The sequence below is a fragment of the Bacillus sp. 0102A genome, from assembly GCF_036765155.1.
Lineage (GTDB): Bacteria > Bacillota > Bacilli > Bacillales > Bacillaceae > Bacillus > Bacillus subtilis_G.
The window spans coordinates 57,672-114,831 of the sequence record NZ_JBAIZW010000009.1 but is presented as its reverse complement, the minus strand read 5'-3'; the positions used below and the strand labels follow the sequence as shown (position 1 = coordinate 114,831).

At 40.8% G+C, this 57,160-nt stretch carries 62 protein-coding genes, 7 tRNA genes, 4 pseudogenes and 1 riboswitch (2 of these 74 only partly in view); of the genes and pseudogenes, 57 read left to right on the top strand and 16 right to left on the bottom strand.

What is annotated here, in order from left to right:
* The 9 genes from dctS to V6D41_RS19200 form a co-directional block, all read left to right on the top strand.
* On the top strand, positions 1–36 hold the final stretch of the coding sequence (dctS, locus tag V6D41_RS19240; protein ID WP_333519337.1) for a two-component system sensor histidine kinase DctS. It extends 1,572 nt beyond the left edge of the window; 36 of the gene's 1,608 nt are visible here — the last part of the coding sequence; the start codon falls outside the window, past its left edge; it ends in the stop codon at positions 34–36.
* On the top strand, positions 26–706 hold the full coding sequence (locus tag V6D41_RS19235) for a response regulator (protein ID WP_333519336.1): 681 nt from the start codon (positions 26–28) through the stop codon (positions 704–706). Before dctS ends, V6D41_RS19235 begins: the two co-directional genes overlap by 11 nt.
* Positions 707–825: 119 nt before the next feature.
* Positions 826–2,091, top strand: coding sequence for a C4-dicarboxylate transporter DctP (dctP, locus tag V6D41_RS19230; protein ID WP_148963046.1), 1,266 nt, complete (start codon positions 826–828; stop codon positions 2,089–2,091).
* Between the two features lie 148 nt (positions 2,092–2,239).
* Positions 2,240–3,292, top strand: a complete 1,053-nt coding sequence (locus tag V6D41_RS19225) for an AI-2E family transporter (RefSeq protein WP_087992975.1) — start codon at positions 2,240–2,242, stop codon at positions 3,290–3,292.
* A 46-nt stretch (positions 3,293–3,338) separates the two neighbouring features.
* Positions 3,339–3,471: riboswitch (cyclic di-AMP (ydaO/yuaA leader) on the top strand.
* 73 nt (positions 3,472–3,544) lie between these two features.
* A complete protein-coding gene (locus tag V6D41_RS19220; RefSeq protein WP_148963047.1) occupies positions 3,545–4,783 on the top strand; it encodes a dicarboxylate/amino acid:cation symporter in 1,239 nt (412 codons plus the stop codon).
* 91 nt (positions 4,784–4,874) lie between these two features.
* On the top strand, positions 4,875–5,801 hold the full coding sequence (locus V6D41_RS19215; protein ID WP_333519335.1) for an ABC transporter ATP-binding protein: 927 nt from the start codon (positions 4,875–4,877) through the stop codon (positions 5,799–5,801).
* Positions 5,794–6,561 carry an ABC transporter permease gene (locus V6D41_RS19210; protein ID WP_333519334.1) on the top strand — a complete coding sequence of 256 codons (768 nt, stop codon included), beginning with the start codon at positions 5,794–5,796 and terminating at the stop codon, positions 6,559–6,561. Before V6D41_RS19215 ends, V6D41_RS19210 begins: the two co-directional genes overlap by 8 nt.
* Before the next feature lie 94 nt (positions 6,562–6,655).
* Complete coding sequence (locus tag V6D41_RS19205; RefSeq protein ID WP_333519333.1) at positions 6,656–6,991, top strand: hypothetical protein; 336 nt, start codon at positions 6,656–6,658, stop codon at positions 6,989–6,991.
* Between the two features lie 131 nt (positions 6,992–7,122).
* Entirely contained in the window at positions 7,123–8,265 is a 1,143-nt protein-coding gene (locus V6D41_RS19200) for an acyl-CoA dehydrogenase family protein (RefSeq protein ID WP_333519332.1), read from the top strand.
* 28 nt (positions 8,266–8,293) lie between these two features.
* Here the strand turns inward: V6D41_RS19200 and fbpB are convergent, their stop codons facing one another.
* Entirely contained in the window at positions 8,294–8,473 is a 180-nt protein-coding gene (gene fbpB / locus V6D41_RS19195; RefSeq protein WP_333519331.1) for a Fur-regulated basic protein FbpB, read from the bottom strand.
* Positions 8,427–8,591 (bottom strand): Fur-regulated basic protein FbpA, encoded by a 165-nt coding sequence (locus V6D41_RS19190; RefSeq protein ID WP_333519330.1) that lies wholly within the window; start codon positions 8,589–8,591, stop codon positions 8,427–8,429. The genes fbpB and V6D41_RS19190 overlap by 47 nt, the downstream gene beginning before the upstream one ends.
* A gap of 247 nt (positions 8,592–8,838) precedes the next feature.
* Between V6D41_RS19190 and V6D41_RS19185 the strand changes: the two genes are divergently transcribed.
* Positions 8,839–9,711 carry a cation diffusion facilitator family transporter gene (locus V6D41_RS19185; protein WP_148963053.1) on the top strand — a complete coding sequence of 291 codons (873 nt, stop codon included), beginning with the start codon at positions 8,839–8,841 and terminating at the stop codon, positions 9,709–9,711.
* 14 nt (positions 9,712–9,725) lie between these two features.
* Here the strand turns inward: V6D41_RS19185 and V6D41_RS19180 are convergent, their stop codons facing one another.
* The gene (locus V6D41_RS19180) at positions 9,726–10,046 is read right to left on the bottom strand and encodes a thioredoxin family protein (protein WP_333519329.1); all 321 of its coding nucleotides are present in this window, start codon (positions 10,044–10,046) and stop codon (positions 9,726–9,728) included.
* Positions 10,047–10,199: 153 nt separating this feature from the next.
* Between V6D41_RS19180 and V6D41_RS19175 the strand changes: the two genes are divergently transcribed.
* The 5 genes from V6D41_RS19175 to V6D41_RS19155 all read left to right on the top strand — a co-directional run bounded on the left by V6D41_RS19175 (position 10,200) and on the right by V6D41_RS19155 (position 16,737).
* Complete coding sequence (locus V6D41_RS19175) at positions 10,200–11,285, top strand: D-alanine--D-alanine ligase (protein WP_333519328.1); 1,086 nt, start codon at positions 10,200–10,202, stop codon at positions 11,283–11,285.
* 70 nt (positions 11,286–11,355) lie between these two features.
* Positions 11,356–12,729, top strand: coding sequence for a UDP-N-acetylmuramoyl-tripeptide--D-alanyl-D-alanine ligase (locus tag V6D41_RS19170; protein ID WP_333519327.1), 1,374 nt, complete (start codon positions 11,356–11,358; stop codon positions 12,727–12,729).
* Positions 12,730–13,130: 401 nt separating this feature from the next.
* Positions 13,131–14,615, top strand: a complete 1,485-nt coding sequence (gene cshA, locus V6D41_RS19165; protein ID WP_148963056.1) for a degradosome RNA helicase CshA — start codon at positions 13,131–13,133, stop codon at positions 14,613–14,615.
* A 171-nt stretch (positions 14,616–14,786) separates the two neighbouring features.
* Positions 14,787–15,266 carry a PH domain-containing protein gene (locus V6D41_RS19160; protein WP_087992964.1) on the top strand — a complete coding sequence of 160 codons (480 nt, stop codon included), beginning with the start codon at positions 14,787–14,789 and terminating at the stop codon, positions 15,264–15,266.
* Complete coding sequence (locus V6D41_RS19155; protein WP_333519326.1) at positions 15,256–16,737, top strand: PH domain-containing protein; 1,482 nt, start codon at positions 15,256–15,258, stop codon at positions 16,735–16,737. The genes V6D41_RS19160 and V6D41_RS19155 overlap by 11 nt, the downstream gene beginning before the upstream one ends.
* Here the strand turns inward: V6D41_RS19155 and V6D41_RS19150 are convergent.
* Entirely contained in the window at positions 16,734–17,333 is a 600-nt protein-coding gene (locus V6D41_RS19150; protein WP_087992962.1) for a rhomboid family intramembrane serine protease, read from the bottom strand. The two genes, V6D41_RS19155 and V6D41_RS19150, sit on opposite strands and share 4 nt — an antisense overlap.
* A gap of 94 nt (positions 17,334–17,427) precedes the next feature.
* On the opposite strand from V6D41_RS19150, the gene acpS reads away from it, so the two are divergent.
* The 14 genes from acpS to V6D41_RS19080 all read left to right on the top strand — a co-directional run bounded on the left by acpS (position 17,428) and on the right by V6D41_RS19080 (position 28,329).
* A complete protein-coding gene (acpS, locus tag V6D41_RS19145; RefSeq protein ID WP_333519325.1) occupies positions 17,428–17,793 on the top strand; it encodes a holo-ACP synthase in 366 nt (121 codons plus the stop codon).
* Positions 17,794–17,957: 164 nt separating this feature from the next.
* Entirely contained in the window at positions 17,958–18,974 is a 1,017-nt protein-coding gene (locus tag V6D41_RS19140; RefSeq protein WP_202328952.1) for a LolA family protein, read from the top strand.
* A gap of 114 nt (positions 18,975–19,088) precedes the next feature.
* Positions 19,089–20,258 (top strand): alanine racemase, encoded by a 1,170-nt coding sequence (gene alr / locus V6D41_RS19135; protein ID WP_148963059.1) that lies wholly within the window; start codon positions 19,089–19,091, stop codon positions 20,256–20,258.
* A 117-nt stretch (positions 20,259–20,375) separates the two neighbouring features.
* Positions 20,376–20,657: a type II toxin-antitoxin system antitoxin EndoAI gene (gene endB / locus V6D41_RS19130; RefSeq protein ID WP_003225183.1), complete on the top strand. Its 282-nt coding sequence runs from the start codon at positions 20,376–20,378 to the stop codon at positions 20,655–20,657.
* A gap of 4 nt (positions 20,658–20,661) precedes the next feature.
* Entirely contained in the window at positions 20,662–21,012 is a 351-nt protein-coding gene (ndoA, locus tag V6D41_RS19125) for a type II toxin-antitoxin system endoribonuclease NdoA (protein ID WP_003156187.1), read from the top strand.
* Positions 21,013–21,125: 113 nt separating this feature from the next.
* Complete coding sequence (gene rsbRA / locus V6D41_RS19120; protein WP_148963060.1) at positions 21,126–21,950, top strand: RsbT co-antagonist protein RsbRA; 825 nt, start codon at positions 21,126–21,128, stop codon at positions 21,948–21,950.
* Between the two features lie 3 nt (positions 21,951–21,953).
* Entirely contained in the window at positions 21,954–22,319 is a 366-nt protein-coding gene (gene rsbS / locus V6D41_RS19115; protein ID WP_003225190.1) for an RsbT antagonist protein RsbS, read from the top strand.
* Positions 22,320–22,322: 3 nt separating this feature from the next.
* Positions 22,323–22,724: a serine/threonine-protein kinase RsbT gene (gene rsbT, locus V6D41_RS19110; RefSeq protein ID WP_003240352.1), complete on the top strand. Its 402-nt coding sequence runs from the start codon at positions 22,323–22,325 to the stop codon at positions 22,722–22,724.
* An 11-nt stretch (positions 22,725–22,735) separates the two neighbouring features.
* Complete coding sequence (gene rsbU, locus V6D41_RS19105; RefSeq protein WP_003225194.1) at positions 22,736–23,743, top strand: phosphoserine phosphatase RsbU; 1,008 nt, start codon at positions 22,736–22,738, stop codon at positions 23,741–23,743.
* Between the two features lie 61 nt (positions 23,744–23,804).
* Positions 23,805–24,134, top strand: coding sequence for an anti-sigma factor antagonist RsbV (rsbV, locus tag V6D41_RS19100; RefSeq protein WP_333519324.1), 330 nt, complete (start codon positions 23,805–23,807; stop codon positions 24,132–24,134).
* Entirely contained in the window at positions 24,131–24,613 is a 483-nt protein-coding gene (rsbW, locus tag V6D41_RS19095; protein WP_148963062.1) for an anti-sigma B factor RsbW, read from the top strand. The genes rsbV and rsbW overlap by 4 nt, the downstream gene beginning before the upstream one ends.
* The gene (gene sigB / locus V6D41_RS19090; protein ID WP_333519323.1) at positions 24,579–25,367 is read left to right on the top strand and encodes an RNA polymerase sigma factor SigB; all 789 of its coding nucleotides are present in this window, start codon (positions 24,579–24,581) and stop codon (positions 25,365–25,367) included. The genes rsbW and sigB overlap by 35 nt, the downstream gene beginning before the upstream one ends.
* Positions 25,367–25,966: a phosphoserine phosphatase RsbX gene (gene rsbX / locus V6D41_RS19085; RefSeq protein ID WP_148963064.1), complete on the top strand. Its 600-nt coding sequence runs from the start codon at positions 25,367–25,369 to the stop codon at positions 25,964–25,966. Before sigB ends, rsbX begins: the two co-directional genes overlap by 1 nt.
* A gap of 203 nt (positions 25,967–26,169) precedes the next feature.
* Positions 26,170–28,329: a Tex family protein gene (locus tag V6D41_RS19080; RefSeq protein WP_333519322.1), complete on the top strand. Its 2,160-nt coding sequence runs from the start codon at positions 26,170–26,172 to the stop codon at positions 28,327–28,329.
* A gap of 9 nt (positions 28,330–28,338) precedes the next feature.
* On the opposite strand, the gene cmpA is transcribed toward V6D41_RS19080, so the two are convergent.
* Positions 28,339–28,452, bottom strand: coding sequence for a cortex morphogenetic protein CmpA (gene cmpA, locus V6D41_RS19075; RefSeq protein WP_003225207.1), 114 nt, complete (start codon positions 28,450–28,452; stop codon positions 28,339–28,341).
* Positions 28,453–28,554: 102 nt separating this feature from the next.
* On the opposite strand from cmpA, the gene V6D41_RS19070 reads away from it, so the two are divergent.
* The 11 genes and pseudogenes from V6D41_RS19070 (at position 28,555) to V6D41_RS19020 (ending at position 31,664) form a co-directional block, all read left to right on the top strand.
* Positions 28,555–29,007 carry a SprT family protein gene (locus tag V6D41_RS19070; protein ID WP_333519321.1) on the top strand — a complete coding sequence of 151 codons (453 nt, stop codon included), beginning with the start codon at positions 28,555–28,557 and terminating at the stop codon, positions 29,005–29,007.
* 123 nt (positions 29,008–29,130) lie between these two features.
* A tRNA-Asn gene (locus V6D41_RS19065) sits at positions 29,131–29,205 on the top strand.
* A gap of 4 nt (positions 29,206–29,209) precedes the next feature.
* Positions 29,210–29,300, top strand: a tRNA-Ser gene (locus tag V6D41_RS19060).
* A gap of 29 nt (positions 29,301–29,329) precedes the next feature.
* A tRNA-Glu gene (locus V6D41_RS19055) sits at positions 29,330–29,401 on the top strand.
* 12 nt (positions 29,402–29,413) lie between these two features.
* Positions 29,414–29,488 (top strand) — tRNA-Gln (locus V6D41_RS19050).
* 26 nt (positions 29,489–29,514) lie between these two features.
* Positions 29,515–29,590 (top strand) — tRNA-Lys (locus tag V6D41_RS19045).
* A gap of 11 nt (positions 29,591–29,601) precedes the next feature.
* A tRNA-Leu gene (locus V6D41_RS19040) sits at positions 29,602–29,683 on the top strand.
* 79 nt (positions 29,684–29,762) lie between these two features.
* Positions 29,763–29,846 (top strand) — tRNA-Leu (locus V6D41_RS19035).
* A 154-nt stretch (positions 29,847–30,000) separates the two neighbouring features.
* A pseudogene (locus V6D41_RS19030) lies at positions 30,001–30,838 on the top strand (tetratricopeptide repeat protein); the annotation flags it as partial.
* A complete protein-coding gene (gene phrI, locus V6D41_RS19025) occupies positions 30,795–30,914 on the top strand; it encodes a phosphatase RapI inhibitor PhrI (protein ID WP_010886415.1) in 120 nt (39 codons plus the stop codon). The pseudogene V6D41_RS19030 and the gene phrI, both read left to right, overlap by 44 nt.
* An 81-nt stretch (positions 30,915–30,995) precedes the next feature.
* Positions 30,996–31,664, top strand: a complete 669-nt coding sequence (locus V6D41_RS19020) for a hypothetical protein (RefSeq protein ID WP_333519320.1) — start codon at positions 30,996–30,998, stop codon at positions 31,662–31,664.
* 468 nt (positions 31,665–32,132) lie between these two features.
* Here V6D41_RS19020 and V6D41_RS19015 read toward each other — a convergent pair whose 3' ends face one another.
* The gene (locus V6D41_RS19015; RefSeq protein WP_333519319.1) at positions 32,133–32,822 is read right to left on the bottom strand and encodes a DUF554 domain-containing protein; all 690 of its coding nucleotides are present in this window, start codon (positions 32,820–32,822) and stop codon (positions 32,133–32,135) included.
* Between the two features lie 90 nt (positions 32,823–32,912).
* The gene (locus tag V6D41_RS19010; RefSeq protein ID WP_333519318.1) at positions 32,913–33,725 is read right to left on the bottom strand and encodes a MerR family transcriptional regulator; all 813 of its coding nucleotides are present in this window, start codon (positions 33,723–33,725) and stop codon (positions 32,913–32,915) included.
* A gap of 864 nt (positions 33,726–34,589) precedes the next feature.
* Between V6D41_RS19010 and V6D41_RS19005 the strand changes: the two genes are divergently transcribed.
* Positions 34,590–34,937: a hypothetical protein gene (locus tag V6D41_RS19005; protein WP_333519317.1), complete on the top strand. Its 348-nt coding sequence runs from the start codon at positions 34,590–34,592 to the stop codon at positions 34,935–34,937.
* A gap of 376 nt (positions 34,938–35,313) precedes the next feature.
* Here V6D41_RS19005 and V6D41_RS19000 read toward each other — a convergent pair whose 3' ends face one another.
* The 3 genes from V6D41_RS19000 to V6D41_RS18990 form a co-directional block, all read right to left on the bottom strand.
* The gene (locus tag V6D41_RS19000; RefSeq protein ID WP_333519316.1) at positions 35,314–35,877 is read right to left on the bottom strand and encodes a GNAT family N-acetyltransferase; all 564 of its coding nucleotides are present in this window, start codon (positions 35,875–35,877) and stop codon (positions 35,314–35,316) included.
* 238 nt (positions 35,878–36,115) lie between these two features.
* Entirely contained in the window at positions 36,116–36,634 is a 519-nt protein-coding gene (locus tag V6D41_RS18995; RefSeq protein WP_333519315.1) for a hypothetical protein, read from the bottom strand.
* The gene (locus V6D41_RS18990; RefSeq protein ID WP_333519314.1) at positions 36,613–36,897 is read right to left on the bottom strand and encodes a hypothetical protein; all 285 of its coding nucleotides are present in this window, start codon (positions 36,895–36,897) and stop codon (positions 36,613–36,615) included. The genes V6D41_RS18995 and V6D41_RS18990 overlap by 22 nt, the downstream gene beginning before the upstream one ends.
* Positions 36,898–37,119: 222 nt before the next feature.
* Here V6D41_RS18990 and V6D41_RS18985 point away from each other — a divergent pair, with 222 nt between their 5' ends.
* Complete coding sequence (locus V6D41_RS18985; RefSeq protein WP_333519313.1) at positions 37,120–37,593, top strand: hypothetical protein; 474 nt, start codon at positions 37,120–37,122, stop codon at positions 37,591–37,593.
* Between the two features lie 511 nt (positions 37,594–38,104).
* Here the strand turns inward: V6D41_RS18985 and V6D41_RS18980 are convergent.
* Positions 38,105–39,133 carry a fatty acid desaturase gene (locus tag V6D41_RS18980; protein ID WP_333519312.1) on the bottom strand — a complete coding sequence of 343 codons (1,029 nt, stop codon included), beginning with the start codon at positions 39,131–39,133 and terminating at the stop codon, positions 38,105–38,107.
* A gap of 847 nt (positions 39,134–39,980) precedes the next feature.
* On the opposite strand from V6D41_RS18980, the gene cspC reads away from it, so the two are divergent.
* Positions 39,981–40,181 (top strand): cold shock protein CspC, encoded by a 201-nt coding sequence (gene cspC / locus V6D41_RS18975; RefSeq protein ID WP_148963072.1) that lies wholly within the window; start codon positions 39,981–39,983, stop codon positions 40,179–40,181.
* 926 nt (positions 40,182–41,107) lie between these two features.
* Here cspC and V6D41_RS18970 read toward each other — a convergent pair.
* Entirely contained in the window at positions 41,108–41,569 is a 462-nt protein-coding gene (locus tag V6D41_RS18970; RefSeq protein WP_333519311.1) for a CarD family transcriptional regulator, read from the bottom strand.
* A gap of 718 nt (positions 41,570–42,287) precedes the next feature.
* On the opposite strand from V6D41_RS18970, the gene V6D41_RS18965 reads away from it, so the two are divergent.
* Positions 42,288–42,665 (top strand): hypothetical protein, encoded by a 378-nt coding sequence (locus tag V6D41_RS18965; RefSeq protein ID WP_333519310.1) that lies wholly within the window; start codon positions 42,288–42,290, stop codon positions 42,663–42,665.
* A 305-nt stretch (positions 42,666–42,970) separates the two neighbouring features.
* The gene (locus V6D41_RS18960; RefSeq protein ID WP_333519309.1) at positions 42,971–43,525 is read left to right on the top strand and encodes a cupin domain-containing protein; all 555 of its coding nucleotides are present in this window, start codon (positions 42,971–42,973) and stop codon (positions 43,523–43,525) included.
* Between the two features lie 163 nt (positions 43,526–43,688).
* Here V6D41_RS18960 and V6D41_RS18955 read toward each other — a convergent pair whose 3' ends face one another.
* Positions 43,689–44,249: a recombinase family protein gene (locus tag V6D41_RS18955; protein ID WP_333519308.1), complete on the bottom strand. Its 561-nt coding sequence runs from the start codon at positions 44,247–44,249 to the stop codon at positions 43,689–43,691.
* Between the two features lie 218 nt (positions 44,250–44,467).
* Between V6D41_RS18955 and V6D41_RS18950 the strand changes: the two genes are divergently transcribed.
* The 9 genes and pseudogenes from V6D41_RS18950 to V6D41_RS18910 all read left to right on the top strand — a co-directional run bounded on the left by V6D41_RS18950 (position 44,468) and on the right by V6D41_RS18910 (position 51,064).
* Positions 44,468–45,934 (top strand): SulP family inorganic anion transporter, encoded by a 1,467-nt coding sequence (locus V6D41_RS18950; protein WP_148963077.1) that lies wholly within the window; start codon positions 44,468–44,470, stop codon positions 45,932–45,934.
* 17 nt (positions 45,935–45,951) lie between these two features.
* Positions 45,952–46,371, top strand: coding sequence for a universal stress protein (locus V6D41_RS18945; protein ID WP_148963078.1), 420 nt, complete (start codon positions 45,952–45,954; stop codon positions 46,369–46,371).
* Positions 46,372–46,890: 519 nt separating this feature from the next.
* Positions 46,891–47,151 (top strand): metal-sensitive transcriptional regulator, encoded by a 261-nt coding sequence (locus V6D41_RS18940; protein WP_087993538.1) that lies wholly within the window; start codon positions 46,891–46,893, stop codon positions 47,149–47,151.
* A gap of 157 nt (positions 47,152–47,308) precedes the next feature.
* Positions 47,309–47,791, top strand: coding sequence for a DsrE/DsrF/DrsH-like family protein (locus tag V6D41_RS18935; RefSeq protein ID WP_333519307.1), 483 nt, complete (start codon positions 47,309–47,311; stop codon positions 47,789–47,791).
* Between the two features lie 24 nt (positions 47,792–47,815).
* Positions 47,816–48,183 (top strand): annotated as a pseudogene (locus V6D41_RS18930) (rhodanese-like domain-containing protein).
* A 78-nt stretch (positions 48,184–48,261) separates the two neighbouring features.
* Positions 48,262–48,819, top strand: coding sequence for a sulfurtransferase TusA family protein (locus V6D41_RS18925; protein ID WP_333519306.1), 558 nt, complete (start codon positions 48,262–48,264; stop codon positions 48,817–48,819).
* Between the two features lie 15 nt (positions 48,820–48,834).
* Positions 48,835–49,966, top strand: a pseudogene (locus tag V6D41_RS18920) (MBL fold metallo-hydrolase); the annotation flags it as partial.
* Positions 49,967–49,998: 32 nt separating this feature from the next.
* Entirely contained in the window at positions 49,999–50,226 is a 228-nt protein-coding gene (locus V6D41_RS18915; RefSeq protein ID WP_333519305.1) for a sulfurtransferase TusA family protein, read from the top strand.
* A 61-nt stretch (positions 50,227–50,287) separates the two neighbouring features.
* Entirely contained in the window at positions 50,288–51,064 is a 777-nt protein-coding gene (locus tag V6D41_RS18910; RefSeq protein ID WP_333519304.1) for a sulfite exporter TauE/SafE family protein, read from the top strand.
* Positions 51,065–51,597: 533 nt separating this feature from the next.
* Here V6D41_RS18910 and V6D41_RS18905 read toward each other — a convergent pair.
* Together V6D41_RS18905 and V6D41_RS18900 are read right to left on the bottom strand one after the other, a co-directional pair.
* Positions 51,598–52,272 (bottom strand): hypothetical protein, encoded by a 675-nt coding sequence (locus V6D41_RS18905; RefSeq protein WP_333519303.1) that lies wholly within the window; start codon positions 52,270–52,272, stop codon positions 51,598–51,600.
* Between the two features lie 298 nt (positions 52,273–52,570).
* Positions 52,571–53,434, bottom strand: a complete 864-nt coding sequence (locus tag V6D41_RS18900) for a DMT family transporter (protein WP_333519302.1) — start codon at positions 53,432–53,434, stop codon at positions 52,571–52,573.
* Between the two features lie 154 nt (positions 53,435–53,588).
* On the opposite strand from V6D41_RS18900, the pseudogene pdxR reads away from it, so the two are divergent.
* Positions 53,589–54,979, top strand: a pseudogene (gene pdxR, locus V6D41_RS18895) (MocR-like pyridoxine biosynthesis transcription factor PdxR).
* A gap of 6 nt (positions 54,980–54,985) precedes the next feature.
* On the opposite strand, the gene V6D41_RS18890 reads toward pdxR, so the two are convergent.
* The gene (locus V6D41_RS18890) at positions 54,986–55,243 is read right to left on the bottom strand and encodes a hypothetical protein (protein WP_333519301.1); all 258 of its coding nucleotides are present in this window, start codon (positions 55,241–55,243) and stop codon (positions 54,986–54,988) included.
* A 305-nt stretch (positions 55,244–55,548) separates the two neighbouring features.
* Between V6D41_RS18890 and V6D41_RS18885 the strand changes: the two genes are divergently transcribed.
* Together V6D41_RS18885 and V6D41_RS18880 are read left to right on the top strand one after the other, a co-directional pair.
* The gene (locus tag V6D41_RS18885; RefSeq protein WP_333519300.1) at positions 55,549–56,421 is read left to right on the top strand and encodes a YitT family protein; all 873 of its coding nucleotides are present in this window, start codon (positions 55,549–55,551) and stop codon (positions 56,419–56,421) included.
* Between the two features lie 434 nt (positions 56,422–56,855).
* On the top strand, positions 56,856–57,160 hold the 5' portion of the coding sequence (locus tag V6D41_RS18880) for an ArsR/SmtB family transcription factor (RefSeq protein WP_442893085.1). Its footprint extends 10 nt past the window's final position; only the first 305 of its 315 coding nucleotides appear in the window; its start codon is at positions 56,856–56,858; the stop codon falls past the right edge of the window.

Genomic DNA, 57,160 nt, shown 5'->3' with positions numbered 1-57,160 from the left:
CCAATGAAGGGGGAGGAAGCGCAGCATGGCTCTTAAAGAATGGAAGGTTCTGCTCATTGAAGATGATCCGATGGTTCAAGAGGTAAACAAGGATTTCATCACAACTGTCAGCGGCTTTATTGTCTGTGCAACAGCGGGAAACGGAGAAGAAGGCATCAAGCTAATTAAAGAAAAACAGCCCGACCTCGTCATTCTCGATGTGTACATGCCGAAAAAAGACGGGATCAAAACGTTGCAGGAGATCAGAAAGCAAAAGCTTGAAGTGGATATCATTGTCGTTTCCGCTGCAAAAGACAAAGAAACGATCTCCCTTATGCTGCAAAATGGAGCGGCTGACTATATCTTAAAACCATTTAAGCTTGAGCGAATGAGACAGGCACTTGAAAAGTACAAGCAATATAAACAAAAAATAGAAGCGAGCGATACACTGTCCCAGGAACAGCTCGATGCGATCCTGAATATTCCGCAGCAGGCCGTACAGGATCTGCCAAAAGGATTGAATCATTTTACGATGAATGAAGTCACTGCTTTTTTGAAGCGCCAAACCTCATCTCTTTCTGCAGAAGAGGTCGCCAAGGCGCTCGGTATCGCCAGAGTGACAGCCAGGCGATACCTTGATTATCTAGAAAAAAACGGAACCATTAAGCTGGACGTTCAATACGGCGGAATTGGCCGTCCTGTCAACCGCTACGTGTTTAAAGGATAAACCTGAGACCAAAAAGACCAAAATGTCCGTTATGATCATAAACTTCCCCATCTTATATGAAAACGCTATCATTCTAGTAAGAAAGACACAAAGGCGAATAGGACAGGGGGATGCAGAATATGAAACTGTTTAAAAATTTAACAGTTCAGGTCATAACTGCGGTCATCATCGGGGTCATTGTCGGGCTGGTCTGGCCTGATATCGGCAAAGAAATGAAACCGCTTGGCGATACATTTATCAACGCTGTTAAAATGGTGATCGCCCCAATCATTTTTTTCACTATCGTTCTCGGGATTGCAAAAATGGGCGATATGAAGAAGGTTGGAAAAGTAGGGGGAAAAGCGTTTATTTATTTCGAGGTTGTCACAACTCTCGCACTCATTATCGGTTTGTTCGTCGTTAATATGATAAAGCCGGGATCGGGTCTTGATTACAGCAAGCTTGAAAAGGGTGATGTATCACAATACACGCAAAATGGCGGTCAGGGAATCGACTGGATTGAATTTGTCACACACATTGTTCCGTCCAACATGGTTGATGCCTTCGCAAAAGGGGACATTTTGCAGGTCTTATTCTTTTCGATTCTTTTCGGAGTCGGTCTTGCGGCATTAGGTGAAAAAGGGAAAAGCGTCATTGATTTCTTCGACAAGATTTCTCACGTCTTTTTCAAAATCATCGGCTATATCATGCGTGCGGCGCCAATCGGGGCATTCGGGGCGATGGCGTATACGATCGGGCACTTCGGTCTCGATTCCATAAAGCCTCTGGCAAGTTTAATGATGTCTGTTTATATTACGATGTTCCTGTTCGTATTTGTAGCTTTAAATATCATCTGCAAGCTTTACGGATTCAGTCTGTGGAATTACCTGCGCTTTATTAAAGATGAGCTTCTGATCGTGCTTGGCACAAGCTCTTCAGAATCGGTGCTTCCGCGTATGATGGATAAAATGGAGCGTTACGGCTGTTCAAAATCCGTTGTCGGGCTTGTCATTCCGACGGGCTATTCGTTTAACCTTGACGGCACATCGATTTATTTATCAATGGCGACGGTTTTTCTGGCACAGGTGTTTGGAGTGGACCTCAGCATTGGCCAGCAAATTACAATTATCCTCGTTCTGATGCTGACATCGAAGGGAGCGGCCGGTGTGACGGGAAGCGGGTTTATCGTCCTTGCCTCAACACTGTCAGCGCTTCAGGTCATTCCGCTGGAGGGTCTTGCACTTCTGCTTGGGGTTGACCGTTTCATGAGTGAAGGAAGAGCGATTGTGAACCTGATCGGAAACGGAATCGCCACGATCATTGTTGCAAAAAGCGAAAATGAATTCGATGAAGCAAAAAGCATAGAGGCTGTTGAAGACATGAAAAAAATGAAAACAGCAGTTTAAGAAATGAGCGGCTCATCCATGGGGCCGTTTTTTTAATTGTTTAAGAATTATTAAGGGAATGACAGAGACCTCAGCATTTTTTTGTTATATAATTTACAGATGGATACTATATTGAATTAAGGACGTTTGTCCTAACAGGGGTGTATAAATGGCCGCTTTAGTTAAATTTTTTCAGCACCCGGGAGTAAGGCGTTTTTCCGTCTTTGTCGTGTTAACTGGTGTGTTATATCTATTTAAGAGCATGATCAACTTAATATTGCTTACCTTCATTTTCACCTTTCTAATGGATCGTTTGGAGTTTGTCGTACGGCAGTTCGCAAGTCGATTCTTCCGCGTGAGCCAGCGGGTTGTCATTACGTTTCTTTACGTGTTGCTGGCTGTTCTGCTTACAGTTGGGGGATTTGTTTTTTATCCGATCGTCGCGGCGCAGATTCAGCAGCTGGCTAAGCAGATTAAACATATTGCGTATCACCCGGACACCATCCCTTTCTTTGATGAGATCACCAGTGTTTTCGGAGATATTAATATCAGTTCATATGTCAAAGAGGGTTTCAATGTGGTGTATACGTATCTGGCCGATATCAGCACATTTGGCTTGCAGGTCGTAATGGCGCTCGTTCTCAGCATGTTTTTCTTATTTGAGAAAAAACGGCTTTCAGAATTTATGGGGAAATTTAAAACGAGCAAACTGGCGGTCTTTTATGAGGAAATTGCTTTCTTCGGAAGGAAATTTGCAAGAACGTTCGGCAAAGTGCTTGAGGCTCAATTTATCATTGCGCTCGTCAACTGTGTTTTGACGTTTATCGCGCTTTGGATTATGCATTTCCCGCAGCTGTTTGGGCTTTCTATTATGGTGTTTTTCCTTGGATTAATTCCTGTAGCAGGCGTTGTCATTTCTTTGATTCCGCTCAGTATTATCGCTTACAGCACAGGCGGCGGAATGTATGTGCTCTACATTGTGCTTGTCATATTCGCCATACATGCGATCGAAACCTATTTCTTAAATCCGAAGCTGATGTCTGCGAAAACAGAACTGCCGATCTTTTTCACTTTCATAGTACTCATTTTCTCTGAGCACTTTTTGGGCATTTGGGGTTTAATTATCGGGATTCCGATCTTTGTGTTTCTCCTTGATATCCTTGATGTGACCAATAAGGAAGATGGACCTAAAAGATTCCAAGAGAAAAGTAACAAAAAATAGTTTACAAAATTGGTTCTTTTCTGTATAAATAAACTATCATACAATAGTAAGCCACACGCTTAATCCTTTTAACTAAGGAGTGGGGGACCCGATCTTTTGGGGTTAATTTTTCGTCAGAAAAACGGACATCTCTTCGTCCGAACCCGTCAGCTAACCTCATCAGCGTGAAGAGAGAATCCAGTGGTTTGATGTAATAGCCAAAGCCCACGGGAGTCTCTCGCGGGCTTTTTTTAAAAAAAGGGAGGAATGCAGATGAAGCTGGCTACAAAGATAATCATTGCATTGGTGCTGGGTGCGGTGACGGGAATTATTCTTAACCTGACATCGCCTGAATTATTTGAAAATTTGAATAAGTTTGTATTCGGTCCGCTTGGTACGATCTTTTTAAACCTTATCAAAATGCTTGTCGTTCCGATTGTCTTTTTCTCACTGACACTGGGAGTAGCTGGACTGGGCGATCCTAAGAAGCTTGGCAGAATCGGTGTAAAGGCGATTTCTTATTTTCTCGTCACGACTGCAGTGGCGATTACCATTGCCATCATTTTAGCTCTTGTCATCAAACCGGGAGAGTTTGGAACATATGATACATCGTCTGCCGAATTCACTGCTGAAAAAGCACCAAGTATTGCGGACACCCTGTTAAACATTATTCCGACCAATCCTGTTCAAGCGATGACCGAAGGAAATATGCTGCAGATTATCGCTTTTGCCATTTTTGTCGGGCTTGGGATTACAATGCTCGGTAAAAAAGCGGATATGCTTCTCAAAGTTGTTGAGCAAGGAAATGAATTGATGATGTACCTAGTGAATCTGGTCATGAAGTTTGCTCCGTATGGCACATTCGGTTTGATTGCGACAGCCGTGGGAAGCCAAGGGTTCAGTGCAATGAAAGCGATGGGCTTGTACATGCTTGTAGTAACCATTGCATTATTGATACATGCAGTCGTAACCTACGGATCTACGGTAGCGCTTATCGCCAAAAGAAATCCGATTACGTTCTTTAAAGATTTCTCAGAGGTTATGGTCGTCGCGTTCAGTACTTCCAGCAGCAATGCGACTCTGCCAGTTTCCATGGATGTGGCACAGAGAAAACTAAAGGTGCCTGAGCCGATCAGCAGCTTTGTCCAGCCGCTGGGCGCTACAATTAATATGGACGGAACAGCCATCATGCAAGGGGTAGCCACCGTCTTCATTGCGCAGGTATTCGGGCATGATCTGACACTCACGCAGCTGCTGATGGTTGTACTGACGGCTGTATTAGCAAGTGTCGGAACCGCTGGTGTTCCGGGAGTCGGTTTGATTATGCTTGCTATGGTGCTTCAATCTGTCGGTCTGCCTGTTGAGGGAATCGGATTGATCCTTGGAATTGACCGCCTGCTTGATATGCTTCGTACAGTTGTAAATACAACAGGAGACGCGGCCTGCGCTGTCATTGTGACAGAAACAGAGAAGAACAAACAGCCTGAGCAAACGTCGACTCTATCGGTTTAACCAAACATTTGGAAGCAACAAATGCTATAATACAAACAGTGCCTAATTGTTGGGCACTGTTTATTTTTTGCCGAAAAAGGAGGAAGGCTTTATGGCTGAGCCGATTTTACATATTAAAGGCCTCGATAAAAAGATCGGGTCTAAACAGATTTTAAAACAGATCAGCATGGACGTAATGGAGGGAGAAATCATCGGCCTGCTCGGCCCGAATGGTTCAGGGAAAACAACACTCATCCGTATCATCGTCGGGCTGTTAAAACAAAACAGCGGAAGTGTGACAATCAGCGGATTCCAGCATGATACAGAGTTTGAACAAGCGATGGAAGCTGTGGGGGCGATCGTCGAAAACCCAGAGTTCTATCCGTACCTGACAGGCTGGGAAAACCTCAAGCACTTTGCGAATATGCACAAAAAAATAACGGATGAACGGCTTGATGAAGTGGTGGAACGTGTCGGGCTGACGTCAGCGATTCATGATAAGGTCAAAACCTATTCCCTTGGCATGCGCCAGCGACTTGGCATTGCGCAGGCGATTCTTCACGGGCCGAAGCTTCTTATTTTAGATGAGCCGACAAACGGTCTCGACCCCGCGGGCATGAAGGATTTTCGCGATCATATTAAAGAGCTCGCGGAAAAGGAAGGGACAGCAGTCCTATTCGCCACCCATTTATTGCGCGAGGTTGAAGATCTGTGTGATCGTGTCATCATCATTCAAAAAGGCGAGATCAAAGCGGAAGTCAGCTTATATGGAACAGATCAAACAACAGAAAAAGCAATCATTGAAGTGCAGCCGGAAGAAAAAGCGCTCCATTGGCTGACAAGCAATCAATATCAAGCTGAGCGGCAAGACGGGGCGATTGTTGTTGAGGTAGCAAAAGAAAACATTCCGGAGCTGAACCGCTCACTTGTCGGACAAGACCTGGATGTATTTTCCGTTATGCCTTACACGCAATCACTGGAAGATGAATTCATAAAAGCGACAACTGCCCATCAAGAGGAGGGAGAAGAGCTTGTCTAAATTAGTTTGGAATGAACATATGAAACTTTTTAATCGGAAGGTCACATTGGTATCTCTTATCTTGATGGCGGTCTTTCAATTTTTCATAGCTTTGATCATTAAACGGATTGTCATCAGTGCCGGGACAGATGAAAACTTCATCGGCTATTTTTCGTATACACCGAGCCTGAACATCCTGCTGCAGGCGTTAACGATCGTGATTGCAGCGACAATTGTTTCGATGGAGTTTGATAAAAAGACGATCAAATTTCTGCTCATTCGTCCGGTTAAACGCCAAAAGGTTTTTTGGTCAAAATTAATCACAATTGTGATGGCCAGCTTTTATTTGTATTTGGCATACTACATTCTGGCATTATTATTCGGTCTTATCTTTTTTGGCACATCCGTGACTTCAGAATCACAGGCATTGCTGATCAACACTTTGGAGCTGATCGGGTCAAACTGGCTTGAAGCCGTAATGATGGGATTGTTCGGGCTGCTTTGTTCTTCGCTGTTCCGCAACAGTGCGGTAGCTGTCGTCGTTTCTTTTGTCGTTTTATATGGAGCGAGTACACTTGTCCAGCTCATGAAGCTGTTTGAAAACAAATGGGGCAGCTTTTTACTTTTTGCGAACACTGACTTTACCCAATACAGCAGCGGCCAGACCGTGCTGTTTTCAGGCATGACGCCATTGTTTTCTGTGGGAATTATCGTCATACATGCCATATTTTTCATTGCTGTTGGCTGGTGGTGCTTCTGTAAACGGGATGTCCGGGTATAAAGGCAAGGAATGACACTTTTGTGAAAAAGATCACGCAAATCAATATCAGCTGATATTTTGGTTTATACTAAAGGTACTGACGGAGGTGTCTCGATTGAGGAACTTTATTACCGCGTTACCGATTGTATTGCTGCTTGGATTCTCATTTGTGTCATTCACTTTTCAATTTGAACATCTTGTTTATTTCAGACTCGCGCTTGGATTGTTTTCTCTCGTGGGGCTGTACATGATATATAAAATGAAGACGGGCATCCGTTATTTTATCATCTATCTGTATGCAAGCTGGATTGTGCTAGCGGCAGTAACCGCTTTTGAAGAGCCGATTTTCTCGAGCTTTTTCTTCGGCGGCCTGGTGATGACAATGGGTTACCTGACATATATGCTGATTTATCTCGGCATGAAACAAGACCGAGATGCAAATCCTGTCTAAACACGCTGTTCCCTAGAGGGAACGGCGTGTTTTTCTATACCGGAAATATAGGTTAACAGTTGCGGAATGATGGCAGGAAATCTATAATACATATTAAATTTATCGGAATTAAAACCTTGGGGGGCTGCCGGATGTCATTATTTATACAAAACGAGCAACAGCGGCAATGGATGGAGAAAATCGGACGGATTGCGGATGAATTTCAGCAAACGGCCGCTGAAGATGACGAACAGGGACGTTTTCCTGTAGAAAAGATACAAAAATTGCGTGATGCCGGGTATACGGCCTTAACATTGCCGGCATCTCATGGAGGAGGGGGCATTTCTGTTTACGATATGCTCCTGTTTCAAGAACGGCTGGCACGGGGAGACGCACCTGCAGCATTGAGCATCGGCTGGCATTTGAGCGTAATAGGAGAGCTCGGAGAAGGAAACAGCTGGGATAAAGATGTGTTTGCGTTTATTTCAAAGGAAGTTAAAAACGGGGCTGTCATCAACAGGGCGGCAACAGAAACGAACACCGGAAGCCCGACAAGAGGAGGGCGTCCCGGTACAATCGCCGTTAAAAAAGATGGCAAATGGGCAGTGAACGGAAGAAAAACCTTTACGACGATGTCGCAAGCACTGGATTACTTTTTGGTGACGGCTTGGATTGAAGAAAAACAAACAACAGGCGTGTTTCTCATTCATAAAGATGACCCGGGTTTATCAATTGAAGAAACGTGGGATATGATGGCGATGCGAGCGACTGGGAGCCATGACCTAGTACTGAATGAGGTCATGCTTGATGAGGAGAAACTGGTGGAAGTGCTTCAAGGTCCTCGAGGGGCAAAACCGAATGGATGGCTTCTTCACATACCGGCGATTTATCTTGGCATTGCTCAAGCAGCACGAGACTATGCGGTGCGATTTGCAGCCGAGTATTCTCCAAACAGTTTGAAGGGGCCGATCAAGGATGTTCCGGCCGTCCAGCAAAGAACAGGCGAAATGGAGCTTGAACTGACTACTGCCAGACATTTTCTTTTCCATATTGCCCAATTGTATGACGATCCGGAGCGCCGCCCTCACTTGAGAAGCGAGCTCGGTGCGGCGAAACATATCGTCACAAATGCTGCGCTGTCTGTTGTCGATAAAGCGATGAGAATTGTCGGCGCCAAAAGCCTAGAACGAACCAACCCGCTTCAGCGCTATTATCGTGATGCGCGCGCCGGTCTCCATAATCCGCCGATGGATGATGCGGTCATCCAAAAGCTGGCCTCAGAAGCGTTTGAGTGATGAAAAAAAAGAGCCTTCCCGGCTCTTTTTATGTATTGTTTTGCTCCTGCAGATTTTTTTGATGCTTGCGGTCGATTCTGTCATAAATGATATTCATCAGCTTTGGGTTGCCCATAATCGCCTCTTTGTTTTCCTGGATGAGCTGTTGGTAGGTTTTTACTTTACGCTTCGGCATGCTCCGGCGTCCTCCTGACATGTTTGTATTCACTTTCTAACTCTGTTAACGACAATTCATATAAATGACGTGTTGACTTCTTGTATATTCCATTCTGTATTAACAGATGAATGAGCTGTTTTTTTCTGATTTCTCCAGACTGAGGTGTCATTGTGTCACCAACCTCCAATCAAACGATATTGATAATCATTATCAATTGAACTCAGTATACATTGTCCCCATTAGCCTGTAAAGGTGAAAACAGTCCTATTCTTGCATAAATCTGCAAATATTTAACAGATCGACAAAAAGTTTCCCGGGCAATAATTTGCTGTCGAAATGTCCCTCGCCATTGAATACTGCTGCTATTTTTCATGTTTTGGAACCATACTATGTAACAGAATGGAGGCTGGTATTCAATGGAGCGGACAAAAAATCTGAAAAAGGGAGAAAAAGGGGCGCTCCTCAATATTTTCGCATACGTCATCCTTGCTGTTCTGAAGCTTGTCGTTGGGATTTTATACCATTCCGAAGCGCTGAGAGCAGATGGATTAAATAACGCAACAGATATTGTAGCGTCAGTAGCGGTACTCATTGGATTGCGTATTTCTCAAAGGCCGGCTGACAACGATCATCCATATGGCCATTATCGGGCTGAAACGATTTCGTCCCTAGTTGCGTCTTTTATTATGATGGTTGTCGGCATTGAAGTGTTAATCGGCGGGGGGAGAGCGATTGCGGGCGGAACAACCGAAACGCCAAGTCTTATTGCGGCATGGACGGCGTTAGGCAGTGCTGTGTTTATGTATAGCATCTATTTATATAACAAAAGGCTGGCGGCATCCATTAAAAGCTCTGCCTTGATGGCAGCAGCAAAGGACAGCAGGTCAGATGCCTTTGTAAGTGCGGGTGCGTTTATCGGTGTGATGTCATCCCAGCTGCAGCTGCCGTGGATCGATCCGGTAACGGCTTTTATCATCGGTATCATCATCTGCAAGACGGCTTGGGATATCTTTAAAGACGCTTCACATTCATTAACAGACGGTTTTCATTTGAAAGATCTTGAGCCTTACAAACAGACTGTGGGCAGAATTGAGAATGTACATCGTCTAAAAGATGTGAAAGCGAGGTATTTAGGCAGCACAGTTCATATTGAGATGGTCATTACGGTTGATCCGAAGCTTACAGTAGAGGAAGGCCATGGAGTGGCGGATGAAGTAGAAGACAAAATAAAACATGAACACGATGTCACTCATGTTCATGTTCATGTAGAGCCCGACGACATAAAATAAGGCTGTTTAACGAATTAGCTTATATGTTCAGATAAAAATTCAGTCACTTCTTCAGGCGTTTTGGCATTGGCGCTGTGAAGGTGAGCTATTTTTTCACCGTTTTTGAAGATAAGTAAGCTGGGAATGCCCATTACTTGGTATTTTTCAGCCGGCTCAGGAAGCTCGTCCTTATTCAGCTCATACCAATCGTTTTGATTGTACTCTTCCAAAATATCGCCGATGAACATATTCATGCGTGTGCAGTCTGGGCACCAATCTGCATAAAACTTCACAATAATTTCTTTATCAGATTGAATCAGTTCATTAAATTGTTCGTTTGTTGTGATTTTTTTCATATGTCACATCTCCTTTTCAATGCCATTTTAATATAAAATAAAAATGAATTACATACAAATGCTTTCAGCATCAGCATGCCCAAAAATAATTAGATCATTTTCTCGTGAAAGTGATAAGATAGTAAAGATGAATTGTAGTGGGGGGAGTATCCATTGAAAACAAGTCTAGGATTAGTGTACGGAGGAAAGTCGGCTGAACATAATGTTTCACTGCAGACGGCTCTGGCTGTAATCAAAGCGCTTAATACTGAGAAGTTTGATATACATCCGATTTATATAACTGAAAAAGGCGAATGGGTAAGAGGCGCCCGTTTAACCGAGCCTGTTTCAAATGTGAAAATGCTTCAATTTGAGCAAGGAGGCAGTGCTTTTTCTCCAGCTGCCCTGAATCAGGAGATGTTTCCGCAGGAAGCGTCAGAGCAAAATGAAGCCATCGACGTCGTATTCCCGCTCCTCCACGGACCGAACGGAGAAGACGGTACGATTCAAGGAATGCTCGAACTGTTAAATATTCCATATGTCGGCAACGGCGTGCTCGCTTCCTCAGCAGGCATGGATAAAGTCGTGATGAAGCATTTATTCGCGCAAGCCGGTCTAGCGCAGGCTAAATACGCAGCTTTCCTTAAGAAAGACTGGACTCGTTCTCCGGAAGAAAACTGTGAGCAGGTCGAACAGGAATTAGGCTACCCTTGCTTTGTGAAGCCGGCGAACCTTGGCTCAAGTGTCGGAATCAGTAAATGCCGAAACCGTGAAGAATTGCAAAAAGCGTTCGAGCTTGCATTCCAATATGACCGTAAAGTTGTCGTTGAAGAAGGAATTAATGGCCGAGAAATCGAAATCGGCGTACTTGGAAATGATGATCCTAAATGCTCTGTTGTGGGAGAAATCGCACCGAAGACAGATTTCTACGATTACAAAGCGAAATATGAGGATGGAGATACTGATCTGGTGATTCCGACAAACGTGACCGATGAGGAATACGCAAAAATCAGTAATATGGCAATTAAGGCGTTTAAAGCGATCGATGGTTCAGGACTTGTCAGAGCGGACTTTTTCTTGAACGCAGACGGCGAAGTTCTGATCAATGAAGTTAACACAATGCCTGGCTTTACTCCTTTCAGCATGTTCCCGCTGCTCTGGAAAGAGGCGGGAGTGGAATACGCTGACCTTATTGAACAGCTTGTGGAGCTTGCAAAAGAACGCCACGCTGAGAAACAATTGATTAAGCATACATTTTAATGAAGATGGACACTGCCGGTAAGAGGGCAGTGTCTTTTCCCGTATACAAAAAGAAAGAGAGGGACCGCACTTGATTAAGCGAACCATAAAAAATATTGCAGAGATGGTCAAAGGCACATTGACAAATCCGCAATACGAACAAACAGTCATTCATGGAGTGGCAACTGATACAAGGAAACTGGAACAAGATCAGCTTTTCATCCCGCTGAAAGGGGAACATTTTAACGGACACACATTTGTGCAGCAGGCTTTTGACGCCGGTGTAGCGGCCGTTCTTTGGGATCGGTCAGAACCAAATCCGCCCGAGAAACAGGCCGTCATCTTAGTTGACGACACCCTTTCCGCTCTTCAGCAACTTGCAAAAGCTTATTTACAGGAGCTTGGCACGCGTGTCATCGGGGTAACCGGAAGCAATGGCAAAACGACAACAAAAGATATGATTCACGCCGTCTTGGGAACCCAGTACCGTGTCCACAAAACAGGAGGGAACTTTAATAATCACATCGGCTTGCCGCTGACGGTTTTAGCCATGCCTGAAGATACGGAGATCGCCGTATTGGAGATGGGAATGAGCGCTAAAGGAGAAATTGACCTCCTGAGCCGCCTGGCAAACCCGGATGCGGCTGTGATTACAAATATAGGCGAATCCCACATGCAAGACCTTGGCTCAAGAGAGGGCATTGCAGAGGCGAAGCTTGAAATCATTAACGGGCTTAAAGAAGACGGAGTGCTGATTTATATCGGGGATGAACCGCTCCTTCAAAAAGCATACAGCTGCCAAACGAAAACGTACGGATCGGGAGCGCAAAATGATTATCAGCTTCAGGGTGTCAGCCAGAGTGAAGCGGGAACCCATTTTACAATCAAAGGGATGGGAAAATCGTTTTTTATTCCGGTGCTCGGCAAGCATAATGTCATGAACGCTATGGCTGCGATCGCCGCGGGGGCTTATTTCGGCATCACGGCTGATGATGCGGCAAAAGGACTGAGCGGACTAAAGGTAACTGGCATGAGGCTCGAACTCATCAAAACAGACAGCGGCATTTCGATTATCAATGACGCTTACAATGCCAGCCCGACTTCAATGAAGGCCGCCATTCAATTGACAGAAAGCCTTGAAGGCTACGGAAAAAAAATGCTTGTGCTCGGCGATATGCTTGAACTCGGTGATCTTGAAGAAACATTCCATAAAGAGTGCGGTGCAGTAATCAGCCCTGAGAAAATCGACCGCGTCTTTACGTACGGAAAGCTGGGCGCTTTTATTGCGGAAGGCGCACTGAACCACTTTGAGAAAGAACGCGTCAGCCACTTCACCGAGAAAAAACATCTCTTTCAAGCCGTGAAGGAAAACGCGTCAAAAGGAGATTTGATTTTATTCAAAGCGTCCAGAGGTATGAAGCTTGAAGAAATCGTTAAAGATTTAATAGACAGCCCGCTTTCATAAAAAAAAATCCTGCGAAAAAAACGCATATTGCATCATAAAATAGAATGATGTGCAAACACTAATGTATGCCGGCCTGAAATAATGTATGTCTGGCTGGCTGCGGCTATGATACAATAAATACAGGTTATTTTGCGATACGAAAAATATTTGTCCGGATTTTCATTCGCCTGCCCGAAGTTCTCCCGCCGGACATTTGGGAGCGGATGAAACAGCAGCCGGCATATTCGAGAAGCCAATCTGCTTCTCATTTTATTGAAAAACAAATAGTGTAATGGTAAGATAAAACTTAGAAGTAATTCGGGCTTTGTATACGTATGGACCTGTCCTTTTTGTGGAAAGGGCAGTTTTTAGTGGTAAATCACGACATTACTGACACAGCAATTAGAAGGAGTTTGAATAATTTGACTATAACGTTTCAAGATTTTAATTTAAGTTCTGATCTCATGAAAGCAATTAACCGTCTGGGATTTGAAGAAGCAACGCCGATTCAGGCACAAACGATACCGCTCGGACTTTCAAATAAAGACGTCATTGGACAAGCGCAAACAGGTACAGGTAAAACAGCTGCGTTTGGTATACCCCTTGTTGAAAAAATTAACCCCGAGTCTCCTGATATTCAAGCAATCGTAATCGCGCCAACCCGTGAATTAGCCATTCAAGTATCTGAAGAATTATATAAAATCGGACAAGATAAGCGTGCGAAGGTTCTTCCTATTTACGGCGGACAGGATATTGGGCGACAAATTCGGGCTTTAAAGAAAAACCCGCATATCATTGTGGGAACACCTGGACGTCTTCTTGATCACATTAACCGCCGCACAATTCGTTTAAACAATGTAAACACTGTTGTAATGGATGAAGCGGATGAAATGCTGAACATGGGATTCATTGACGACATTGAATCTATTCTTTCAAACGTGCCGAGCGAGCATCAGACACTTCTGTTTTCTGCTACAATGCCAGCGCCGATCAAACGTATTGCGGAGCGCTTCATGACTGAGCCGGAACACGTGAAAGTAAAAGCAAAAGAAATGACGGTTTCTAACATTCAGCAGTTCTATTTAGAAGTGCAGGAGCGTAAAAAATTCGATACACTGACTCGTCTTCTTGACATTCAGTCTCCTGAGCTTGCGATCGTCTTCGGACGTACAAAACGCCGTGTTGATGAGCTGGCTGAAGCTCTTAACCTTCGCGGATATGCGGCTGAAGGAATTCACGGTGACTTAACGCAGGCGAAACGTATGGTTGCGCTTCGCAAATTTAAAGAAGGCGCAATCGAAGTTCTTGTTGCAACTGATGTTGCGGCTCGCGGACTTGATATCTCTGGTGTTACACACGTGTACAACTTCGACGTGCCTCAAGATCCTGAAAGCTATGTTCACCGTATCGGAAGAACAGGCCGTGCAGGAAAAACAGGTATGGCGATGACGTTCATTACACCGCGTGAGAAAAGCATGCTTCGCGCAATTGAACAAACAACAAAACGCAAAATGGACCGCATGAAGGAGCCTACACTTGATGAAGCGTTAGAAGGCCAGCAGCAGGTTACGGTTGAACGCCTTCGCACGGCAATCAGTGAAAACAACCTGAACTTCTACATGACAGCGGCAGCTGAGCTGCTTGAAGATCATGATGCAGTGACAGTGGTTGCGGCGGCTATCAAGATGTCTACAAAAGAGCCGGACAACACACCGATTCGCTTAACAGACGAAGCGCCGATGGTCGGCAAACGCCACAAGAACCAGCGCTCTTCTAAACGCAGAGATGGACAAGGCGGCGGCTATCGCGGCGGAAAAGGGAAAAACAACAACCGTTCTTCCTACGACAAAAAGCGTTCAAACGATCGCCGTTCTTCAGGTGACAGACGCCAGAAAAAATCTTACTAATTCTATCGATTAGAAGCCCAAAACATGTCGTTTTGGGTTTTTTTATGTTTACGACTTGGTATTCAGCAAACTTTCAGCTGACGGAAGCTGTTTTTCTCTGTATGCTTAAGAATGAAACCTTTCTGTATAAGAGACGTATAAGTAAAGATGAAAAAACGGGAGGTAGGTATTTTGAGAGAGCAGCCTAAAAACCAAATCAGTCCAGACGGATTAAAGGTTTGGCGACTTCAAGAGATCATCATATCCGCTGTCTGCTTGCTTATCGTCATAGCAGTTGCAGTGTTAAGCTATTATTTTCATTGGCCGTACTCGATCAGCGGCGTGCTCGGCGGGATTTGGCTGCTGGGTTCAATTGTGACGGTCTTTATCATTCCAAAGATCCGTCATAAAGTGTGGCGCTATGAAGTCCATGAACATGAAATCGATATTCAGTCAGGTATTTTTGTGGTGACACGTGTGATTGTCCCGATGGTCAGGGTTCAGCACGTCGATACGTCACAAGGGCCGTTATTGAAAAAGTACAACCTGGCAACTGTAAAAATTTCCACGGCCGCGACCGTTCATTCGATCCCCGCTTTAGAGATGGAGGAAGCGGATCGACTGAGAGACTCTATTTCCCGTCTGGCAAGGGTGACTGAAGATGATGTCTGAACCGAAACGCCTGCACCCGGCGGCAGTCATTTTGAATTTATGCCATACCATTATTCAAACGATTAAAAATATCATTCTGCCATTCTTTTTTGTGTATATCGTTAATTCAAACCATACGGTCCGTTTTTACGGAGCTATTGCGCTTGGTGTGCTGTTTATCTGGCTTGTGGCCGCAAGCATCATCAAATGGAGAAGGTTTACCTATCGAATCGAAGATGACGAATTCAGAATTGAAGAAGGCTTGTTTGTCACGAAAAAGCGATACATATCGATCGATCGGATTCAAACGATGAATACGAGCGCGGGCGTGATCCAGCAAATCTTTAAGCTTGTGAAGCTGCAAATTGAAACGGCAGGCGGAGGCAAGGAGGCGGAAGCTGTTCTGTCTGCTATTTCTGTTGAAGAAGCCGAACGCATCAAAGAATCAGTCTTTAAGAAAAAAGCAAAAAGTCACGAAAGCGAACACGATGAAGAGCTGCTGGAAGCAGAACAGGAGCAGACTCCGGAAGTTGAGCCGCAAGAGCGCTATCGCATGAACATGAAAGAGTTGCTCATGGCCGCCTCTACCTCCGGCGGAATCGGAGTGATTATCTCCGCTGTATTTGCGCTTATTTCTCAGCTTGATGAAGTGTTGCCGATGGATTGGTTTTTCGATAAATTCTCCTTCCTTCAGCACGCCAGCATCGGTATTTATGCGGTACTCATTTTTATCGGTTTATTTATCGTCTGGATGTTCAGCATCGCCGGTATGATGTTTAAATACGCGAACTTTCAAATTATAAAAAAAGAGCAGGAATTGGTCATTTCAAGAGGGATTATCGAAAAACATCAAGTCACGATTCCGCTCCGAAAAATACAAGCCATTAAAATCAAAGAAAATATCATCCGCCAGTTATTCGGCTATGTGACGGTGTCCATTGTCAGCGCGGGCGGCGGCGACCGGGAAAAAGAAGAAGGCGCTTTGACGATTCTTTTTCCGATGATTCATAAAAAGAAGCTCCCACACATGCTTCAGGCCTTTACGCCGGAATACACGCTGGAAGAAAACGTCCGACGTCTGCCGGGGCGCGCGCTGAAACGATATTTATTCCGCTCCGTCATTTTTTCACTTTTTTTGATCATCCCATTATGTATCTTCTTTCAGCCATGGGGCTACCTGTCGATCGTGCTGCTGCCGATTGAATTGTTCTTCGGCTACCTCGCATTTAAGGATGCAGCATGGACGATCAACGGGGAGCGTCTTCAGCTTACGTCAAGGTTTATCGGCAGAACAACCGCGATTGTGCTGAAAAGAAGAATGCAGATTTGCAAATTCAGCCAATCCTATTTTCAAAAGAAAGGCCGTCTGTATACCATTTCTACCGCGGTAAAATCATCAAGCCATATGGAAGAATTAACGGTGAGGGATGTAGGTGAAGAGGATGCGGACTTCATTTTGAACTGGTACTCATATGAAAAAGCGGACGGTTAATACCGCCGCTCTTTTTTTTGCACACATAAAAAGGAGAGAAGAAACCCGCCGCAAAGCCCAAACAGATGGGCCATCATGTTAATATTGGAGTTGATAAACGACATCAGAACGGCAAATGCGAGCAGTGTGACAATCATTTTGGAATGCTCCTGCCCGATCAGTTCTTTGTGAAAAAGAACCATAAACAGATACACGCCGAACAGCCCGAAAATCGCGCCTGAAGCCCCGACATGCACGTAATCAAGCGGCTCTGTCACATATGTGCCGATATTGCCGATGATGCCGGAGCCGGCGTACACAAGGAGGAAACGCGCTTTTCCCAGCATACGCTCCAAAGCCGGGGCAAATAAAAAGATCGACATGGAATTAAACAGCAGATGGGTAAAACCGGCGTGCAGCAAAACCGGTGTGATCAGCCGCCACCATTCACCGTTTGCAACGCCTAGATTATAGCCTGTGACGGTATCTCTCCATAACACGACTGAATGGACAGGAAGTGAAAAAAATAGCCAGAGAACAGCTTGCAAAGCCAATATAAAGGTGACAACGGGATAAAGCCTGATAAACGTTTGGAAATTTTCGGTCCGTATAAACATTCCGAGCCCCTTTTCTTCATTTTGGTATTTCTATAGTAACACGTTTATGAGACAAACCATTCAAATAGTACATACGCAAAGGAGGTTATCACCCATGATATACGGCATAGGACTAGATATCACCGAGCTTAAACGGATCGCTTCTATGGCCGGCCGCCAGAAACGATTTGCTGAGCGGATTTTGACGCGAAGCGAGCTTGATCAATATGATGAGCTTTCAGAGAAAAGAAAAATTGAGTTTCTCGCGGGCAGATTTGCGGCAAAAGAAGCTTTCTCGAAAGCGTTTGGCACCGGTATAGGAAAACAGCTTAGCTTTCAGGATATTGAAATTAAGAAAGACCAAAATGGCAAGCCTTATATCATTTGCGCAAAACTAAGCCAAGCCGCCGTTCACGTATCAATCACCCATACAAAGGAATACGCGGCCGCGCAGGTGGTGATTGAAAGGTTGTCAAGCTAGTCTGCATATTAGGGGCACCCCACTCATATATTTGATAGTGCATTAAGGGAGACAAGTTGTTTGAGGCTTTTATGGTACGCATCCGTTCTGCCTAACGTGTACCGAGCGTACCGTTAAAGTCAAACAAGCGATTTCTTCCTTTTACATCAATTGAGAAAAAGGGGTTGAAAAAGGTGAGAAAAAGCTTTGTTTTGCTTTTAACGGGACTGCTTGCTGTCCTTATTCTTTCTGCCTGCGGGCAAAAAACACAGCAAGATATTGTGACCGGGTTAGATGAAAAGGCGAAAGAATATACCTCGTACAAAGCAAAAGCGAAAATGACCATCGAGACAGGGAGTGAGCCTCAAGTATACAATGTGGAAATCTGGCACAAAAAGCCATCTCTGTACAGGGTTTATCTGGAAAATCCGAAAAAGGACCAAAATCAAGTCATTTTACGAAATGAAAACGGAGTATTTGTTCTCACGCCGTCTTTAAATAAGAGCTTCAGATTTCAAAGCGACTGGCCGAACAACAGCAGCCAGGTCTATCTGTTTGAATCGCTCGTAAAGGATGTTCAAAACGATTCAGATGCGGTTTTCACTGCGAAAGAAAAGAACTACGTATTTGAAACAAAAACGAACTATCAGCATAACAAAATGCTGCCAACGCAAGAAATCACGTTTAACAAAAAAGATATGAGCCCGTCATCTGTCAAAGTCATGGATACTGATCGAAAAGTTATGGTGAAAGTAGAATTCAGCAGCTTCGAATTCAATAAACATTTCGACAAAGAATCCTTTGACGAGAAGAAAAATATGACCCTTTCCCAAATGGACGTTGCCACAAGCGCGAAGCCATCCGATACATTCGCGGTCAAAACGCCGCTTGAACTGCCGCTTGGCGTAAAGCTGCTAGAAGAAAAAGATATCTCTACTGAAGACGGGAAGCGGATCATCATGACCTACGGAGGAGAAAAATCATTTACCTTAATTCAGGAAAAAGCCCAAATTGCCAAGGCTTCCTCCTCAGTTAGGCTGAACGGCGAACCGGTGAATCTCGGCTACACCATCGGCGCCTTGTCGGATGCATCATTATCATGGACGTATGATGGCGTAGATTACCTTCTCTCATCTAAAGATCTTACGAAAGAGGAAATGGTGACAGTCGCGAAAAGCATGCAGGGACAATCATCTAAATAACCGGCAAAGGCCAAACATGATTTGGCCTTTTTTTCGTCTTGCATCGTTTCCCTTTGGCCTTTAATTTTAGTATGATATGTAAATGATATTGAATAAAAGCTAGGAAGTGTCATAATGAGCACAAAACCTTTTTACAGAAATACGTGGGCGGAAATCGACTTGTCCGCGATAAAGGAAAATGTCAGCAATATGAAAGAACATATCGGCGAACATGTCCACCTAATGGCAGTTGTGAAAGCAAACGCCTACGGGCATGGCGATGCAGAAACAGCGAAAGCGGCGCTTGACGCAGGTGCTTCATGCTTGGCAGTGGCTATTCTCGATGAAGCGATTTCACTGCGCAACAAGGGCCTGAAAGCGCCGATTTTGGTGCTCGGCGCGGTTCCCCCTGAGTATGTATCAATCGCGGCAGAATATGATGTGACAATAACAGCTTATTCTGTTGAATGGCTTCAGGAAGCCGCCCGCCATATGAAAAAAGGTTCTCTTCATTTTCATTTAAAGGTCGATACGGGGATGAACAGGCTTGGCGTAAAAACAGAAGAAGAAGTTCATCACGTCATGGCGATTCTTGACCGTAACCCTCGTTTAAAATGCAAAGGGGTATTTACCCATTTTGCGACAGCGGATGAAAAAGAAAGAGGCTATTTTTTAAAGCAGTTTGAGCGCTTTAAAGAACTGATTGCTCCGCTGCCGCTTAAGAAACTGATGGTGCACTGTGCGAACAGCGCCGCCGGCCTCAGGCTGAAAAAAGGCTTTTTCAACGCGGTCAGATTCGGCATCGGCATGTACGGCCTCCGTCCGTCAGCCGACATGACGGACGAAATACCGTTTGAGCTGCGCCCCGCTTTCACTCTGCATTCAACGCTGTCGCATGTCAAACTGATCAGAAAAGGCGAGAGCGTCAGCTACGGAGCGGAATACACAGCGGAAAAAGATACATGGATCGGGACGGTGCCTGTCGGCTATGCGGATGGCTGGCTTCGAAAGTTGGAAGGAACCGAAATCCTTGTAAAGGGAAAACGGCTGAAGATCGCCGGCCGGATCTGCATGGACCAATTTATGGTGGAGCTGGATCAGGAATATCCGCCGGGCACAAAAGCCACATTAATAGGCCGGCAGGGAGATGAATATATTTCCATGGATGAAATTGCAGGCAGGCTCGAAACCATTAACTATGAGGTGTCTTGTACAATAAGTTCCCGGGTTCCCCGTATGTTTTTGGAAAATGGGAGTATAATGGAAGTAAGAAATCCTTTAGTGCAGGAAAATAAAAGCAAATAGCTCATCTCATAATGGAGAATTCATAAAACAGCTTTGCTTGAAGAGTGAATAATGGTATCATTATCACTGGATGGATAAAAGAGTCGTATCCGTAAGTTTGGTGGAGGTGTATGTTTTTTGTCTGAATCCAGCGCAAGAACCGAAATGAAAATCAGCTTGCCCGAAAACCTAGTAGCTGAATTGGATGGTGTAGCGATGCGGGAGAAACGAAGCAGAAACGAACTGATATCACAAGCAGTGAGAGCGTATGTCAGCGAACGAACAACTCGTCACAACCGTGATTTGATGAGACGCGGCTATATGGAAATGGCGAAAATCAACCTGAATATTTCTTCTGAGGCTCACTTTGCGGAGTGCGAGGCTGAAACGACAGTTGAGCGCTTAGTCAGCGGAGGATAATCATTTGATTGTGAAACGCGGCGATGTTTATTTTGCTGATTTATCTCCTGTTGTTGGCTCAGAACAAGGCGGGGTGCGCCCGGTTTTAGTGATCCAAAATGACATCGGAAATCGCTTCAGCCCAACTGCTATTGTTGCAGCCATAACAGCGCAAATACAGAAGGCGAAATTACCAACCCACGTCGAAATTGATGCAAAACGCTACGGTTTTGAAAGAGATTCCGTTATTTTGCTGGAGCAAATTCGGACGATTGACAAGCAAAGGTTAACGGATAAGATTACTCATCTGGATGATGAAATGATGGATAAGGTTGATGAAGCCTTACAAATCAGTTTGGCACTCATTGATTTTTAGACATATGTGCAGGTTGCTCAAATCGAGCAACTTTTTTTGTTTTCAAAAAACATAAACGATATAATAGTGTAATAACAAAAAATATGTTGTTTTTTATCGGGAGGTAAGCGAATTTGATGTCGAATCAGACTGTATACCAGTTCATTGCCGAGAATCAAAATGAACTGCTCCAACTGTGGACTGACACACTAAGAGAATTAAGCGAGCAAGAATCATACCAGCTGACTGACCAAGTGTATGAAAATATATCTAAGGAATATATCGACATTCTTCTGCAGTCTGTTAAGGACGACAGCGCGGCTGAAAGCCAGATCAGCGAACTGGCGCTGAGAACCGTCCAAATTGGACTTTCTTTGAAGTTTCTGGCTACGGCGCTTGCTGAATTCTGGAAGCGTCTCTACACGAAGATGAACGATAAGAGATTGCCAGATCAAGAGAGTACGGAATTAATCTGGCAGCTTGACCGCTTTTTCAGCCCGATTAATACAGAAATCTTCAACCAATACTCAATCTCGTGGGAAAAAACCGTATCCTTGCAAAAAATTGCGCTGCAGGAGCTATCTGCGCCGCTTATCCCGGTGTTTGAAAACATCACCGTGATGCCGCTGGTCGGAACAATAGATACCGAACGTGCAAAACGAATTATGGAAAATCTTCTTAACGGTGTCGTCAAACACCGGTCACAAGTCGTGCTGATTGACATCACAGGTGTTCCTGTCGTTGACACGATGGTTGCCCATCATATTATTCAGGCGTCTGAAGCGGTAAGGCTTGTCGGTGCGAAATGCCTGCTCGCCGGCATCCGTCCGGAAATTGCTCAGACCATTGTCAACCTGGGCATTGATTTATCCCAGATTATTACTAAGAATACCCTGCAAAAAGGAATTCAAACAGCATTGGAAATGACGGATCGAAAAATCGTTTCATTGGGGGAATAACATTTGAGACATCCGAAAATCCCGATCTTGAAACTGTATAATTGCTTATTAGTGTCCATTCAATGGGAACTTGATGACCAAACAGCATTGACCTTTCAAGAAGACTTATTAAATAAAATATACGAAACAGGTGCCAACGGAGTCGTGATTGATCTGACATCTGTAGATATGATTGATTCATTTATCGCCAAAGTGCTGGGCGACGTCATTACAATGTCTAAGTTAATGGGGGCGAAAGTGGTCTTGACCGGCATTCAGCCCGCTGTGGCAGTGACGCTGATTGAACTTGGAATCGCACTTGAGGAAATCGAAACTGCGCTCGACTTAGAGCAGGGGCTTGAGACATTGAAGCGGGAATTGGGGGAATAGCGAATGAACGACCAATCCTGTGTAAAAATCATGACAGAATGGGATATTGTGGCGGCCAGACAACTGGGGCGAAATGTTGCAAAAGAACTGGGTTTCGGCACGGTAGACCAGGCTAGAATTACAACGGCTATTTCAGAATTAGCCAGGAACATTTATTTGTATGCCGGCAAAGGCCAGATTGGTATTGAACAGGTCGCTGACAGAGGAAAAAAGGGCCTGAAAATCATAGCGGAAGACCAAGGGCCGGGAATTCCTGATATCCGTAAAGTCATGGAAGACGGATTTTCAACGTCTGGCGGACTAGGAGCGGGACTTCCTGGTGTTAAAAGGCTGATGGATGAATTCAGTTTAAATTCCGTATCGGGGGAAGGAACAGAGATACAAGCCATTAAATGGCTTCGGTAGGAGGTAAGAAAGTGGATTTTAGGGAGGTTATTGAGCAGCGGTATCATCAGCTGCTTAGTCGATATATAGCTGAATTAACAGAAACATCTTTATATCAAGCACAAAAATTCAGCCGAAAAACAATCGAGCATCAAATTCCTCCGGAAGAAATCATCAGCATTCACCGAAAAGTGCTGAAGGAGCTGTATCCGAGTCTCCCGGAAGATGTTTTTCATTCGCTGGATTTTTTAATAGAAGTCATGATTGGATATGGAATGGCTTATCAGGAGCATCAAACCCTCAGGGGAATACAGCAGGAAATTAAATCAGAAATTGAAATCGCGGCGAATGTCCAGCAGACGCTGCTCGGAACAAAGATTCCGCAGGAAGAAGCGCTGGATATCGGTGCCATCAGTGTGCCCGCTAAACAGATGAGCGGTGATTATTACCACTTTGTCAAAGACAAGGAATCCATTAATATCGCAATCGCGGATGTGATCGGAAAAGGCATTCCGGCGGCTCTTTGTATGTCCATGATTAAATACGCGATGGACTCTTTGCCGGAAACGGGCATACATCCTTCTCAGGTGCTGAAAAATTTAAACAGGGTTGTCGAACAAAACGTTGACGCCAGCATGTTTATTACGATGCTTTATGCCAATTACAATATGGACAAGCATCAATTTACATATGCTTCAGCGGGACATGAACCGGGATTCTATTATTCTCAAAAAGACAACACGTTTTACGATTTAGAGGCCAAAGGGCTCGTTCTTGGCATCTCCCAGGATTATGACTACAAACAATTTGATCAGCATCTCGATAAGGGCGATATGATTGTTTTATTTTCTGACGGCGTCACAGAATGCAGAACGGAAAACGGTTTCTTGGAGCGTCCTGATCTGCAGAAACTCATTGAGGAACATATGTGTTCCTCTGCGCAGGAAATGGTCAAAAACATTTATGACAGCCTCCTCAAATTGCAGGACTTTCAGCTTCACGATGATTTTACGTTAATTGTTTTGCGAAGAAAGGTTTAGCATCAGCCAGCCGGGGGTATACAACAATTAATGATTTGAAGGATAATTTGAGGTGATAAGAATGAATATAAATGTTGATGTGAAGCAAAACGTGAATGATACACAAGTAAACATTGCAGGAGAAATAGATGTATACTCAGCTCCGGTGCTCAGAGAGAAGCTCGTTCCTCTGGCAGAACAAGGCGCTGACTTAAAAATTTGCCTGAAAGATGTCAGCTACATGGACAGTACCGGACTCGGCGTCTTTGTAGGCATCTTTAAAACAGTGAAAAAACAAGGCGGGTCGCTGAAACTTGAAAATCTTTCTGACCGGCTGATTCGTCTGTTTGAGATTACAGGTTTGAAGGACATCATTGATATTTCTGCAAAGTCAGAAGGTGGAGTGCAATGAAGAATAATGCTGATTACATCGAAATGAAAGTGCCGGCCCAGCCTGAATATGTAGGGATTATAAGGCTGACGCTGTCAGGCGTCGCAAGCAGAATGGGCTATACGTATGATGAAATTGAAGATCTGAAAATCGCAATCAGTGAAGCGTGTACGAATGCGGTTCAGCATGCTTACAAAGAAGATAAAAATGGTGAAGTGTCAATCCGATTCGGTGTGTTTGAAGACCGTTTAGAGGTCATTGTGGCGGATGAAGGAGACAGCTTTGATTTCGACCAAAAGCAACAGGATCTAGGGCCGTACACACCTTCGCACACAGTTGATCAATTATCAGAAGGAGGGCTCGGTCTATATTTAATGGAAACGCTTATGGATGAAGTCAGAGTGCAAAACAACTCCGGCGTCACCGTAGCGATGACAAAGTATTTAAATGGGGAGCGAGTTGATCATGACACAACCATCAAAAACTACGAAACTAACTAAGGATGAAGTCGATCGGCTCATAAGCGAATACCAAATAAATCAAGATGAACAGGCGCAAGAAACGCTTGTGCAGGTATATACAAATCTTGTTGATATGCTTGCGAAAAAATATTCAAAAGGCAAAAGCTTCCACGAGGATCTTCGCCAGGTCGGCATGATCGGGCTGCTGGGAGCGATTAAGCGATACGATCCGGTGGTCGGCAAATCGTTTGAAGCTTTTGCGATACCGACGATTATTGGTGAGATTAAACGTTTCCTCAGAGATAAGACGTGGAGCGTTCACGTACCGAGACGAATCAAAGAATTGGGCCCAAGAATCAAAATGGCGGTTGATCAGCTGACGACTGAAACACAAAGGTCGCCGAAAGTAGAAGAGATTGCCGAATTCCTCGATGTTTCGGAAGAAGAGGTTCTTGAAACGATGGAAATGGGCAAAAGCTATCAAGCCTTATCCGTTGACCACAGCATTGAAGCGGATGCGGAAGGAAGCACCGTCACGATTCTTGATATCGTCGGATCACAGGAGGATGGATATGAGCGGGTCAACCAGCAAATGATGCTGCAAAGCGTGTTTCATGTCCTTTCAGACCGTGAAAAACAAATCATAGACCTTACGTATATTCAAAACAAAAGCCAAAAAGAAACTGGGGACATTCTCGGTATATCTCAAATGCACGTCTCGCGTCTGCAGCGCAAAGCTGTGAAGAAGCTCAGAGAGGCCTTGACTGAAGATCCCTCGATGGAGTTAATGTAATGATCCAGGTTGAAGAAAACGAGCATATTCAAACTCTTGTATTCCAACTGAATAAAGAAGGAAAATCGATTTGCGGCGACAGCTTTTATATGAAAGCTGATGATAAGGAGTTAATTTGCGCGGTAGCTGACGGACTTGGAAGCGGATCGCTTGCCAACGAATCTTCCGCAGCAATCAAAGCCTTAGCGGAAAACTATGCGAATGAAGACGTACAAAGCATTATTGAACGCTGTAATCAGGCGATGAAACACAAAAGAGGCGCTACAGCTTCTATCCTGAAAATCAATTTTAAACAAAGGCAGTTTACGTACTGCTCTGTCGGAAACGTACGGTTTATTCTGCATTCCCCGTCTGGTGACAGCTTTTATCCTCTGCCGATTTCAGGCTATTTATCAGGAAAGCCGCAAAAATACAAAACACACACCGCCACCTATGAAAAGGGTTCAAAGTTCATTATACATACCGATGGACTAAACGTACCCGATATCCGCTCCCATTTGAAAAAAGGCCAATCGGTAGAAGACATATCGAATTCACTGAAAATGTACACAACATCGAGAAAAGATGATCTGACCTATATTCTTGGACAGCTGTCCTAAGAGATCAGAAAAAGAAGCTGGACATCCGGCTTCTTTTTTTGTAATGGTGCGCTCAATATGTGGAAACTGCCAGCAATCAAACGGAATTTTCTGGGCGTTGAAGAACAAAGAAAGTTACGGCTGCCCAGCTGTCTTTTTTTATGTGTTTCTTTCGGTTTTTGATACACTAGAGAAAGAACGACAAAATTGGAGGCTATGGTTACATGGAAACGTCAGCCCTTTTAAAACAGCAAATTGCGAAAGAAATCGGTTTGTCACAAAAACACGTTGAAAGTGTCATCCGCCTGCTTGAAGACGGCAACACAGTCCCGTTTATCGCCCGATACCGAAAAGAGCAAACGGGTTCAATGGATGAGGTTCAGATTCAGACAATTTCTGAACGCTGGCAATACATACAAAACTTGAATCAGCGAAAAGAAGAAGTTATCCGGCTCATTGCAGAGCAGGATAAATTAACAGATGACTTGAAACGTAAAATCGAGCAATCGGTGAAGCTTCAGGAAGTGGAAGACCTTTACCGCCCGTATAAACAAAAACGCAAAACAAAGGCGACAGTCGCGAAAAGCAAAGGCCTCGAGCCGCTTGCCGAGTATATCCTGACACTTCCGCAAGATAACCGTCTGGCAGAAGCCGCAGACCAATATATCAGCAAAGAAAAAGAAGTGTTCACACGGGAAGAAGCGATTGAAGGCGCCAAGCACATTATTGCGGAACAAATCTCAGACGAGCCAAGTTTCAGGAAGTGGATTCGCCAGGAAACCTTTAAAAAAGGAACCATGAAATCTGCAGCCGGAAAGTCGGCGGACACAGACGAAAAAAATGTGTATGAAATGTATTATGAGTACGAAGAACCAATCGCAAAAGTCGTTCCGCACAGAGTGCTGGCGATGAACCGCGGCGAAAAAGAAGACATTTTAAAGGTATCAATCGAACCGCCGGCAGATTACATCAAGGCGTATTTAGAAAAACAGATTATCAAAAACCGCACAACGTCCGTAAAAGAGATTTTGCAGGAGACGATTGAAGACAGCTATAAACGGCTGATCCAGCCGGCGATCGAGCGTGAAATCAGAAAAGAACTGTCAGAAAAAGCGGATGAACAGGCGATTCATATTTTCTCTGAGAACCTGAGAAAGCTTCTGCTTCAGCCGCCGATGAAAGGCAAAACCGTTCTCGGTGTTGACCCAGCCTTCCGAACGGGCTGTAAGCTTGCTGTGTCAGATGAGACAGGGAAAGTCTTGAAAATTGATGTCATCTACCCGCATGCGCCAGTCAACAAAACGAAAGAAGCCCATGAGAAAGTCAAAGCGATTCTCGAGCAGTATCAAGTCGAGATGGTGGCGATCGGAAACGGCACGGCGTCCAGAGAAACAGAGCAATTCATCGTCAATGCACTGAAGGACATGCCGCGCAAAATTTATTATGTGATCGTCAATGAAGCGGGAGCAAGCGTGTATTCGGCTTCTGAGCTTGCCAGAGAAGAATTCCCTGAGCTTCAGGTTGAAGAGCGCAGTGCCGTATCCATTGCGCGAAGACTTCAAGATCCGCTCGCGGAACTTGTCAAGATCGATCCGAAATCTGTGGGGGTCGGACAGTATCAGCATGATGTCAGCCAAAAACGTTTAAATGAATCTCTGCGGTTCGTCGTCGAAACAGTCGTAAACCAGGTGGGAGTAAACGTCAACACAGCATCCGCCGCGCTGCTTCAATATGTAGCGGGATTATCAAAGTCTGTAGCAGGCAACGTTGTTAAAAAGCGTGAGGAAATCGGGAAGTTTTCGAATCGAAAAGAACTGAAGGGCATCCCGAGACTCGGTGCGAAAACTTATGAGCAATGCATCGGTTTCTTAAGAGTGCAGGAAGGGACAGAGCCTTTGGACAGAACAGGCATCCACCCGGAAAGCTATAAAGAAACAAAAGCGCTATTGAAAAAGCTCGGTCTTTCAACAGAACAAATCGGCACGGCGGAATCGAGGGACAAAATCAATCAGCTGGCGCTTTCTGAAACGGCAAAAGAGCTTGGAATCGGCGAAATCACTCTGAAAGATATTTGTGAACAGCTGACAAGGCCGGAACGCGATCCCCGTGATGAGGTGCCTAAGCCTTTGCTGAAAACAGACGTCCTTCAGCTGGAAGATTTGAAAGAGGGAATGGAGTTGCAGGGCACCGTGCGCAATGTAGTGGACTTCGGAGCGTTTGTTGATATCGGAGTCAAACAAGACGGGCTTGTGCATATCTCAAAACTCAGCAATCAATTCGTCAAGCATCCTCTTGATGTCGTGTCCGTCGGTGACATTGTGACGGTTTGGGTTGACGGTGTAGATGTACAAAAAGGCAGAGTATCGCTGTCTATGATAAAATAAAAGCACTGCTTATGAGCAGTGTTTTTTCCTATAGAAATACCAGCATTGATTCAGCAGTTTGATTTGGTAATTATCTTTTTCAAGGAACGCTTTCTGCATCTGTTTTTTAAGCCAATTTGGCATAGGCTCATTCCTCCTCAGCTTTTATCATAAGAGGGACAGTATTACCATATTGTATGCGAACGGTGAATTGTCCCGTTCAATGTTTTTTAAGTGAGGTGCACCATGGATAACAAAGAGCTTCAAAAACTGACAGAGGATATTTCTGAAACGTATTTTAACAAGCCGTTCCGCCATCAGGCGCTTTTTAATGACAGGCTTAAAACGACGGGCGGAAGGTACCTGTTAACCTCTCATAACATTGAATTGAACAGAAAATACCTGATTGAACACGGCAGGGAAGAACTGATCGGCATCATTAAGCACGAGCTTTGCCATTATCATCTTCACCTTGAAGGAAAGGGGTACAAGCATAGAGACAGAGATTTTCGAGTGCTGATGCAGCAGGTCAACGCGCCAAGGTTCTGTACACCCCTTAAGAAAAAAACAGAAAACAAAAAAACTTATAGGTATATCTGTACGGCCTGCGGCCAACAGTATATAAAGAAACGTGCCATGAACCCTGACAGATACAGGTGCGGAAAATGCCGCGGGAAAATAAAAAGATTTTTTTCGTAAAAAAGGTTGACGAATATGGCAAGCCTATGGTACATTATAAAAGTCGTCGCGAGAGATAAATGAAAAACATTCATCTCTTGACACTGTAAATCAAGGCTGATATAATAATCCTTGTCTCATTATTCCACAGTAGCTCAGTGGTAGAGCTATCGGCTGTTAACCGATCGGTCGCAGGTTCGAATCCTGCCTGTGGAGCCATATTGGAGAAGTACTCAAGTGGCTGAAGAGGCGCCCCTGCTAAGGGTGTAGGTCGCGTAAGCGGCGCGAGGGTTCAAATCCCTCCTTCTCCGCCATCAGATTTCGATATAAGTTCTCAACCATCGGCCCGTTGGTCAAGCGGTTAAGACACCGCCCTTTCACGGCGGTAACACGGGTTCGAATCCCGTACGGGTCATTCCATTTTCGTTGGGCTATAGCCAAGCGGTAAGGCAACGGACTTTGACTCCGTCATGCGTTGGTTCGAATCCAGCTAGCCCAGCCATTTTTATTTTTGAAATTTAATAGCAAGAGCCATTAGCTCAGTTGGTAGAGCATCTGACTTTTAATCAGAGGGTCGAAGGTTCGAGTCCTTCATGGCTCACCATTTGTCTTTTTGCGGGTGTGGCGGAATTGGCAGACGCGCTAGACTTAGGATCTAGTGTCTTACGACGTGGGGGTTCGAGTCCCTTCACCCGCACTTTATTTACAAAGTGCACGCAAATTGGCTTTACTAGGTTAAGAGCCTAATAAACCAGCACAAACAATTTAATGATCACGCGGTCGTGGCGGAATGGCAGACGCGCTAGGTTGAGGGCCTAGTGGGTGAATAACCCGTGGAGGTTCAAGTCCTCTCGGCCGCATCAATGATACCAAGGGTTGTAGACCCTTGGTATTTTTTGTGCTTAATTTTAAATGATCTACTGCCCACTTATTTGAGTAAGTCATCAGCATTAGATACGGATAAACATTTTAGCATTTATTAGTAGTGACTAATACCTCAAACTCCAAGTTGCAAAAGTAGAGAAAGAATTGCTAAACATGGAAGAAAACCAAGATGCCTTGTTATATTGTAAGCTATTGGAATTTAGGCGCGAGATAATGTTGAGTTATATGGAATCTAAGGAAATGGAAGATCTCCATAATGCTTATGCCATGTTGGAATACTATTTTATTTTTTTAATCACTCAAGATATTTAGAGAGTATGAAGAGTACGCTTTCCAAACTGTGCGTTGTCAATTTATTGTAGCAGGAAACCTGATCGATTCTTTAGAATATGAAAGAGCCTTGGAACAATTTTTGAATTCTTAAGAAGTTGTCAAGGAAAGTAACATAGATCATTTAATTGCAATGTCACACATGTAATATTGGAATTTGTTATGATGAATTGAAGGAGTATAAAAAGGCTTCACAACATTTAATCTTGGCGTTAGAAATTTTTGAAAAATCAAAACATAGTGTCCTGACAAAGACTTTATTCACTTTAACCTATGTTGAAGCAAAACAACAAAGTTATGATGTTGCTTTGATATACTTTAGGAAAGGGCGATTTATTGCCGATAAAAGTGATGATAAGGAATACTCAGCGAAATTCAAAATATTAGAGGGATTATTTTTTCTGATGGTGAGACTCAATTAATAAAGAATGCATTTTCATATCTGGCTTCGAGAAAAATGTTTGCTGATGTTGAAAATTTTTCGATTGAAGTCGCTGATTATTTTCATGAACAAGGAAATTTAATGCTCTCTAATGAATATTATCGTATGAGTATTGAAGCAAGACGAAAAATTAAAAAAGGGGAGATTATTAATGAAAATCAGCCGGATTCTATTGGCTGCAGTGATTTTAAGTAGTGTATTTTCAATAACTTATCTGCAAAGTGATCATAATACTGAGATCAAAGTTGCCGCAGATAGGGTAGGGGCATAGGTTACTAATATAATTATAAAAATCTTAATCTTTTTGATTAAGCTTTTTATAAAAAATAGATACGAAAAGAAGGAAAGTGAAATGGAATACTCATTATTAGAAAACGGCATAGATTCATTAAAGAAAGCTAAAACTAACATAGAAGAGTTTGAGAAGTATCATAAGGAAAGCAGTTATCACTTTTTAAAAGATGCGATTATATTTCTTAATCATGGAATAGAAATTTTATTGAAATACATATTGTCAAAGCAAAATGAATCATTAATATTTACTGATATAAATTTATATATGGAAGCAAAAGAAAAGTTAAAGAATGAAAGTAAGGGTAAGAAAAACCCGTTTGAATTTAATAACAAGCGAAACGTTTTTGACGTTGATTTGGGCAACGTCAATAAAAAGAAACAATTGTATACAATTAGTTTGAATGAAGCGATTAAAAGAATTAAGTTTTTACTTGATATAAATATATCAGAAGATGTTGAGACGGCAATAATACTTATTAATGACTATCGAAATCATATAACACATCATTCAATCATTTTAGATGAACCCAGTGTTAATGAGTTAGTTGAGAAGATAAAATTTTTATATAGTCATATACTTGATTTTTTCCAAGAACATATCACAGAAAGAAACGTAATGAAGGAAGTAGATGCGGAGAGATACCTGTATACAAAGCAAGAATGGGAACAATATCAAAGAGATTTGGAAGATTTTCATTATGAGAGGGCAATGAGTCGTATATTCTAGATGCTGATGAAATGTAGTGTTAATTGGTCTCAGTAAGGTGCCCAATTGGTGCCCAGAATTCATGAAAAATGATGAAAATAGGTGTAAATAAAATAATCAGATGCTGTGGTTAAAAGCTTTTGTAACCCATGATACGTTTTTACTAGGTTGAGGGACTCGATTTAGATGAAGATACTAAAACATATTGGTCTCTTTTTTTGTTGTTGGAGTGAGTTATTAAATCTCCTTTAGGAGTTCATGACATGGCACCATTGACGAGTAGGGACACCCAATACCGGTAAGTATAGATATTTTTCTGGCTACTTTAAAAAGATAAAGAGCAAACCTTTTCAGGCTGATCTCTTTAAGTATGATACTCATACTGAACCATGACAAGTATACTGCACAGGTATTTCAATTTGTTCATTTAAGTTTACTGTAGCTGGTCTGGCCAGAACGATTATTTTTTATAATAAATAGATAATAGGTTTAAAATTGTAATCCAAATACATGAATAATTAAAATTACAATAGGCGGAATCAACAGCGATGGCAGGAGGTTCAAAGTTTTAAATTTTTTAATTCCCAGAATACTTAATCCTGAACTAAGGATTAGTATGCCTCCTACAATTGTTATTTCATTAATAAGATCTGTATTTAATGCACTTTCCATTAATTTTGCAAATAAGTATATTGAGCCTTGCCAGGTAAATAATACAACCGCAGATGTTGCTATTCCAAAACCAAATGTGGAAGCGAGCACAATGGAAGTGATACCATCTAACATACCGTTTGTTATAAGATAAGTATAATCTTCATGCAGAGCAGCATTAACAGGACCTAATATTGACAATGAACCTATACAAAATAATAAGATTGCAGTTGATAAACCTTCGGCTAAATTACTTTTGGAGAACTTGTTGACTAAATTGTTAAATCTTAGTTCTAGATTTATGCTCTGACCAATCAATCCCCCAATAGCTAAACTTACAATAAATAGAATTGGGTATTTACTATAAGGCAAATGCTGTGTAAAGGCATTGATCCCTAGTCCAACTGCGGCGAATCCCATTGCCTGCATAAGTATTTCTTGGTACTCATCTTTAATTCCTTTTTTGAATATACCTCCAATTAAACTTCCTACAATTATCATAACTGTGTTAAAAATTGTTCCAAACATAGGCTATCTCCTCCAATAATAGTTCCTTTCAAAAAAATAAACCCTCAAGTTGCTTGAGGGTCAAGTGGATGTAACAGCCATTAATTAAATTTATTGGATTGGCAAAAGTATTTCAGTCACATAATTGTCTGGATTATTAGTTACCCCATAATCAATCAGCGTTATTTCGATTGAGTCGCCAGCCAATTCATAATGATGCTTTTTCATATATGTAAGTAACATTTCGTAGTATTGTGCTGATTCTGGATGTGACCCTTTAAATCTAATTTGCAGATATTCTCTTGAGGGGAAAGTGATTTCAGATGAAATTATTTCATCTTCATCTTCCAGAACCATAAATATACTGGAATATCGGTCAAACTTATGTGATTTTATATTTGTTGCTGAAATGGATAATCCTACTTTCCCTAAAAATATATCTTTTTGGACCTTAAACTTTGTTCTCAATTCTGTTACCGGATACTCAATATCTTGGCCAAGAATATATTCATGTTGTAAATACGCCACACGCAGTTCAGGAAGTTTAATTTTTGAAATTTCTTCTAGCGGCATATTAACTGCGTCTTCCATTTGTTTAATGCGACGAGAGATCTTTCTCTCAATGCGTGCCAATTCCCTCTTTTTTCGGTCAATTTCAGTTTGCTGGTCTTTCAGCATCTGAATCAGAGTATCTACTTCAAGAGAATCATAAAAATCAAGTAGTTTATTTATTGGCAAACCTAATGTCCTCAGGTACTTAATTGTACTTAATCGTTCAAATTGTTGCGTGGAATAATATCTGTAGTTATTATGTTCGTCTGTAAATTCTGGTTTCAAGAGACCAATTTCATCATAATACCTAAGAGTAGGTATGTTTACATTGAATAACTTAGATACTTCTCCAATAGAGAAAAATTCCTTCATCCTAACAACCTTTCTGTTAATAAAGTGTGTTTAGTCTGTTTGTGTACACACACATTATATATGATGCAGTAACCTTAAAGGTAAAGTTTTCCCTTATATAGACGGCCGTAATCAAGATCAAGATTGAGTTGATAAATTTTATATCTATTCTTTATTTGATTTGAGGTGAATACAGATGGTTACTTTAGCGAACGTGGCACCAATGACATGGCATTAACTGTCTGGCAATGAAAAGCACTATTTTATCTTACAAGAAAGAGATTAAAATCCTTAATCGATAAGAAGAAAAAGTTAGGACAGATGTTCATTATTTTGGCTCACCATTTTTTAACCATAATTAATATAAACGTATAGAAATGATGGAAAATGAATATAAGGAGTGTAATGAAAATAAGCTTTCATAACCAATGATACGGATTTACTATGTTGAGGGCCTAGTGGGTGAATAACCCGTGGAGGTTCAAGTCCTCTCGGCCGCATCAATGATACCAAGGGTTTTGACGCCCTTGGTATTTTTTTGTGCTTATTTTTAAATGATCTACTGACCACAAACTGCCCACTTACCTAAAGTAAGTAACCTGATTTATCAGCGATTTTCTTCTGTTTGGGGTGTAGCTATTCGGAAATATCACTTGTTTCCATGTCCTAAACGCTCTTTAATTGTTATGTAATCATCTATTCTATTAATAGCGAAACATGTTTATGTCTAAAATTATGTAATCTAATTGGTTGTAAGTCGAGCCCTTTGATGATATCTTTTTATACTGAAATACATAATTATTCACTGCAGTGTCCCCATATATAAACGAAACAATTGTTAGAGTTGATGAAGTAGATTACATTTAATGAGAATGGAAGGATTTTATGCTTAAGGCAATTATTCTGCTAATTTTAGGATTATCGGTTCTTGCAGCTGGTTTTTTAACTCTAAAAAGAGAATTGTTAATTGAATCTGTTTCTATATCTTCAGCTGATGAAGCCAAATCAGAAATGAAAAACATCTTTAATGACCATGGCTGGTTTTATCTGTCTGGAGTAGCCCTTTTCATGCAGTTTGTTTTTCAGGGTTTCCATTTTACATTTGAGTATGTTTTTCATGCATTTTTAATTAGCTCCGGAATCCAGTCACTATTTTATCTTTTTAATAAAAAAGAGCTGGGCTATAAAGTTTGTGCGGTTATTGTTGTTAGTTTTTTAGTGATTTATTTATAAAAAACAAGGTAAAAGAGTGATGAATCGTCCATCACTCTTATTTCTATTCAGCGTAAATCAACAATTCGACAAGAGGTGGCAGGCAATCTGAATCAGTATATTTACAATCTGAAACAGACTGGAAAGAGTCTACATTTTCACTGATAATGATGAATTATGCAAGGTGATGAATACAAAGATTAGAAGGGGTGATGAACAGGGCTAAATGATCGTGTTGGCTTTTGTTAAAGAGTACATCAATATGAAAAAGTAAAGGGAGAAGAGATATTTATCAAACCAAAATTAAAAATAAATAAATTAGATGACATAACACATTAGATAAATAAAATATGTAAGTCATTTCTTGTTCTACTAACGCACTTAAATGTCTATACTTCTACTTTATTATGGAATAAAAGCAAGTGTCAGTCAGATTGTTGCCATCTGCGGATAAATCATCATTTCTTAAAATGCCTTCGAATACAAAACCCAGTTTTTCTGGGATAGCTCGACTTTTAAGATTTGTTGATTCACACCTTATTTCAATTCTTCTAAATTTTAAATTGTTTAACCCAAAGTCAGCTAATTTCTTTACTGCTTCTGTCATATATCCATTCCCGCTAAATTTAGAATTTATCCAGTATCCAATTTCACATTTAGGAATGGTCCAGTTAATTCTCTGAAGGCTAATTATTCCAATAAAGTCATTGCAATCTCTATCAAAAATAAGGAACCGAAAACTCTCTCTCTTTAAAAAATCTATATGAGTATTTCTTACATTGATCTCTGTCTCTTCAACAGTTGGAAGTTCTTGAGCAAATGGTAACCACGCTTTTAATTCACCAAAGGAATCTCTAATTGCTTGGTTTACAATATTACCGTCTCCTGTTTGGTGTGGTGCTCGAAGAATGAGTCTTTCTGTTTCTAATTGTAAAGGAACATCTAACAACAAAGGATTCATTTGATTTCTCCTCTCTCCAAAATTAAATATTAAAAAAGAAAGTAATAAAAAAACTCTCATCTCCAAAACTAATTCTAAAGCACGAGAGTTATAACTTCTTGTTATCTCTCTGGAAGGGTTACTCTGAGATCCTTTTCTATCTCTTTCATTTGTTTATCGATGACGCCTCCAGTAAGAATTGAATATTCTTTATTCTCATCAAAGAATTTTTTCACTCTAGAGTAATTCACATTTAACCTCACATACATTTGATTTTGGTTTGCAATTCATCGATCTTATTAAATTCGTACTCATAATCACAGTTTTCTTCTAAAACAAAATTCATAGTTTCAAAGAAACTTTTTGCATTCTTTAACAGTGCTTCAAAAAAATCAAGTTTTGGTAATAATACTTTTTGTTTTTGGTGAATTTCAAATAACAAGATATCATTCGATATTGATTTCATTTTCAATAGAAGGGGTTGATCTGGAAAATAAGTTTCGCTTTTTCCTGTTTCAATCGCTTCTTCAATTAGATTTAAAAAATAAGCCCACAATTGGTCAACCAAGTCCCACATAGTGATATCAAGCAAATCTTGTTCACCATATTTTAAAATAATCGCCCCGGATAAATAGTAAGAGTCTAACTGTGGTTTTATGTTCCTTAGTCCCTCTATATTGCTAAGTGGAACAAAGTAATCGTCAATATTATTTTTTAAGATTGAAAGGTAGTTTACCTTCTTATTTGGCCTAAGAATTAATGATTGAATATAAAACATTTTACCTCTCCTATTTTTCCGGAGAATTGTCCTACTCTTCCTTTTTGAAAGCCAACAACATATTGTTGACCCTCATATGTTCCTCTAACTTGATAACTAAATTTAGTTCCTTTTTTTATTAACTCTTCACGGTTTTGTTTCATAATTGATTCTATCTCATCCGCCACATCGTTAACAGTCATCTCTTTATTAAGAAAAGATTGTTGAGACTTAATTGAACCATCCCATAAATTAGGATGATGGCGCTCTAAAATATGCTTCATTCCTCATTTGTCTATGAGGAATGATTGTCCTCCAAAAATGTATTTCTGCTTGAAACGTTTTAAGCTCGTTTCAACACCATGCGGGTTTGCTTTCTTTAAACCCCGTGTAGCAGACGAGTTCTTAAAAATTTTAAGTGCACATCTTTTACAACTATTAATCTTCTATATTAGTGTAAAATAATCTTACATCCCATTTATTACATATTAAGATTGGAGTTAAAAATGAAAAAAAGTAAGTTTATTTTAACAATTATTGTTTCTGTTGCACTGATAGTCTTTTTAGCATGGTTTATTTATGCTGGCACCCACCAACCTCCTATTTTGAAAGGGAATTCAAAAGATGGAAAATGGAGTGTTATCTATTCTCCTGAAAAAGACATAGATCTTGCAAGGCAAGACTTATGGGCGGTTCATATTACATGGAAAAGGGATTCTGAGTTTTCAATAAAAGAGGTTGTGTTTAAAGAAAATGGTGTTGTTGAGGCATCAGGTGATGCAACAGATGAACCTAAGAATGCAAAAGAAATAGCAGTAGCGATAATGGGAGATCCACCAAATACGAATAATGATTATACAGTAGAAGTTACTTGGGAAGAGAATGGGAAAACACAAAAAGACATTATTCAAGTAAATAAAGAGATCAAACGATCATTTGTTATTCCTAATGTAATAAAAAGAATTTTAAGTTTAGGATAAAGCTATAATACTCTCATGGCATAAAAGCAGGTAAAAAGCGCCTGCTTTTTTCATGTTTAATCTTAATTTTTCACCTTAACTGATTACTTCGAGCAGGGCTGTTACTAAGTAAACATCAATAATAAGGCAACTTTTTTAAAAAAAGACCGCTACTCCATTTTTACTCCTCAATAAGAATAAATCATTAAAAAACCTCATAATCAAAATAAAAAACACTGATATTTAAGCTTTGTAACAAAAAACACAGTTTCACTTTATTGAGATCCTAGTGGGTGAATAACCCGTGGAGGTTCAAGTCCCCTCGGCCGCATCCCAATAATACCAAGGGTTTAACCACCTTTGAAGATATTTTTTGTGCGGAAAACACGGTAACAAATGCACCGCATTGCGGAGTCAACAGGCATATTTGCACTAAAAAAGTGCTGACTTCTACGCAAAACCGTTGCGCGAGTCTGCACTTTAATAATGCGAGATACACTGTCCATTATTATTGATTTATGGGGAGTTTATGTTAATCCGCTCCTAGCCGCGGTGATACTTGGCTTTTAGAAGCTTTTTTTAAGTGGCTAAAACCGACAAATTTTTTGCCTTCTTCATCCCATAGGCGGAACTTTAACGACTTCAGACTTGTTGCCAGTGTAATGGTCGGAACGTTTTGCAATGGTTCAGTGTTGTTATGTGCTTTTTCAAGCTTATAGTTTGGGACTCTCGGGCTTAAATGATGAACATGATGGAAACCGATATTGCCTGTTAGCCATTGCATCACTTTTGGAAGCTTATAAAAAGAGCTTCCTTCAACTGCTGCTTTTACATATTCCCAATGCTCATCTTCTTCAAAATAAGAATCCTCAAACGTATGCTGAATATAAAATATCCAAATTCCAAGAGAGCCAGATATCATAAAAATTGGCACCTGAACCAGCAGGAAGTTTTGCCAGCCGATAGTCAAACATAAAAGTGCTGCTAAAGCGACAATCCCTAGATTCGTTACATACGTATTCATCCGTTCTTTGCGTTTTGCCCGTTTACGATTAAAACGATTGGTAATTCCGAAGACGTAAAGCGGCCCAATCACAAACATAACAAACGGATTTCTGTACAAACGGTACATGATTTTTGTCTTAGTTGAGGCTTCCTTATATTCCTCAACGGTCAGCACCCAAATATCGCCAGTACCTCGTTTGTCCAGATTGCTGCTTGTCGCATGATGGACAGAATGGTCGTGTGCCCAATGATCAAAAGGATGCAGAGTCAGAATGCCTGTTATTGTTCCAAGGATTCGATTCGCCCTTCTGTTCTTAAAGAACGAATAGTGGCAGCAATCATGAAAGATGATGAAGGTTCTTACTAAAAAGCCTGCCGCAACGACAGAAATGGCTAATGTAAGGAAATAAGAAATGGTCAAGCTCTTATATGCCAAATACCATAGCAGGAAAAATGGTACTAATGTGTTAATGATCTGAAAAATACTTTTTTGTAAATCAGACTTTTCATAGGGTGTAACCAGTTTTCTCAAAGTCCTTAGGTTTTGTTCATTCATTTTTTTAAAATTTCCCCTTCCCTGATGTTCTTCTAAGTATCGTAAACGATTATCTTTGAAGTCCCGGCGTCATACACCGCATATAATAAGTATCTTTCCCATTCATATGAGAAATTATTGGAAATACAAAACTAATTTCCAGTTCAAATAAACCTTTTAGCAGGACAGCCAGGATACAATCGGCGTATGAAAATTATACCCGGCTCTTTATCTGGCCAAACTCTCGTCCTGCTTCCCAATGAGAATCGGTTTATTTAGACCCGGGAACATGTTATTTGGGGCTGTCAAAATAAAGAGAGTTAAAAAACCTGATTACTATTGAGCTGTTTCTTCATTAAAAAGGCTTTGGGAATTCGGCAAATGGGGAATACCATGAGAGATCGTTTGAAAATATCTGAAGAAACAAAGCTTTAGCAGTAACAGCACTGCTTTTAAAAGAATATCGGAGACTTGAACAAGAAACAGCTGCGCTTTTTAAAGAAATCGTTAACAATTTCAATAATGAAGTACTATTTAGCAATGAAAAAGGTATGAAGACAGTTGCGATTCATTTCACGCTGTTTTCAAATCATAGTTGTTAATGGATCTCGTAGATATGTTTTAAATTCAATGGAGATTTAGATTCTATTTGTGCTTACCGCTTCTGAACCGAGAGACAATGTTTGAAAAATAACGCTATGAATAAAATGATAATTTTAATTTGCAATTATTTCCGATTCATGTTATGATAAAGAAGAATTATTTTTGTTCGGTGTAAAGGATAGTATGAATATTGACTTTTCGTCTTGATGATACTATGGGCAAGGATAGTATATATTGTGTGGTAACACACTAGGAGGCAATAAAAATGGAACAAGGTACAGTAAAATGGTTTAATGCAGAAAAAGGTTTTGGCTTCATCGAACGTGAGAACGGAGACGATGTATTCGTACACTTCTCTGCTATCCAAAGCGAAGGATTCAAATCTCTAGACGAAGGTCAAAAAGTAACGTTTGACGTTGAGCAAGGTACTCGTGGAGCTCAAGCTGCTAACGTTCAAAAAGCTTAGTCTTCAATCGTTTATACAAACAGGCTCTTTATATAGAGTCTGTTTTTTTATGTTCTCTGTAAAATACATAAAAAACCCTACTCAACGGTCGAGTAGGGTGATGGTAAAAGGTAATAGAAAAAGATTTAACGCTTTAAAGGTTTGTTTACAGTATAACATATTGGATTGACAATATGCGGAAAGTATATAAAATATTTATATTTCTTTCCTGTATTTTATTTTTTCACAAACCTGCCTTTAATTTAAATACAAGACAAGTCCTGCAAACCATGTTCAAATAACCACTTTTCCTGTTCCAAATACTTAGTAGCCGTAGTTCGGGCTGTTTAACGAAGAGGCAAAAACATATTGCGAAATTCAAAAAAGCCGGATTATTATTGATCGTTAAAATAACAGCTGATCCATCTGCTATCACAAGAGAAGTAACCCTTTTTCGCTTCCTTCACTCGTTACTCCATTCTTGCGTTGGCATGTGTTTCATTTCTAAAGATTTCTCTATTTTTATTGTTGATCATATATTTAGATGGTACAAACTCGTGTATCTAGAACACTTACGATTCACTGTCATAGTGAATATGAAAAATTCTTAAAGAGTAAGGGGAAATGGATTGATTTTTGCTGGAAATCATCACTTAAATATACCTAAAACAATGAAAGCCCTACCTCTCTTCCATCTCTACGGCTCCTTGTCCGTGCCAGTGTGAATCAGGATTGAAAAATCAAGTGACTATTTCGTTTTTTTCTTCAATGTTCGCAGAAGAAATGTAAATAATAAAAATGGAATAGAATGCAGAAATAACATAGAGGTTACTGTTCTAAAAGTAAGTTAAAGAAGTTGAATGTATTTGAAATGATTTATTTTACTCATAATATTATCAAAAAATTCAGGATATTTTTGAAATACAATACATTATCAATAATTAATCTTAACAAAAACTTTTGATTTGATTTTCAGTGATTCCTTTCATTAATTTCAGTTCACTAATCAAAAATTCATGTGCATGATCCAGCATTTTTTTTTCACTTGTATTAAGTGCTTTTTCTTTCTTCATACGCATTAAATCACGTACAACTTCAGCGCCTTCTAGTATATCACCCGTTTTTATTTTGTTCGTGTTTACTTGATACCTTTGTTTCCAAGGCAGCAACCTATCTGATTCTCCATGCTGAAAAATGTGTATAATGTGTTTTAATGCAAGTATATCAGTAACTGGTCGTATACTTGAACTCAGTAGTTTACGCACTGGAATCATAACTGTCATGTTACTGATTGACATTTTTATGACATAATACTGCTGTTTTTCCTCTAAAAATTCTTTTTCTTCTATGGCTTCAATTATACCTGCTCCGTGCATTGGATAAACAATGTTATCGCCAATTTGAAACATTACATACACCTCCATATATGGTACCTTCTTAAGATTACCATACATGTGGGTATATTATCAAATATTCTATAATAACATGGTTATTTTTTTATTGTCAATAACTTTTTTTAAAAAATCAGATCGAGCAAAAGCAACATCAAAACAATAGGGAACGTGCCGTAATTCCAATGAAGGAAAAGTCTATGGGTACGTGTATCCTAAAGCCGGCTCATTATTTTTTCATTGAAATGAGTTATTAAAATCTCCTTATAAATTCATGACTTGGCATCAATTCATGAAAATGGAAGGCGGGAGAGTGAAATGAAATCGGGATATGCTTAACAGTAAAACGTATCTATGCAATTAACGATGTTGCGAAGTAAGTGATAATTTCAATACCGGGTAGTTAGAATACAAAATTATTTCATTTTCAAGGATTTGATACTCCGTTAGATAAAGGTTATGTTATAATTTTTGGTAAAAAAGGAGGAAGCTGTTTTTATTATCTCGACTAAAAAAGATGAAGCATACTCCATTGTGTTTATGTTGATAAGCCACTATTAATTCGACATTTTATGAGGTCAGTTACCAACCGATATCTGTTAGTTCTTCATAAGAAATAGTGGTGTGCGGCTGTGATTGAACTGCATATTCATCATTCAATCACATAAAATGGATATGGAAATTTTAAAAAAACGGGATATCCATTTTTGCATTTTTATAAAAAGGAGTCATCACAATGCTAAAAAGATTTTGTCTGGTCTTGCTTACGTTAATAATGTCTATAGTTGTTATGCTAGTGGCTGCTAAAAATTCCCCTGGAGAGCATGTCATTTCATTTGATGAGCCTCGTGTCTTACTGATATCAATTGGAATCGTTGTATTTTTATTCATCCCTCCATTAGTTATGTCGTTTTTTGGCAACTTGATTGTAAGAATCATATCTGGAGTATATCAATGTTTTATCGTTTTCGCTTTTATGGGGGTAATTCCAATAGGATTTCTTATTCCCAATGGCTTTTTGACAATTCTTTTTTCTATTGTAGGAACTTTAGTTAGTATAGCTAGTGTTATAGTAACCTTACTAATTGGCAGAAATAAAGAAGTTACATTATAACTAATATAATTTCACTTTATCGAGGAAGAGGTTCACAGCCCTGCGGCTAATAAAGGACAGTGGCAGTTGGACAATTAATAAAGAAGAAGTGTGGAAAGGCAGTTGCTTTCCTGCAATAATTGAATAAATGACACCAAAACCACCTTGAAAACCTGTTTTCATGGTGGTTTTTTGGCAAAAATTGATGTGTTCATTTGCTCTCGTGAACTAACCATCAGCCATCATTAAGAAGTTATGTAAGTGGCACAATCCCACAATAAACGCATAGGGTAATATCATAAAATAAAAAATGTGGTGATCGAAAAATGTATTATATACCTGTTACACATCAATATCCTTATTATGTGTATGCACCAATGTGCTGCGATGGAAGGTCGGTTTATTGGATGAATCCATATAAAATGAAGCATGAAAACGCAGGCCAAAACCTTCACTTGACAGATTATGGGCCGAAACCATTTGTTATTAATATTAACAAAGCGACAAAACAAAACAATACATTCCGTACCGCGCTATGGACAGGAGCGCACCTGCAAGTTACTGTAATGAGTCTTGATATTGGAGAAGATATCGGTTTGGAAATGCATTCTAACCTCGATCAATTCTTGCGGATTGAGCAAGGGCGTGGGATCGTTAAAATGGGCAAAAGCAAAGATCAGGTAAACTTTCAACGAAATGTCTATGATGATTCAGCCATCGTCATACCTGCCGGCACATGGCACAATCTGATCAATACAGGCAATACGCCGCTAAAACTATACTCCATTTATGCCCCGCCTAACCATCCATTTGGCACGGTCCATGTGACCAAAGCAGATGCAGAAGCTGAGGAAAAGGAGCACAGTTCATACAAAAATTGAGCGGGTTAATGAGGCTTTTTCACAAAGTGTTTCCCAACATTTATCTTTTTCGGTTTTAACACAAACCATTTCCGGCGTTGTTTATGTGGATCATTTTTGAGAGGGAATGAATCACGAATAAAAAACATACCCAAAATAGCGGTATGTTTTTTATTCGTGAGTATTATGAATCAAAATCATTCCAATTATCTAAATAACGGTACAGTGTTGTTTTACTGATGCCCGTCTCTTTGGTAATTTGCTGAATGGTATACGTTTTGCTTTGATACATTTCCATCGCGCGTCGGACATTATGGTCTGGTTTCCTCGGGCGTCCTGTATTTTTCCCCTTTAATTTCGCCTCTTGAATTCCAAGCTTTGTGTTTTCACTAATCATGTCAAATTGAAATTCGCTGACTCTTTCTAAAAAATCGAAGAATATGGAACCGTTTTTCTTTGTGGTGTCCACTTTGTCTAATATTGAAATAAAGTGGCTTTGTTTCCTTTTGAAAAAATCAATGATATCAATTAGGTTTTTTGTAGAGTCCGCAATGCTGTATAACTTATAAATGATTACGGTATCTCCGGCATTTAAACTGTTGCATAATGACTCAAATTCTGGTCTGTTTTTTGCTGAATTTGTTTGTTCAATATAAATTTTTTCACAGTTGAACCCTTTAAGTGCGGTTATCTGTTTTGTTACATCCTGATCTTGACTAGACGGACGTGCATATCCAAAAATCAAATCATCAACTCCTGATGAATTTTGTATATTTCATTATAACAAAATAAGATGGATAGCACAGAATGCGCCGTCAGTTCCAAAATAGATCTATTTTGGAACAAAAAATTGTAGACATTTGAATTCTTGTTTGTTACATTCTAAATAGTTATAAACGACCCTGGCTTCTATGAGAGTTAGAAGTCAACAAAAAATAATCATAAAGAGGTGTACTGTATTTTATGTTAAAAAAATTAAATATGGAGTGGTTCTCAAATATAAGAGGGGACTTATTAGCCGGGATTGTCGTTGCTTTGGCATTAATTCCTGAAGCCATTGGTTTTTCTATTATTGCAGGTGTTGACCCGATGGTGGGATTGTATGCCTCATTTTGTATTGCGGTGGTGATTTCTTTTGCGGGCGGAAGGCCTGCGATGATTTCTGCGGCTACAGGGGCTATGGCGTTGTTAATGGGAACGCTGGTAAAGGATCACGGATTACAGTATCTGTTTGCTGCTACGATCCTGACGGGTATCATCCAAATCATATTTGGGGTTCTGAAAGTGGCGCGATTAATGAAATTTGTACCTCGATCGGTCATGGTAGGTTTTGTTAATGCGCTGGCCATTTTAATTTTCATGGCACAAGTTCCTCATTTTGTTGGTATATCCGGTCTGACATATGTGTTTGTCGGCATAACCTTAGTCATCATTTATTTGTTCCCGTTTATTACAAAAGCTGTTCCAAGTCCTTTAATAGCAATTGTATTTCTCACGGTCGTTTCTATTTGGGGTCATTTTAATGTTCAAACAGTTGGAGATTTAGGAACAATCAAACAAGCTTTGCCGAACTTTTTGATTCCCGATGTTCCATTAAACTTTGAGACGTTATCAATTATATTTCCGACTTCTATTGCTCTAGCTGTCGTTGGTCTGCTTGAGTCGCTGCTGACGTCTTCCATTGTTGATGACATGACTGACACAGATAGTAATAAAAACCGGGAAAGCCGAGGGCAAGGGATTGCCAATATCGTTGCCGGATTTTTCGGCGGTATGGCAGGGTGTGCCATGATCGGTCAATCTGTTATTAACGTGAAATCTGGAGGGAGAGGGAGACTGTCAACCTTTACGGCTGGTATGTTCCTCATGTTTTTAATACTCGTTTTAGGTGAATGGGTTGTTCAAGTTCCTATGCCTGCACTGGTTGGCGTTATGATTATGGTTTCAATTGGAACATTCGATTGGTCTTCAATCCGGACGCTTAAAAAAGTTCCGTTCACTGATTCGGTTGTCATGGTTGTCACAGTAATTACTGTAGTGGCAACAGATAACTTATCCATTGGTGTAATCGTAGGCGTCCTGTTAAGTGCTATTTTCTTCGCTTCTAAAATTTCACGAGTAAAGGTGGATTTGTCTTCTGTTTCTGAGAAAGAGGCTGTTTATGACATTAAGGGCCAAGTGTTCTTTGCTTCTGTTCAAGATTTTGTGAATTCATTTTCATATGAAGATGTAAAAGAGCGTGTTGTGATGAACTTTTCAGAGGCGCATATTTGGGATGATTCTGGTGTCGCCGCAGTGGATAAGGTTGTTTTGAAATTCAAAGAGAATCATGCAGATGTTGCATTGGTTGGCTTAAACGAATCAAGCCAACATTTGATTGAAAAGCTGGCTACTTACAATCATCCTAACGCACAGCCGTCAAGCCACTAAGGGGAAGGTGAAGGGGTATGTACCAAAATATTTTGTTGGCAGCTGATGGATCAGATCATTCCATTCGATCAGCAGAACATGCAATCCGTATAGCGAAACTGGTGCCTGATGCAAGAGTGGAAATCATTTTTGTTAAAGATTATTCAAAAGCGAAAACCGAAGTGCTTCATACCGCGAGTTCTGCAGAGTTAGAAATGGAAAGGCGTAAAAAGTTAGAGCCGATTTTAGAAAAATTTGAGCAAGCTGGTGTCCGGCATGATGTAATAATGAAACACGGAGAACCAGGCCCCACAATTGTTTCTTATGCAAATGAAAAACAATTTGATATGCTCGTAGTAGGCAGCAGGGGATTGAATTCACTGCAGGAGATGGTGCTGGGCAGTGTAAGCCATAAAGTTGCGAAACGAGTGAATTGTCCTGTGCTGATTGTAAAGTGATGGATGGAACAAGCCGATTTAATATAAAATCGGCTTGTTTTTTTACTGTTGTTAATTTAGCTGGGCACAAGTGATAGGTGGTTTTATTTACAGTCTCAAAACAGCACTTCGTATCAAAACGATCCGAAATCTAATTTTCACGCACTTGACTTTATACCGGTGGGGGTATATTATTGGTTCATAAATAAGAAGCAGTTAAAAAGGCGCTGTGAATAAATTTCTTACTTGGCTGTCGCATTCCTGCTTATTTTGATATTGATCTATGCCATGTCTAGACGTTATTATTCTGCAGGTATTTTTGTCTCAATAAAGAAGAATTAGTAGCCATGGATGTGACCATATTAGATAACATTCCATATGCGTATCTAAAACATTTTTATTTAGAGATTCCGCGTGATAAAATACACATAATAGTTTATGATAAGGCAGAATTAAATGTGGGAGTGTGTTTTCTAAAGAAGGTATTCATGTGAACAGTTATGAATTGCAAAAATTAATGAAAGAAAGGATTTCAACGATATGGAGTATGATCAAAAGGTTAAAAATCGCTTACGCCGGATAGAAGGACAAATTAAAGGTGTATTGACGATGATGGAGCAAGGAAAAGACTGCAGAGAAGTTGTGACTCAATTGGCAGCCTCACGCAATGCAATTGATAGAGCATTAGGGGTTATTGTTGGCACAAATCTTGAACTTTGTATTCGTGAAAGTTTGGACCAGGGAGAGGACACATCCAATTTAGTAAAAGAAGCAGTCGACTTACTGGTGAAGAGCCGATAAAAAATTCATCAACCTATCATTTTTAAGGTTGACGAATTTTTATATGTGTTATAATATACCCCTACCGGTATTTTAATGATTGAATTATAGCCTTAACTTTTAAAAAATTTTGCTTTCGATATACCCATAGGGGTAATTGGAGGTTAGGAGGATAAACATGACAGAACAAACAAAACGCACAACGATTGTCTTATTTAGCGGGGATTATGATAAAGCGATGGCAGCTTACATTATTGCAAATGGTGCAGCCGCCTATGACCATGAAGTGACCATCTTCCACACGTTTTGGGGATTAAACGCTTTACGTAAAGAAGAGCTGGTCCCTGTAAAAAAAGGATTTCTTGAAAACATGTTTGGAAAGATGATGCCTCGAGGTGCTGATAAGATGGGCTTATCTAAAATGAACTTTGCGGGTATGGGCCCTAAAATGATCAAAAATGTGATGAAAAAGCATAATGCGCTAACATTGCCTCAGATAATTGAGATGGCTCAAGAACAAGGTGTAAAGCTCGTAGCTTGTACGATGACAATGGATCTGCTTGGTTTGCAGGAAAAAGAACTATTAGATGATATCGACTATGCTGGTGTAGCAGCTTATTTAGCTGATGCTGAAGAAGGTACTGTTAACTTATTTATTTAATTGAAGAGAGGTGAATCGAATCCGATGGATAGCAGAGCCATCATCTATGCCATACTCATTTTGTTTTTCTATGGATATTGATTCGTAATTTTTCACCAGTAAAAGGTGTGAAACAAATGACAACGACAGTTTTAAAATCAGAGCTGAAAAGTAAAGGGATACAGTTTATAGATGTCAGAACACCTTTTGAGTTTCGTACAAAGCATATTAAAGGTTTTAAAAATATTCCCTTGTCAATACAGCCTCAACAAACAAATCAACTTTCGAAAGACAGGGAGATTTTCGTTATATGCCAAAGCGGCATGAGAAGTATGAAGGCGAGTAAGGTATTGAAAAAACAAGGATTTAAAAGTGTTACAAATGTAAAAGGCGGCATGAATGCATGGCATTAATATCGGTGAAAGGAAGAAGATCTCTTTTTTTGACGGATTATATACCCCTACCCCTATTAGATAAAAGGAGGAAATAACATGATACAAGCACATGTTGTATTAGATGCTAAAGGTTTAGCGTGTCCGATGCCTATCGTCAAAACGAAGAAGAAAATGAAGGATTTAAAAGCTGGTGAAGTATTAGAAATTCAAGCAACAGACAAAGGCTTTACGGCAGATTTGCAAGCATGGGCAAAAAGCACAGGTCATCAATATCTAGGTACTGAAACAGAGGGAGATCTATTTCGCCATTTTCTTCGTAGAGGAGGCGAGCCTGCATCAGAGAACGCATCTTCCATTCCGGACATTTCATTAGAAACTTTCAAGCAGAAAGTAGAAAGTGACGAGCCTCTTCACATTTTAGATGTTCGGGAGGTGGAGGAGTATGAAGAAGCCCATATCCCGGGTGTTGTGCATATCCCTCTTGGTGAAGTGGAAAAACGCTCTAGCGAGTTAAATAAAGATGATGAAATTTATATCATTTGCCATTCAGGAAGAAGAAGTGAAATGGCAGCCCAAACGATGAAAAAACAAGGTTTTAAAAAGGTAATCAACGTTGTCCCCGGTATGCGTGATTGGACAGGGAAAACAGAGTAATTAAAGGAGGTATATAAACATGACTGTACAGGCAACTACCGCAAAAGAAGTGACACAAAAAATTTTCAACAAAGAACCTTTATTCATTCTCGATGTGCGTAATGAAAATGATTTTAGCGATTGGAAAATTGAAGGACATGATTTTGAACATTTGAATGTGCCTTATTTCGACCTTTTAGATGGCGTGGAAGATATCTTAGGGAAAATTCCTTCCGATAAAGAAGTGCTAGTCGTATGCGCAAAAGAAGGTTCATCTGTAGTGGTATCCGAGATGCTTTCAGAAGCCGGTCTTTCTGTATCGTATCTTAAAGGTGGTATGAAAGCGTGGAGCGAGCATTTAGAGCCGGTAAAAGTCGGCGATTTAAAAGACGGCGGTGAGGTGTATCAGTTTGTTCGAATCGGGAAAGGCTGTTTGTCATACATGGTGATTTCCAATGGTGAAGCGGCGATGATTGATGCGACACGTATGGCGGGTGTCTTTATGGATTTTGCAAAGGAAAAGGGTGCGACGATTACCCACGTATTTGATACACACCTTCACGCAGACCATATTTCAGGCGGCAGAGTGATTGCCGAAAAAACAAAAGCAACCTACTGGTTACCGCCTAAAGATGCTGAAGAAGTGGTATTCGATTATCAGCCGTTGGAAGAAGGAAATGACATTGTCATTGGAAAAACAACGATTAGAATTCAACCAATATATTCTCCTGGACATACCATTGGCTCCACTTCTTTCATTGTTGATGGTCAGTATCTCCTTTCAGGTGATATCTTGTTTATCGATTCAATCGGCAGACCGGATTTAGCCGGTATGGCAGAAGATTGGGTAGGAGATTTAAGAAAAACGCTTTATAGCCGTTACAAAGCGTTATCAAAGGATTTAATCGTATTACCGGCACACTTTATGATCATTGATGAGTTAAATGAGGATGGAAGTGTGGCTAAAAAACTAAGTACATTATTTACCGAGAATCATGGTTTGAACATTGCGGATGAAACAGAATTTAGACACCTAGTGACAGATCATTTGCCTCCGCAGCCAAATGCATATCAAGAGATTCGCGAAACAAATATGGGGAAAATCAACCCAGATGAAGAAAAACAGCGTGAAATGGAGATTGGGCCTAACCGTTGTGCAATTCGGTAACACAAGATTCTATTAAAAGAGGAGAGATGAACATGAAATCAGATAAGGTATTAGATGCAAAAGGACTGGCATGTCCTATGCCAATCGTGAGAACGAAGAAAGCGATGAATGAACTGGATTCAGGTCAAATATTAGAGGTGCATGTAACAGATAAAGGAGCTAAAAATGATCTGGCTGCTTGGTCTAAATCAGGCGGGCATGACCTTTTAGAGCATACTGATGAAGGTGATGTATTGAAATTCTGGATTCAAAAAGGCTAATGAATGTGAAAGGGTATCGAATAAAAAGATACCCTTTTTCTTTGAAAAGGAGGAAACCAAAATGGATATTGCCTTTATCACAACTCTTTTCATTATAGGGTTTATTGGTGCCTTTATTTCCGGAATGATTGGTATTGGCGGATCAGTTATTAATTATCCAATGCTATTGTACATTCCTTCTTTAGTGGGAGTGATATCATTAACCGCTCATGAAGTTTCAGGGATAGGAGCTATTCAAGTCTTTTTTGCGACACTGGGCGGTGTTTGGGCTTATCGTAAGAGTGGGTTTTTAAATAAAGCATTAATCATTTACATGGGAAGCAGTATTTTTATAGGGAGTGTATTAGGAAGTTACTTTTCTCATCGCATATCTGAACAAGGAATGAACTTCGTATACGGTATTTTGGCTATTATAGCTGTTATATTAATGTTTATACCTAAAAAAGGACAAGAACATAGGGAAGGCGAAGAAGTCATATTTCATAAAGGGTTAGCTTCATCCTTAGCCTTTATCATTGGCGGGGTATCAGGTATTTTAGGAGCTGGTGGAGCTTTTATTCTCGTTCCTATTATGTTATCAATTTTAAATATTCCTGTAAGAATCACCGTCGCTTCATCTCTTGCGGTTACATTTCTATCATCTATTGGCGCAACATTTGGAAAGGTAATCACAGGACAGGTGCTTTTTGTACCAGCTTTGGTTCTTATGATCGCTAGTTTAATCGCTTCTCCTATTGGCGCAAAAGTTGGACAAAAGGTAAATACAAAATTCCTTCAATGGATTTTAGCGCTATTAATATCAGCGACAGCGATTAAAATCTGGTTAGGATTCCTTTAGGGATAAAATATTGAGCGTTAACCTTTTGAATAAGGCCCGAGGGAACGGCGATTATTACTGTGATGTTGCTCAAAAGAATAATGGTTATACCCTATACTGTTTACGCGAATGGAAAAATTTAGCCGTGTTTAACCTCTTAGAGGCTGAAGGTATGAGTCTGACAAACTGCTATATGTAAAAGAAAAACAAGCATCATGTGAAATGCTTGTTTTTCTAAAGACTCATTCACTTACTGCTGAGATGTTTCTTTTGATTAATATTGTATGCCACTAGACATACGGCGCTATAAAATACTAATGCGACACCCAGTAATAATATGATCCAATGAAAAGCACCAGATAATTCAATGGTATTGCTCACCACATTTAGTATGCTTCCAACTGATAGCAGAGCTAATAGAATAGGTGGATTTTTCAGCAAGTGATCACACTCCAAACTTAATATATTATGCTTTTTCCTTGTTATCCTTTATTTTGTAATAGGAGTTTTGTGTGAAAAAAGCACACAATCTACTCTAGACAAGTGATGACTGATTAATGAATCACCATGACGTCAATGAGTCGCTTGATTTTTTCATCGTCTCCTGTATCGATGTACACTGTGTCTTTATTATTAATGATATTCTCAGTCACTTCCTGCATGACGCCTTGATCTAAATCATCAGCGGAATCCCAGCGTAAAGGCACATTGTATACATGAATTGTGCCATCTCCGTTACCATGATAAGTGACTGATCCATCTACTAACCGAGAACCTGCTAACTGGATCACATCTTCTGGATAGCTGGCACTGGTGTCATCATTAGGATTGATGGGTTCGCCAGCCGAAATATGGCGAACATTCAATTCATCAATCTCTTGATTGGGTCCAAGCTGCAGCCAAACTCGGGCATATTCGATTTTTTCAGAAGAATATGCTGCCAATACATCGTCTTCTTTGCCTTTCTCCTCATTTTTTGCTTTTTCTGAAGAGGTGTCATCTGATTCAACTGTTGCGGATTCTTCTGAGCCCGTTGTTGGCTCTGATTCATCTTTGCTTATTTTGTTGCTGTCTTCATTATCATTATGATCTTCGTCAGTTTGTGCAGCAGTATCATCATTTGAAGTTTGTTTTGATTCTACGTTCTTACTGCCCGCACACCCAGCAAGCAATAAGGCGAGCAGCAGCAGGGCGGCATTGCAGTAAAATATCTTTCCGAGTTTCCTCATTCTTTCATTCCTCTCATCAACTAGGTTTCATCTTCATGTAAAAGTCATGGATCTAAATATTACCATACAATAGATATGATCGTTTGAAATTTGTTTGAAAAGAGATTTATGGTTAGCTTCGTACTTAAGAATTCTTAAGAACTTTTGCCCCTTTTTCTTCAGGTTTTCAATCTATGAGCGCAATAGAGAAAAAACGTATCTTTGGAAGTGGCAAATGAAGAACAGCTTCGAGTTCTCCGGCCGCATGAAAAATATCGAGGACAGCAAACTCTTGGTACTTTTGATGTTTTACCTCGCCTTACTTTGCAAATCGCCATGCAGCAGCCACACACATGATAACGGCGATATTCACTGCCACGAGTGCCCAGCCTACTTTTTCGTGCAGAATCACTGAGGCAAGCAGCAGGCCAAAGAATGGCTGAAGAAGCTGCAGCTGCCCAACCGCCGCAATTCCGCCTTGGGCGAGACCTCGATACCAGAAGACGAAGCCGATCAGCATGCTGAATAAGGATACATAGGCAAGACTGAGCAGCGCTGGTACCCCGATGCTCGACCATGAGTCCGGTGTAAAAAAGAACGATAAAGGCAGCATAAGAGGAAGCGACAGAACGAGTGCCCAAGAGATCACCTGCCAGTTCCCAAGACGTCGAGAAAGCCTAGCGCCTTCTGCATAACCAAGTCCGCATACGATGATAGAAGCCAGCATGTACGCGTCACCGAGCGGGGATGATCCACCTCCCTGAAATAGGGCGAAGCCTGCTACTAGTAAGCTGCCAGCCGCTGAGAACATCCAGAAGACTGGCCGGGGACGTTCACCTCCGCGGAGTACGCCGAAGACCGCTGTTGCAAGCGGAAGAAGCCCAAGGAAGACAATGGCATGTGCGGAGGTGACATACTGAAGCGCCAAAGCTGTCAGCAATGGGAACCCGATCACCACGCCGAACGCTACCACCAATAATGAAATGATATCGCTTTTAGCAGGATTCTGCTGCCGGAAGATGAGAAGGAGGCCTCCAGCCAATATACCAGCTATCGCAGCGCGGCATACGGTGAGGAACAATGGGGTGAAGTCCGCCACAGCCAAGCGGGTTGCCGGCAGTGAGCCGCTGAAAATGAGGACGCCTATAAAACCATTTATCCAGCCATTTGTTGTTTTGTTCATTGCAATCACTCCAAATATATGTCTTTTTAATGATCTGGATTTTCTTAACAAAACCAGCATCTAAGGATTACAATGACTATAAACTGGAATTGACCTTTCATAAACAGCCAGTTTTCATAAAAAAATGCATACCAGTTAGGAGAACAATGTGTAAATGGATATCACGCCTTTTTTAAATAGAAACCTGGATATTCCGCTTTACCAGCAGCTTTATCAGGATTTCAAAGAAAACATGCATCAGGGGCGTATTCAAAAAGGAATGAAGCTCCCTTCAAAAAGACTCTTGGCGAGTCAGCTATCCATCAGCCAAACGACTGTAGAACGTGCCTATGAACAACTTGCTGCTGAGGGCTATATCGTGAGCAAGCCAAGAAGCGGGTGGTTTGCTGATTATGACGATTCTGATTTTGCTTATGGTAAAATGCCGCGCACATTACCCATTCAACAAAAAGAGCAGGAACATAAAGAGTGGATTGATTTTCACTATGGAAATGTAGATTCTTCTTACTTTCCTTTTTCCGCATGGCGAAAAAGCATGGTCAATAGTTTAGACCAATATGGACACGAACTTTATCGGCCGGGACAAGTTTTAGGAGAGTTTGAGCTGAGGACGCTCATTGCAGAGTACCTGTATCAATCACGGGGTGTTCATTGTGTCCCTGAACAAGTGATTATAGGAGCCGGGAACCCTATTCTTCTCCAAATCTTGTGTCAAGTTTTTGATCAGAATATTTTCATAGGATATGAGGATCCGGGTTATCCGAGAGCACGCGAGATTTTCGAAGCCAATCGTATGAATATCCTTCCTTACCAGTCGATAATGAAGGAATTTGTATACAGACGATCAAAGAACAGCAGCCAAATCTTGTGTATGTCACGCCTTCTCACCAATATACACTTGGAACCATTATGACGATTAACAGAAGAATTCAGCTGCTTAAATGGGCTGCTGAGAATCAGTCATTTATCATAGAGGATGATTATGATGGGGAGTTTAGATACACCGGACAGCCGGTCCCATCCTTACAAGGGCTTGACCAGCATAACCGTGTCATTTATATGGGCACTTTTTCTAAGTCTCTCCTTCCCTCGCTGCGTATCAGCTATATGATTCTTCCTTCGTCTCTTTTAAAAAAAGGCCATGAAATCGCGTCTTTATATAAGCAAACGGTGTCCTGCCACAGTCAGCTCACGCTAGCTGACTTTATAAAAAGTGGAGAGTGGCAAAAACACATCAACAGAATGAGAAAGCTTTACCGGAAAAAAAGAGCCATTTTACTAGAGACTGTGCAAAGAGAATTAGGAGAGCATGTCAGGATTCGCGGAGAAAACTCTGGACTTCGCATCTTACTTGACGTTTATTTGCCATTTAGCGAAAAAGAGTTAATTGAGAAGGCAAAGGAACATGGAGTGAAAATTTATCCTGTTGCTTCTTCTTATCAAAATCATCCCCCTGCTAAAAGGGTGTCGCTTGGATTTGCAGGGGTTCCCGAATTAAACATACCAGAAGGGATAAAAAAACTGAAAGCTGCCTGGAAGATATGAGAGCTGTCAGCTTTTCCATTCAGGAGGAATGTGAATGTAATAAGATTTAGCATACCAATTCACACTGCTGCTTGAAGGAACCGCTTCTATGACCACATTGATAGGTGCTGAAAAAGCAACGGAATACTCTATTGCGATGGCTCGGACAATCATCCGGCATATTTCATCATGTTTTTCGTTGAACATGTCGATTGTCCATTCCGCTCGGCCGTATGAATGTACCAAGGAATTTACTTTTTTCGTGCGTTTTAATATGTAGTTCAACAAACTTCCTAACATGCAAGACGCGATTTGGATATGAATCAACCGAAGCTATGTTGACAAATGATCTACAACAGATTATTGGTGGCCGCCAAGTTACTCATAAAAGATGGATTGAGACATAGATCCCGACTGGCTCATCAGGTGAATTGAATGTTTATCACAAAAGGTTATCTTTATGAAATAGAGTGGTATCACAGCCTGCTTAAAGAAATGATTGACGAATACTTTTAAAAGCATGTTTTTAGCCAGAAAAATCTATTATGGTATAGTTTAAATATAACAAAATATTTGAAATGAGGAATGGTATGAATAGAATTGAAAAACATAAGAAATTTAAAGCGAAGGTCATTCTGCAAGTCATCATGGTCATTATCGGAGGAATGATAGCGGCATATGGATTAGAAACAGTTTTGATTCCAAACAGTGTTTCTGATGGAGGGGTGACAGGCCTCAGCATTGTTGGGTCACAGCTGTTCAATGCACCGCTGGGAATTCTGATTGCTGTTATTAACATTCCGTTTGTCTGGTTAGGGTATAAGCAAATTGGGAAACGCTTTGCCTTATTATCAATTATGGGAATCATATCACTCGCCGCGGGGACAAGTTTTTTCCACCACACACCCGCTATCATAGAGGGAGATACCTTGTTAATCACTGTTGTTGGCGGGATTATCCTTGGAATCGGAATGGGGCTGGCGTTGCGTAATGGCGGCGCATTAGATGGAATTGATATGCTTGCTGTGCTGTTATCCCGAAAGCTGCCATTCGGAACGAGTGATCTCATTTTATTCTTAAACCTTTTTGTGTTTATTTTTGTTTCCATTGTATTTGGTTTGCAAGGGGCATTGCTTTCAGTCATTGCTTACTACATTGCATCGAAAGTCATTCATGTGGTTGAGGAAGGATTAAGCGGTTCTAAAATGTTTCAAATTATTACAACCCAACCTGAATTGATGGTGGAGACCATACGTGATCAATTAGGCCGCAGCGCTACATATAAAGAAGCTTACGGGGGGTTTTCCCATGAGAAATTCAAAGAAATCACATGTGTCATCAACCGCTTAGAAGAAACCAAACTAAAGGAAATTATTAATGAAATTGATAAAACTGCCTTTGTTACCGTTTATGATGTAGCTGAAGTGAAGGGCAGCAATTTTAGAAGGGTCAATCATCATTAGAAACAAATCATATGCATTGTTTGAACACGACATGCAGCCCGTGACACATATGAATCTGTCTGAAAAGAGGCAAACCTGTTCCTCGTATAGATGACATGAGTGAAACAATTCCTAAAATCCTGTCTTTAACAAGCGGGATTTTTTTGTTCAGGTAAATCGTTGATGTTCTTAAATGGAGTCTTCTAATGAGATACACTAAGAAATCAATATTTTTGAATGTTTTATATAAAGGATTGATTATATAAACAAAAGATTATATAATGACGTTGTGAACAAATGTAATGTTCACTTGCTATTGATGACAAAATCTTCAAACATCCATCCAACCTAATGGATCATGTATAATAACTCGGCCTATATATAATAATTTGATTATGTATTGAGTTGAAGGAGGAGTTCATTTGACTGTTGATACAAAAATAGGGATTGCTGCAATGACCAGCTGTTTAAAAATTCTTAGTGATCAAACAAGGCTGATGATGATGAAATTATTTCTTGAGAAAGAATATTGTGTGTGTCAATTGGTTGATATGTTCGACACGAGTCAGCCAGCCATAAGCCAGCATTTGCGGAAATTAAAAAACGCAGGATTTGTAAACGAGGATAGAAGAGGGCAATGGCGTTATTATTCAATCAATCAATCATGTCCCGAGTTTGATACATTGCAATGGGTCTTACATCGAATCGATCAAGAGGACGAATTGTTACTGCACATCAAACAAAGGGAAACTCAAGCGTC

Bases quoted from the DNA above. Each gene is read 5' to 3' on its own strand.
- V6D41_RS19235 (WP_333519336.1), top strand. From the start codon at position 26: ATGGCTCTTAAAGAATGGAAGGTTCTGCTCATTGAAGATGATCCGATG.
- dctP (WP_148963046.1), top strand. From the start codon at position 826: ATGAAACTGTTTAAAAATTTAACAGTTCAGGTCATAACTGCGGTCATC.
- V6D41_RS19225 (WP_087992975.1), top strand. From the start codon at position 2,240: ATGGCCGCTTTAGTTAAATTTTTTCAGCACCCGGGAGTAAGGCGTTTT.
- V6D41_RS19220 (WP_148963047.1), top strand. From the start codon at position 3,545: ATGAAGCTGGCTACAAAGATAATCATTGCATTGGTGCTGGGTGCGGTG.
- V6D41_RS19215 (WP_333519335.1), top strand. From the start codon at position 4,875: ATGGCTGAGCCGATTTTACATATTAAAGGCCTCGATAAAAAGATCGGG.
- V6D41_RS19200 (WP_333519332.1), top strand. From the start codon at position 7,123: ATGTCATTATTTATACAAAACGAGCAACAGCGGCAATGGATGGAGAAA.
- V6D41_RS19190 (WP_333519330.1), bottom strand. From the start codon at position 8,591: ATGACACCTCAGTCTGGAGAAATCAGAAAAAAACAGCTCATTCATCTG.
- V6D41_RS19185 (WP_148963053.1), top strand. From the start codon at position 8,839: ATGGAGCGGACAAAAAATCTGAAAAAGGGAGAAAAAGGGGCGCTCCTC.
- V6D41_RS19180 (WP_333519329.1), bottom strand. From the start codon at position 10,046: ATGAAAAAAATCACAACAAACGAACAATTTAATGAACTGATTCAATCT.
- V6D41_RS19155 (WP_333519326.1), top strand. From the start codon at position 15,256: ATGATGTCTGAACCGAAACGCCTGCACCCGGCGGCAGTCATTTTGAAT.
- V6D41_RS19150 (WP_087992962.1), bottom strand. From the start codon at position 17,333: ATGTTTATACGGACCGAAAATTTCCAAACGTTTATCAGGCTTTATCCC.
- acpS (WP_333519325.1), top strand. From the start codon at position 17,428: ATGATATACGGCATAGGACTAGATATCACCGAGCTTAAACGGATCGCT.
- alr (WP_148963059.1), top strand. From the start codon at position 19,089: ATGAGCACAAAACCTTTTTACAGAAATACGTGGGCGGAAATCGACTTG.
- rsbT (WP_003240352.1), top strand. From the start codon at position 22,323: ATGAACGACCAATCCTGTGTAAAAATCATGACAGAATGGGATATTGTG.
- rsbV (WP_333519324.1), top strand. From the start codon at position 23,805: ATGAATATAAATGTTGATGTGAAGCAAAACGTGAATGATACACAAGTA.
- rsbW (WP_148963062.1), top strand. From the start codon at position 24,131: ATGAAGAATAATGCTGATTACATCGAAATGAAAGTGCCGGCCCAGCCT.
- sigB (WP_333519323.1), top strand. From the start codon at position 24,579: ATGACACAACCATCAAAAACTACGAAACTAACTAAGGATGAAGTCGAT.
- rsbX (WP_148963064.1), top strand. From the start codon at position 25,367: ATGATCCAGGTTGAAGAAAACGAGCATATTCAAACTCTTGTATTCCAA.
- V6D41_RS19080 (WP_333519322.1), top strand. From the start codon at position 26,170: ATGGAAACGTCAGCCCTTTTAAAACAGCAAATTGCGAAAGAAATCGGT.
- cmpA (WP_003225207.1), bottom strand. From the start codon at position 28,452: ATGCCAAATTGGCTTAAAAAACAGATGCAGAAAGCGTTCCTTGAAAAA.
- V6D41_RS19070 (WP_333519321.1), top strand. From the start codon at position 28,555: ATGGATAACAAAGAGCTTCAAAAACTGACAGAGGATATTTCTGAAACG.
- phrI (WP_010886415.1), top strand. From the start codon at position 30,795: ATGAAAATCAGCCGGATTCTATTGGCTGCAGTGATTTTAAGTAGTGTA.
- V6D41_RS19020 (WP_333519320.1), top strand. From the start codon at position 30,996: ATGGAATACTCATTATTAGAAAACGGCATAGATTCATTAAAGAAAGCT.
- V6D41_RS19015 (WP_333519319.1), bottom strand. From the start codon at position 32,822: ATGTTTGGAACAATTTTTAACACAGTTATGATAATTGTAGGAAGTTTA.
- V6D41_RS19010 (WP_333519318.1), bottom strand. From the start codon at position 33,725: ATGAAGGAATTTTTCTCTATTGGAGAAGTATCTAAGTTATTCAATGTA.
- V6D41_RS19005 (WP_333519317.1), top strand. From the start codon at position 34,590: ATGCTTAAGGCAATTATTCTGCTAATTTTAGGATTATCGGTTCTTGCA.
- V6D41_RS19000 (WP_333519316.1), bottom strand. From the start codon at position 35,877: ATGAATCCTTTGTTGTTAGATGTTCCTTTACAATTAGAAACAGAAAGA.
- V6D41_RS18995 (WP_333519315.1), bottom strand. From the start codon at position 36,634: ATGTTTTATATTCAATCATTAATTCTTAGGCCAAATAAGAAGGTAAAC.
- V6D41_RS18990 (WP_333519314.1), bottom strand. From the start codon at position 36,897: ATGAAGCATATTTTAGAGCGCCATCATCCTAATTTATGGGATGGTTCA.
- V6D41_RS18985 (WP_333519313.1), top strand. From the start codon at position 37,120: ATGAAAAAAAGTAAGTTTATTTTAACAATTATTGTTTCTGTTGCACTG.
- V6D41_RS18980 (WP_333519312.1), bottom strand. From the start codon at position 39,133: ATGAATGAACAAAACCTAAGGACTTTGAGAAAACTGGTTACACCCTAT.
- cspC (WP_148963072.1), top strand. From the start codon at position 39,981: ATGGAACAAGGTACAGTAAAATGGTTTAATGCAGAAAAAGGTTTTGGC.
- V6D41_RS18970 (WP_333519311.1), bottom strand. From the start codon at position 41,569: ATGTTTCAAATTGGCGATAACATTGTTTATCCAATGCACGGAGCAGGT.
- V6D41_RS18965 (WP_333519310.1), top strand. From the start codon at position 42,288: ATGCTAAAAAGATTTTGTCTGGTCTTGCTTACGTTAATAATGTCTATA.
- V6D41_RS18960 (WP_333519309.1), top strand. From the start codon at position 42,971: ATGTATTATATACCTGTTACACATCAATATCCTTATTATGTGTATGCA.
- V6D41_RS18950 (WP_148963077.1), top strand. From the start codon at position 44,468: ATGTTAAAAAAATTAAATATGGAGTGGTTCTCAAATATAAGAGGGGAC.
- V6D41_RS18945 (WP_148963078.1), top strand. From the start codon at position 45,952: ATGTACCAAAATATTTTGTTGGCAGCTGATGGATCAGATCATTCCATT.
- V6D41_RS18940 (WP_087993538.1), top strand. From the start codon at position 46,891: ATGGAGTATGATCAAAAGGTTAAAAATCGCTTACGCCGGATAGAAGGA.
- V6D41_RS18935 (WP_333519307.1), top strand. From the start codon at position 47,309: ATGACAGAACAAACAAAACGCACAACGATTGTCTTATTTAGCGGGGAT.
- V6D41_RS18925 (WP_333519306.1), top strand. From the start codon at position 48,262: ATGATACAAGCACATGTTGTATTAGATGCTAAAGGTTTAGCGTGTCCG.
- V6D41_RS18915 (WP_333519305.1), top strand. From the start codon at position 49,999: ATGAAATCAGATAAGGTATTAGATGCAAAAGGACTGGCATGTCCTATG.
- V6D41_RS18910 (WP_333519304.1), top strand. From the start codon at position 50,288: ATGGATATTGCCTTTATCACAACTCTTTTCATTATAGGGTTTATTGGT.
- V6D41_RS18905 (WP_333519303.1), bottom strand. From the start codon at position 52,272: ATGAGGAAACTCGGAAAGATATTTTACTGCAATGCCGCCCTGCTGCTG.
- V6D41_RS18900 (WP_333519302.1), bottom strand. From the start codon at position 53,434: ATGAACAAAACAACAAATGGCTGGATAAATGGTTTTATAGGCGTCCTC.
- V6D41_RS18885 (WP_333519300.1), top strand. From the start codon at position 55,549: ATGAATAGAATTGAAAAACATAAGAAATTTAAAGCGAAGGTCATTCTG.